Source organism: Allopusillimonas ginsengisoli, from assembly GCF_004153455.1.
GTDB classification, from domain to species: domain Bacteria; phylum Pseudomonadota; class Gammaproteobacteria; order Burkholderiales; family Burkholderiaceae_B; genus Allopusillimonas; species Allopusillimonas ginsengisoli.
In genome coordinates this window covers 1-57671 of the sequence record NZ_SDQE01000006.1, presented here as the reverse complement: position 1 = coordinate 57671, position 57671 = coordinate 1, and the positions used below count along the sequence as shown (strand labels likewise).

Here is a 57671-nt window from a genome sequence, read left to right as displayed (position 1 = left end):
AGCAGGCCCAGCGTACGCGTACGCTGACGCTGGTTCATGTCGCCATGCAGCGCCGCCGCGGCAAAGCCCTGATCGCTCAGGCGTATGGCAAGATCATCCGCGCCGCGCTTGGTCGATGTAAACACAATCGCCTGATCAAGGTTTGTGTCGCGCAGCAGGTGATCCAGCAGGCGCATCTTGTGGCTGTTGTCGTCGGCGTACAGCAGGCTCTGGGTGATATTGGTGTGTTTTTGCTTCTGGCCTGAAATCTCGATCTGCAGCGGATCGCGCATCATCTTGCCAGCCAGGCGGGCAATGCTGCCATCCAGCGTCGCGGAAAACAGCAGCGTCTGGCGGTCGGCTGGCGTGCGGCCGACAATGTTTTCGATATCTTCGATAAAGCCCATGTCCAGCATGCGGTCGGCTTCGTCCAGCACCAGTGTGTGGACGGTGGACAGGTTGACGCGCTTGGCTTGCAGGTGATCGATCAGGCGGCCGGGTGTGGCAACCAGTACGTCTACGCGACGTGAAAGTGCCTTGAGCTGCGCGCCGTAAGGCATCCCGCCGACAACGACGGCAATGCGCAAGTCCTTGATATGGGCGCCATACTGTTTGGTGGCTTCGGCGACCTGCATGGCCAGCTCGCGGGTTGGCGTCAGCACCAGCACTTGCACGCCGGAGCCCTTGTTGGGCGGCATTTGCGAAATACGGTTCAGCGCGGGCAGCATGAAGGCTGCGGTTTTGCCGCTGCCAGTCTGCGACGAGACCATGAGATCGTGTCCGGCCAACGCCTTCGGAATGGCGGCTGCCTGGACGGCGGTCGGCTCGGTAAAACCGGTTTTTTGGATGGAGGACAGCAGGTTAGGCACTAGGCCCAGTGTTTCAAAAGACATGAGTATCCTTGGCCGCGCACAGCGGCATGCGTATAGCGGGGGCAGAAGGGGAGAGCCCGTTACGCTGGTTGATTGGAGCATCGTGCCGACCGAATCAACCCTTAGGAGCGCGTATTGTCTTGGTTACGCGGCGCAAGGCCAGGAGGTCAGGGAGCGATGGCGCACGGCATGGGTGCTGAGGGTTCAGTCAACTGCTATGACACAGCTATGCGCTGTATGAAAATGCCGACGCGTGAATATTGCAGTGGAGCGATTATAGCGGCATTCCCGTTCAGGGAAAACCCCAATGTTGTTACAAGGCTACATAACCGGCATGGCCGCGACGTGCCGGAACGATCGGCCCACTCGGCTGGCCGCTCTCAGCGGGCTGGAGTCAGCATGCTATCCAGGCTTTCTTTCAGGAGGGCACAGTAGGCCGGCAGCGCGTCAATGATCTCGCCTTGGCGGGCATCCCATGCGCGCCGCTGCGCATCGGAACGCGTCGCGGCACTCGCCCAGATTGATTCGGGAAAATGCGTGTCGTCGCGCCAGCGCGGGATGATATGCCAGTGCAGATGCGCAACCTGATTGCCCAACTGCGCCAGATTGATCTTGTCGGGGCGCATTGCGTCGCGCTGGGATTGCTCCACGCGCCACACGATCCCCATGACTTCGCTGCGGGCTGGGGCGGAAAGCTGGGTCATCTCGGCGACATGCTTGTTCCAGATGACACGCGTATAGCCAGGGAAGTCAGTGCCATCGATCAGGATGACTCGTAAACGGTCATTACGCCACAGAACGTGTTCGTTCTTGTCCTGGCATAAGGGACAGCTGGTGTCTGGCGTGGAAATGGCGGTTGTGTTCATAGCGGGCCTCCTGTTGCAAAATGACCTGAATGAATCGGCGCGGCCGAATCGGCCTTGCCGGAATACCAAAACCACTTGCCGCAGCCGATGTCGGTGCCTGACCATCGGCTGGGGCTGGCAAATCAGGCAAACATTGCCTGCAGCGCAACGCCTGGATCCGGCGCGCGCATGAACGCTTCGCCGATCAGAAACGCGTCGACGCCATGTTCGCGCATTCTTTGGACGTCTTCTGGAGCCAGTATGCCACTCTCGGTGATGACCCGCTTGCCCTCCGGTATGGCCGGCAGCAGGTCTATGGTGTTCTGCAGCGATGTATCGAATGTGCGCAGATTGCGATTGTTGATGCCGAGCAATGAGGAGTTCAGCTGCAGCGCGATGTCCAGTTCCGCGCGGTCGTGAACTTCGATTAGCACGTCCATGCCCAGTTCGCTTGCAACGCTTTCGAATTCCTTGAGCTGCGAAAGAGAAAGGGCTGCCACAATGAGCAAAATGCAGTCCGCTCCCAACGCACGCGCATGCGCAATCTGATAGGGATCGATCATGAAATCCTTGCGCAGGACGGGCAGCGCGCAGGCCGCGCGCGCCTGGCGCAGGTAGTCGTAGGATCCCTGAAAAAACTGTACGTCGGTCAGGACCGACAGACAGGCAGCGCCGTGCGCGGCATACGTGGAGGCAATCTCCACGGGATTGAAGTTTTCGCGAATCACGCCCTTGGAGGGAGAGGCCTTCTTGATTTCGGCAATGACGCCAGGTTTGCCCTGGGCAATTTTTTCTTCGATGGCGCGCGCGAACCCGCGCAGGTCTTTGCGGCTTTTGGCTTCGCGCAGGACGTCGGATTCGCTGCGCATTTGCCGGGCCGTAGAGACTTCGGCCTTTTTTGTTTCGAGAATTTTGGCAAGTATATCGTTCATTATTTCAGCGTCCCTGTATAGGCCCTGAACTCTTCCAGCTTTTCACGTGCAGCACCGCTGGCAAGCGCCTCGAAGGCAAGTTTCAGGCCTGCTTCGATGGAATCTGCTTTGTTGCCGGCATAAATGGCCAGGCCGGCATTAAAGGCAACGATATCACGAGCCGGGCCATCCACGTTCTGGAGGGCTTCGAGCACCATTGCGGCGGATTCCTGCCGGTTGTTGACCTTGATTGAGCGGTTGGACACCATGGTCATGCCGAAGTCCTCGGGATGAATCTCGTATTCGCGCACCTTGCCGTCGCGCAGCTCTCCCACCATGGTGGCGGCGCCCAGCGACGCTTCGTCCATGCCATCTTTGCCATGCACAATCAACACGTGATTGGAGCCCAGGCGTTCCAGCACCCGTACCTGTATGCCGACCAGGTCTGGATGGAAAACCCCCATGAGCTGGTTGCCCGCCTTGGCCGGATTGGTGAGCGGGCCCAGAATATTGAAAATGGTGCGTACGCCAAGTTCCTTGCGCACCGCCGCGACGTTCTTCATCGCGCCGTGGTGCGCTGGCGCAAACATAAAGCCTATGCCGCATTGCGCGATGCTTTCTGCGACCTGCTCGGGGTTAAGGGAAATATTCACGCCGAGCTCTTCGAGCACATCGGCGCTGCCGGATGACGACGACGCGCTGCGGTTCCCATGCTTGGCAATCCTGACACCCTGAGCGGCGGCAACAAACATGGCAGCCGTGGAAATATTGAAGGTGTTGGAGCCATCCCCGCCTGTGCCGCACATATCCAGCAGGTCTTCGGGGTTGCGCATTGGAACGGGCAGCGCAAATTCACGCATGACTTCAGCCGCAGCGGTGATTTCGCCAACGGTTTCCTTCTTGACGCGCAGTCCGAGGATCAGCGCGCTGGCAAGCTGCGGGGAAACCTCGCCACGCATCAGCATGCGCATCAGGTGCAGCATTTCGTCGTGGAAAATTTCGCGGTGCTCGATACAGCGCGCCAGTGCTTCGTTAGGGGTAATGGTCATGATGCTCCTTTTGTTTTTTTTCAGACATCCCGGAGTTTGGGCTGCGGGTGTCGGTTTTGTTCTCAGATATCCAGAAAATTCTTGAGCAATGCGTGCCCGTGTTCGCTCAATACCGACTCGGGGTGAAACTGTACGCCGTAAACGGGCAGCGTTTTGTGGCGTATGCCCATGATCTCGCCATCGTCGGTCTGTGCGGTGATTTCCAGGCAATCGGGTAGCGTGTCGCGCTCGATGGCCAGCGAGTGATAGCGCGTCACGATATACGGCGACGGCAGGCCTGTGAACACGTCGGTGCCTGTGTGCGTAATGCTGGAAACCTTTCCGTGCATGATTTGCTGGGCGCGCACCACATTGCCGTCGAACGCCGACGCGATGGCCTGGTGCCCCAGGCAGACGCCCAGAATGGGGCGCTTACCCGCAAAGTGGCGGATGAGCGCAATCGAAATGCCTGCTTCGTTCGGTGAACAAGGGCCCGGCGACACGCAGATGCGGTCGGGTTCCATCGCCTCGATGTCTTCGACAGTGGTCTGGTCGTTGCGCAATACGCGCACCTCTTCGCCGAGCTCGCCAAAATACTGCACAAGGTTGTAGGTGAACGAGTCGTAATTGTCGAGCATTAACAGCATGATTGCTCCTGCAGGGTGAGGCGCATGCTGGCGCGCAGGGGCGCGTCGGGCGCAATGGGCCTGCCGGGTGAACGGTGGCGATGATGGATGGATGTCGGCAGCATGGGCAATCTCCAGTTTTAAGGAGCCGCCGTGCCGGAGAGGGGGGATCGAACCATTGCCATCCAGAACGGCGGCAAGGTGCGAATTCAGTACGCAACAACGAGCCGCTTCCTAGTGGAAGCGCCACCACTGTGCAAAGCGGATAGTTGCGTAAATTTTCATGGAGGCAATTCTACCGTTATCTTTCGGGCTTGTCGACGGGGCGAGGGTATGCCCCAATGTGGCGTTTATGTCTACCGAATTGGTATGACCATTATTAAATATAGCGTATTTTCTGCCAGTTTGGAAAAGTGCTGATCATGGCGTGAATGTGCCGTAAACAGAAAGCAAAAAGCAGAATTAAGCCTTTTATTTCATCCTATTATCGGGATTGGGCTATTGTTGCACGGCTGGAAATAAATTGACCGGAAAAGAAAGCCACTTTTATAATACGCGCCTATTTTCTTGTATAACTAAAGTGGTAAGACCATTTTGAGGGATATCACGCCGGCTGGCAAGCCTGGTTTGGCGCAGTGTCCTGATCAAACTGGCCTGCCGCAGTCAAAGGAGTAAGAGGGATTTATGCACGAGGCGTGGCAACATCTGTACGATCCGGCAGGCAACATCTGGCTATCCAGCCTGATTGCACTCACGCCAATCATCTTTTTCTTTATTGCTTTGGCCTTTCTGCGCATGAAAGGCTATATGGCCGGCACCATTACCGTCTTGATTGCGCTGGCAGTGGCGCTTGTTTTTTATCGGATGCCGATTGTGCTGGCGCTTGCATCGGCATTCTACGGATTTGCCTACGGGCTTTGGCCAATTGCCTGGATCATCGTGGGCGCGGTCTATTTGTATAAGATTTCAGTGCGCACAGGCCAGTTCGACATTATCCGGGCCTCCATTCTGTCTGTCACCGAAGACCAGCGCCTGCAAATGCTGATAGTGGGTTTCGCGTTCGGCTCATTCCTGGAAGGGGCGGCCGGATTCGGTGCGCCGGTAGCCATCACGGCTGCACTGCTGGTTGGGCTTGGCTTCAGGCCGCTCTATGCGGCTGGCCTGTGCCTTATCGTGAACACGGCCCCAGTGGCCTTTGGCGCCATGGGTATACCGATTATCGTCGCGGGGCAGGTCACCGATATAGATCCTTTTGTGATCGGCCAAATGGCAGGCCGGCAGTTGCCTTTCCTGACCATCATTGTGCTGTTCTGGATCATGGCCATCATGGATGGCTGGCGGGGCGTAAAGGAAACCTGGCCCGCTGTCCTCGTCTCGGGCGGCACATTTGCCGTTGTACAGTACTTAACGTCCAACTTCATCGGTCCCGAACTCCCGGACATCACGGCGGCGCTGGCCTCGCTGGTAGCCTTGACGCTGCTGCTCAAGGTCTGGAAACCTGCCAGCATTTTTCGCTTCGCAGATATCGACGCGGCGAAAGCCGATACCGTGGCGGCCTGCGTGGGTACGGACGCTGCGACACGGAATCCGGTCGGCGCGGGGGCTGGCGCATCCATTGGCGCCGCATCTGTTCTGAAGGCGTGGTCGCCGTTTGTCATACTGACCATCATGGTGACGATCTGGAGTCTCGAGCCATTCAAAAGGTTGTTTGCGGTCGGCGGCGCGCTGCAGGGGTGGGTGCTGAGTCTGCCTGTGCCTTATCTGGACGGGCTGGTTCAGAAAGCACCGCCCATCGTTGCGCAGGCCACCTCGTACGGCGCCGTGTACAAGTTCGACTGGTTCTCCGCAACCGGCACAGCCATTATGCTTGCCGCCGTGCTAACCATTATTCTGGCAAGAATCAAGCCGCGTGACGCCTGGTCTACCCTGGGCGATACGCTCAAAGAGCTTGCGGTGCCCATTTATTCCATCGGCATGGTGCTGGCCTTTGCGTTCATCGCGAACTACTCTGGTCTGTCCGCCACCCTGGCGCTTGCCTTGTCGCGTACCGGCCATGCGTTTACCTTCTTTTCTCCCTTCCTGGGCTGGCTAGGCGTCTTTCTCACCGGGTCAGACACCTCGTCCAATGCCCTGTTCGCCGCCCTGCAGGCGACGACGGCACAGCAGATAGGCGTGCCCGACGTGCTTCTGGTCGCGGCCAACACGACGGGAGGGGTAACCGGTAAAATGATTTCGCCGCAGTCGATTGCAATTGCCTGCGCCGCCGTTGGCCTTGCCGGCAAAGAGTCCGATCTGTTTCGCTTTACCGTCAAGTACAGTCTTATATTCGCCGCGCTCGTGGGGGCGCTCACAACATTGCAGGCATATGTACTGCCGTGGATGATTCCTTGAACACGCCATGCGTATTTCAGACCAGATTGCGGAGCAGTTGCGGGCCTTCATCGTCGAGATGAAGCTCAAGCCCGGCGAGCGTCTGCCAGCCGAACGGCAATTGGCAGTGGATCTGGGGGCTTCACGTTCTTCCGTGCGCGAAGCCATTCAAAGCCTGGCCAGTCAGGGGCTGCTGCAAAGCCGTCATGGCGGCGGCACCTATGTTCAAGACGCCCAGGTAGCGCAGTGGCGCCACGAAAGCGTCGTGAATCCGCTCAGCAGCGTGGTGCAGCAAGATCCTGAGTACCGATACGACGTCCTGGAGGCGCGTCATGCGCTGGAGGGCAGTACCGCATGGCATGCCGCGCTGCGCGCCACTGCGCAGGACAAAGCTCATATCTGCGAGTGCTTTGAGGCCACCCTGCGGTTTCAGAGCATGGGCGATCCGGTCCTGGCTTCCCGGGCGGATGTCCAGTTTCATCTCGCCATTGCCGAGGCCTCGCACAACCTTGTGCTGCTGCAGATGATGCGTGGCCTGTTCGATCTGCTGCAGGCGACAGTCACGCAAAATCGCCAAAAGATGTACACAGCGCCCCAAACCTTTGAACAACTGACCGCGCAGCATCAGGAGCTGATGGCAGCCATCCTTGCCGGCGACGCGGAGCGCGCCCGCAATACGGTCTGTCGTCATCTTGAATTCGTGCATCATTCCGTGCGCACACTCGACGAAGATGAAGCTCGTCGCAAGCGCTCCACCCGCCTGCCTCCTACCACGTCAAAATCATGATTATTTCCGCGTCTACCGATTACCGTGCCGCTGCCAAGCGCAAGCTTCCGCCGTTTCTCTTTCACTATATTGATGGTGGCGCCTATGCCGAGCATACGCTCGGACGCAATGTCAGCGACCTCGCGGACATTGCCCTGCGTCAGCGTGTGCTCAAGAATATGTCCGACCTTAGCCTGGAAACGCGTCTGTTCGACGAAACCCTTTCCATGCCGGTGGCGCTGGCCCCTGTTGGCCTGCTGGGCATGTTCGCACGGCGCGGCGAAGTGCAGGCAGCGCGCGCGGCAGACAAAAAAGGGATACCTTTTACGATGTCTACGGTGTCGGTTTGCCCCATCGAAGAAGTGGCACCGGTCATCAAGCGCCCCATGTGGTTCCAACTGTATGTGCTCAAGGATCGCGGTTTCATGAAAAACGTGCTGGAGCGCGCACAGGCGGCGGGTGTGACGACGCTGGTGTTTACCGTAGACATGCCCGTTCCCGGCGCCCGTTATCGTGATGCGCATTCCGGCATGAGCGGCCCCAACGCGGCGCTGCGTCGGTACGGACAGGCCATCGCGCATCCTGCTTGGGCATGGGACGTCGGGCTGCTGGGCCGGCCGCATGATCTGGGCAATGTCTCCTCGTATCGCGGCAAACCAACCGGGCTCGAAGACTACATCGGCTGGCTGGGCACGAACTTCGATCCCTCTATATCCTGGAAGGATCTTGAGTGGATACGCGATTTCTGGAAGGGGCCCATGGTCATCAAGGGAATACTTGATCCAGAGGATGCGCGCGATGCTGTGCGCTTTGGCGCGGATGGCATTGTGGTGTCCAATCATGGTGGGCGCCAACTGGATGGTGTGCTGTCATCGGCGAGGGCGTTGCCGATGATTGCCGATGCGGTCAAGGGCGAGTTGGCGATCCTGGCCGATTCCGGCGTCCGCAATGGGCTGGATGTCGTGCGCATGATCGCCCTGGGCGCGGAAACGGTATTACTGGGCCGCGCTTTTATCTATGCGATGGCCACTGCCGGCGAAGCCGGCGTCGCCAATCTGCTCGATCTGATCGACAAGGAAATGCGGGTGGCCATGACGCTGACCGGCGCCAAGTCGATCAGCGATATCAGTCCGAAACTGCTTGCCACGGTATAGCAGGCCGAGACGGCGTCCAGGCCTGTGCGCCGTCATTCGCGGACGGCGCGACAGCGGCTTGTCCTGACTGCGGCCATTAGCGAGCCGCCGCCGATCACCGGCTCCAGAGCCTTGCCTAGATAGGCTCATCCAGCCCAAACTGCACTTGTTCCGCTGCGCGCAGCACAGCGCGCGCCTTGGCTTCGGTTTCCTGCCATTCTTTTTCGGGGTCCGAATCGGCGACAATACCTGCGGCCGCCTGCGCGTACAGCATGCCATCCTTGACGATGCCGGTGCGAATCGCGATGGCCAGGTCCATTTCGCCGCCGTAGCTCATATAGCCTGCGGCGCCGCCATAGATGCCGCGACGTACGGGCTCAAGCTCATCGATGATTTCCATGGCCCGGACCTTGGGAGCGCCTGTCAGGGTGCCTGCCGGGAAGGACGCGCGCAGCAGGTCCATATTGCTCATGTTTTCATCGAGCTCACCTGTGACATTGGACACGAGATGCATCACATGGGAATAGCGCTCAATGGTCATGGTGTCCGTGACTTCGACCGAGCCCGTCTTGGCTACCCGGCCAATATCGTTGCGTGCCAGATCGATCAGCATCACATGTTCGGCGCGCTCCTTGGGATCGGCGATGAGTTCCTCGGCCAGGCGGACATCTTCTTCGGGCGTGGCGCCGCGCTTGCGGGTGCCGGCCAGCGGCCGTATGGTGGCGACCGTTTTGCGTTGCCCGTCCTCAATCACAATGTCCTGGCGCACCAGAATTTCCGGTGAAGAGCCGACCACCTGGAAGTTGTCGAAGTTCCAGTAGTACATATAAGGAGACGGGTTGAGTGATCGCAATGCGCGGTACAGCGATAAAGGCGAGTCGCGGAAGGGCTTGGCGATGACCTGGCCGATCTGCACCTGCATGACGTCGCCCGCGGCAATGTATTCCTTGGCCTTGAGTACGGCATCGATATAGTCTTTTTTGTCGAAGTCGCGCCGGCTGGTAGTCTGCATGCTGGCATAGGCATAGGGGATGACTACTGGAGTGCGCAGTTTTTCGCGCAGTTCCTTGAGGCGCCGTCGCGCCAGTGCGTAGGCCTCGGACTGGCCCGGATCGGCGTAGACGATCAGGTAGGTGCGGCCAGCGAGATTGTCCACGATGACCAGTTCATCGATATGCAGCAGCATGATGTCTGGCGTGCCTTCTTCCTGGCCGTTCGGAAACGGGTTGGTCGCCGGGCCCAGACGAGGTTCGATGTGACGCACTGTATCGTAGCCAAAGTAACCTGCCAGGCCACCCGCAAAGCGTGGCATGCCGGGCAGCAGGGCAACCTTGAAGCGGTCTTGGTAGGCTTCGATAAAGGCGAGTGGGTCGCCTTCGTGGCGTTCGATGACTTCGCCCTTGCGCAGCACTTCGGTGAGGGTGCCTGTAGACCGAATGACCGTTTTTGCGGGAAGGCCAATAAATGAATAACGTCCAAAGCGTTCCCCGCCAACCACGGACTCCATCAGGCAGGTATTGCGGCCGCCTTCGGGGCCGCTGTGTGCCAGCTTGAGGTAAATGGCCAGGGGGGTATCCAGGTCGGCGTAAGTCTCGGCAATCAGTGGGATGCGGTTATACCCTTGTGCCGCCAGTGCATTGAACTCGATTTCTGTCATAGGGGTCTCTGTGTGGTTTTACTGACAGGCCGGGACAGTGGAGCAATGACAAAAAAGCCCGGCCAAACAATTTGGATTCCGGGCTAAGTGCTTTTGGTAATTGCTTGCGGCACGATAAGACAGTGTCTTGGTGCCGGGAGAGGATTACCGCTACCCAGAACACAAACGCCACCAGCGCCAGTAGGCGCGGGGCGTGGTGCCGTAATACAGGGTAGCGTTCATGTGTTCTGGATCTGCAGTGATTGGCCGGCAGCCCATTGGGCGGCCTCGGCGATAGATGCAACTATATCATCGACGTCGAGATTGCGCACGTCCATGCCTTCGTTGTAGCCATAGGGCACGGCCAGCACGGTGATGCCTGCGGCGCGCGCAGCCTGTGCGTCGTTGATGGAGTCGCCTACGGCCAGTGCCGTGCCGGGCGCTACGCCAAGCAGGCTGCAGGCATGCAGCAGCGGCATCGGATCAGGCTTTTTCCTGACGCAGGTGTCGCCGCAGACGATCGCATCGAAGAATGACGACAGCCCGCATTGCGCCAGCAAGGGCGGTGTGAATGCCGTGGGCTTGTTGGTGACGATGGACAGCTTCATGCCTGCGCTGCGGAAAGCCTGGAGGCCTTCCAAGACGCCAGGGTAAAGCGCGGCGCGACGGCCGTTGAAGTGGTGGTAGTGGCGATGGAAAAGCGCCAGGCCCTGCTCAATCTCTTGTGCGCCGGGGGTCGAGCCCTCAACATTGTTGGCCAATGCGCGCTCTACCAGTACGCTGGTGCCTTTGCCGACATAGGTGGCAATCACGTCCTGGGGCAGCGCGGGCAGCCCGAGGTCGGCGCGCATGGCATTGGCGGCATCTGCCAGATCGGGGATGGTATCGATCAGTGTTCCATCAAGATCAAGCAGTACGGCGTCGAAGGTCATGGTTATTTTCCTGAAAAACGAGTGCGTGGGCTGTGCTGGCAGAAGGCTGGGCCCCTTGAAATCGGTGTTGCACGGGTTCTGTCAGGCGGAAATCTGCTCTGCCTTGGCGATTTCGGCCCGCATGGCATCGATCACGGTTTTGTAATCCGGCTGGCTGAAGATGGCGGAACCGGCCACAAAGGTGTCGGCGCCCGCAGCGCGGATTTTGCCGATGTTGTCGACCTTGACGCCGCCGTCGATTTCGAGTGCGATTTGCTGGCCGCCCTGCGCAACCCACGCGTCCAGCTTGCGGCGGGCCTGGCGCAACTTATCCAGCGTGCCGGGGATGAATTGTTGGCCGCCAAAACCAGGGTTGACGGACATCAGCAGCACGACATCAAGTTTATCCATGACGTAATCCATCCAGTCGAGCGGAGTGGCCGGGTTGAACACCAGGCCGGCCTTACAGCCATGTTCACGAATCAGCGCCAGGCTGCGGTCAACATGCCGGGTGGCTTCGGGATGAAAGGTGATGATGTCTGCACCGGCCTTGGCAAATTGCGGGATAATGGCATCGACCGGTTCGACCATGAGATGCACGTCGATGGACGCCGTGGTATGCGGGCGCAGCGCTTCGCAGATCATGGGGCCCATGGTCAGGTTGGGAACATAATGGTTATCCATGACATCGACATGGATCCAGTCTGCGCCCGCCTCGACAACATTGACGACTTCTTCGCCCAGCTTGGCGAAGTCTGCCGCGAGCAGGCTGGGGGCGATGCGGGTAGGGCGTGAAAAGGGCATGGTCATCGTGTGTGTGCTATGAAATTGACAAGAAGCGGTGGCCTTGGGGCCGAGCGCCGTCATGGCGAATGTGTAATTATTGCAGTTTAGCGCTGCCTGGTGCATTACCTGGAACTTGAGCATGAAGCCTTACGATATTTCGGTTACCGTCACGCCTCAGTACCTGCAGGATCAATCCGAGCCAGATGAACAGCAGTTCGTCTTTGCCTATACGGTGCGTATCACGAACAAGGGTCAGAACGCGGCCCAGCTTATCAGCCGCCACTGGATCATTACAGATGGCCGGCAAAACACGCAAGAAGTGCGTGGCCTGGGTGTGGTGGGCCAGCAGCCTCTCTTGGCGCCAGGCGAAACATTTGAATACACCAGCGGCTGTCCTTTGCCCACCCCAGTAGGTACCATGCGGGGCACGTATCATTGTGTGGGTGACAACGGCGTGCCGTTCGAAGTTCCCATCGAAGAGTTCGTGCTCGCGATGCCGCGCACCTTGCATTGATGCCTCCTCCCACGAACCTCCCCACTCAGTGAATTTTCTGGCGATTTCATGAAGAGACTCCTGTTTTCCGCGAGCTTGCTTGCCCTGCTGGCCTCCTGCACGAGCCTACCCCTTGAAGAACCCTCGGGCGGCAAGCCGCCAGAAACCGGCGCGCCCGATATCGCCGCCAGGCCCTTGGTCGTTCCGTCGCTGCAATCCATGCGCGATACGCCGCCGCGCGCGCTGGCCGGCAAGTTTGCCCAGGCATCGTGGTCTTCGCTGCCAGGCTGGCAAGACGACAATCTGGAGCATGTCTGGAAGGGCTTTCTCAATAACTGCAAGGGTTTGATGCGCCCTGTTTCCGGCTCGCTGGCGATGCAGGCCCGGGCCACACCGCGTGCCTGGCAGCCTGTCTGCGCGGCCGCCGCACAGTCCGGCTTGTCAGCGGAAAGCGCGGCCGGCCCTCGCGTGCGGCAGTTTCTCGAAACCCAACTGCAGCCCTGGCGGTTGCTGGACGCTTCGGGCAAGCCTGCGCGCAACACGGTGACTGGCTACTACGAACCCCTTGTGCATGCATCGCGTTCGCGCCAGGGCGATTATCAATGGCCGCTCTATGCCACGCCCAAAGATCTCCTGACCATTGATTTGGGCGCCGTCTATCCCGAGCTGGCGGGCAAGCGGGTACGCGGCAAGCTTGAGGGCAATCGCGTGGTGCCTTATGACACCCGCGCAGAAATCGCTGGCTCGTCTGATCGCCAGCCACCGGTGATCGTCTGGGTCAACGATCCCGTCGAGGCGTTTTTCCTGCAGATTCAGGGATCTGGCCGCGCAACACTCACGGATGGCAGCACCATTCGGCTGGCTTATGCGGATCACAACGGGCGCCCCTATGCGTCGATCGCAAAATGGCTGGCCGACAAGGGCGAAATGCCGTTGTCCAAGGCATCCATGCAGAACATCAAGGCCTGGGCGCGCAGCCATCCTGCACGCGTGCAGGAAATGCTGAACGCCAATCCTGCCATGGTGTTCTTCAGGGAAGAGCCGGTCAATGATCCCGAGCTCGGTCCCAAGGGCGCCTATGGCATTCCGCTGATCGGTGAACGCTCGGTCGCAGTGGACACCACGTATGTGCCGTTGGGCGCGCCGCTGTTTCTTTCGACGACCTATCCAGGCTCCGGTCAACCGCTGCGTCGCCTGATGCTGGCGCAAGACACCGGCGCTGCCATCAAGGGGGCCGGGCGCACTGACTTTTATTGGGGGTTTGGCGACGAGGCCGGCGCTCAGGCGGGCCGCATGAAGCAACAAGGCGAAACCTGGGTGTTATGGCCCAGACAGGCCGGCGCGCCGTCAGCGCGCTGACCGAGATCATTGGCGATACAGACTATGGCGACAAATCGAAGCGCTGCAAAAGAATCGGTTCTGGTGTGTGGCACCGGGATCGCCGGGCTGGCGACGGCATTGGGGTTGGCTCGTGGCGGATACGCCGCCACACTGCTGGGTCCGCACAATGCACCCCCTGCTTACGGGCGGGACGACTACAGCCCCCGGGTGTATGCGATGTCCCCCGCCAGCCAGGCCTTTCTTGAACGGCTGGGTGTCTGGGCCATGATGGATGCGCGGCGTGTAACGCCAGTCAAGGCGATGGAAGTTCATGGCGACGCCGACGGCCTGGTCAATCTGGATGCCTGGCAGGATGCGCGATCAGCGCTGGCCTGGATCGTCGAATCCAGCGAAATGGAAAGAGTGCTCCAACAGGCTGTTCAGGTATATGGCATTCCTTGGGTCAAGGAAAAATTCCAGGGACTGCAATCGGGAGTGGTAACGACTGAAAGCGGCAAGCAGTTCCGGCCCAGCTTGCTGGTGGGCGCCGATGGCGCGCAATCGCCGGTTCGGCAAGCTGCCGGCATTGCCCATCAATCCCGGGCCTATGGCGATACCGGGATCGTGGTTCATCTAACGTGTGAACTGCCGCATCAGAATAGGGCCATACAGTGGTTTACTGGCGACAGCGTCCTGGCGCTGCTGCCGATGCCCGACACCGAAGCCGGCCATCAGGTGTCCATGGTGTGGTCCATGCCAGGTGAGCAGGCGCGGGCGTGGATGACGCTGCCACAGGACGCGCGTGCCAGCCTGCTAGAGGCCCGGCTTCTTGCGGCCAGTAGCGGCCGCCTGGGGCGGCTGCAGGTTCGAAGCACGCCTTACGCCTTTCCTTTGTTCATAGAGCATAGCGACATGATCGGCGCGGGTGTTGCGCTGGTCGGCGATGCGGGCCATCGCGTGCACCCTCTGGCGGGCCAGGGGCTGAACCTGGGGCTGGGCGATGTCGAGGCCTTGCTGCATGTGCTGGCACACAAAGAAGCGTTTCGTCACGCGGGCGATCCGCGAATACTGCGCCGGTATCGGCGCGCGCGCGCGGAGCCTGTTCTGGCCATGCGGCTGGCCACCGATGGCCTGCATAAATTATTCGCGTCTCCTGCCACGCCCGTGGCCTGGGCGCGTAACCTTGGTATGCGGTGCGCGGATCGCTTGCCTTTCGTCAAGCGTCTGCTTATCGATGCCGCGGCGGGTCGCACTCATGACGTATGATGGCTGTAACGTAATTTTGAGCAGGAGTTGATATGCGTTTGCGTTTAGCGGGCTGGTTGATCGCCGCCGCAACAGGGGTGTCCTTGCTGGGTTTGCCAGCCGTCGCCCAGGAAACCGCCACGGCGGGTACAGAACAAGATTCCGTGGCCACGGATGCGCAAGCTGCAGGCCAGGGCGTGACGCCAGGCGTTCAGGCAGCCGGCACGCCGGCTGTCGAGGATGGCCATGAGATGAACGCCATGCCTGGCGCCGCCCCGGCACCGGCATCAGCGCCAGCATCAGCACCAGCACCAGCACCAGCCCCTGTCGCGGCACCCGTGACGCTGGACGACGTTCGTGGCGCATTCGAAAAACGTTTTCCCGAAATCGATGTGGCCGGGGTGCGCGAAACGCCCTTTCCTGGTTTATATGAAATACAGCTTGGCACGGACGTAATCTACGCGAATGCGGCGGTCGACTATATCCTCCAGGGCTCGCTGATCGACGCCAAGCGGCGGGCTGATCTGACGGCAGCCCGCCTGGAGGAACTCTCCAAGGTTTCTTTCTCGTCCTTGCCGCTGGATCTGGCTGTCAAACAGGTCAAGGGAGACGGTTCGCGTGTCATGGCTATTTTCGAGGATCCGAACTGTGGCTATTGCAAGCAGTTGCACCACACGCTCAAGGATGTGGATAACGTCACCATTTATTCCTTTCTATTTCCGATTCTGAGCCCGGATTCCACCATCAAGGCGCGCAATGTCTGGTGTGCCAAAGATCAGGCGACGACCTGGGCGGCGTGGATGACAAACGGCAAGAAGCCAGCCGAGGCGCAATGCGAAACCCCGATCGACAAGGTACTTGCCCTGGGCCGCAAGCTCATGGTGCAGGGCACGCCCGCCATCTTTTTCTCCGACGGCAGCCGCATTAACGGCGCAGTGCCATTGGATGTGCTGAACAAGAAGCTGAACAGCCTCAAGGGATAAACAACCTGTTGGTCTGGCAACACACGCCGCCGCAGCTCGAAAGAGGCTGCGGCGTTTTTGTTATGCGTCTGCTTGGGTCGCATCGGCAACGGGTAACAGGCTTTTACCTGTTGGTTCAGGTTGCCAATTTCTGATTGACATGAATTTTCGATAATAATTAGAATAATAACCATTCTTATCTATAATAAGATTCTTTATCTGGAATATCTCATGGTTCTATCAGCGCGGCATGGCAACGCACAGCCCGGCCAGGGTTGTTTTCTATGACGGCAGCGTCATCGCTCAAGACATGGTACTGGCTCCATAAATGGTCCAGTCTTGTCTGTACCGTGTTTTTATTGGTCATCTGCATCACCGGCCTTCCGCTTGTTTTCCACGAGGAGATCGAAGGATGGCTGGACGACGCCAAACCCTATGCGGTGGTGCCCGAGGGCACGCCGCGCGCGAACATTGACACCATGCTCGAGAAGGCGGGTGCGTTGTATCCGAACGACGTGGTCGAATTCGTATTCATGGACGATGCCCAGCCGCAGGTGCTGGTGGGCATGTCTCCTTCGCACAAGGCTGATTTCGACACCAACCATTTTCTCAGGTTTGATGCCCACACTGGCGACCTGCTGAAAGACGGAGGCCCGCAGTCGGACGAAAAACTGTCTTTCATGGGCATTATGCTGGCCTTGCATGTCGACTGGTTCGCCGGCTTGCCCGGCGAATTGTTCATCGGCTTTATGGGCCTGCTGTTTGTGATCGCCATCGTGTCTGGCGTGGTGCTTTACGGCCCCTTCATGAAAAAATTGTCATTCGGCACCGTGCGCACGGAGCGCTCATCGCGGCTCAAGTGGCTGGACCTGCATAATCTGCTGGGTATTGTGACCCTTACCTGGGCATTTGTCGTCGGCGCCACGGGCGTGATCAACGAACTGGCCACGCCATTATTCAGCTTGTGGCAATCCACAGAAGTTGCGCAAATCATCGCCCCCTATAAGAATGACGCGCCCCCCGTCAAGCTGGCCTCGGCTCAGGCGGCTGTCGAGGCGGCAGGCAAGGCCGTGCCGGGGAACGAGGTGCTCAGTTTCAATTTTCCGGGCAATCGTTTTGCGACACCGCATCACTACATGATGTGGACCAAAGGCGCCACGCCGCTGACATCCCACCTGTTTACCCCGGTGCTGGTGGATGCGACCACCGGTGAAGTCACGACCGTTGCGCATCCTCCCTGGTATTTGAATGTTCTTGAGTTGTCCCGTCCGCTTCACTTTGGGGATTACGGGGGCATGCCACTGAAAGTGCTGTGGGCGCTGCTCGACATCCTGACCATCATTGTGGTGGGCAGCGGGCTGTATCTGTGGTTTGCGCGCCGCAAGGCCACCGATGCCCGGATAGCGCGGATGGCGCGCGAGCTATCCCCTGCGCTCAGCGGCTCGGGATCCTGACATGGGCCCATCCTCTTCGTTCATCAAGCTCTGGGGCATTCCCATCATTCTGGGTGTGCTGACCTGTTTCGGGCTGCTCGCGGCGCTGCTGGGTGTCGGGATCTGGCACGGCATGGCGTGGGCAGCACTCACGGTGCCGTTGCTGGTAGGCATTGGCTTCTGGGTGTTTCCGCGGCGCTGACCAAGGTTTGCCGTTTATTTGTGCCTGTGGCAGCAGAACTTTTTATTTGAACCAACTATATCGGTAGGGAGAGGCTTCATGCCGCGCATTGAATCAAGCGGGCCGGTGGCGATTACGATTGCCAGTATGTTTTTATCAGCAGGCATGTCTACGCCAGCCATGGGGCAGGCCACGGCGCAGGCACAGGTGCCGCCATCAGGGCAAGCGCAAGGCGATGCTCGCACGCTCGCGCCGATCACGGTTCAGGCCGCGCCAGGCGAAGAATCGCCGCTGGAGCCGGTCAATGGCTACATTGCCAAGCGGTCGATAACTGCCACCAAAACCGATACGCCGCTTAACGAAACGCCGCAGTCCATCACCATTGTCACCAGCGATCAGATTCGCGACCAAGGCGCCCAGGGCCTGCAGGATGCGCTGACCTATGCCGCTGGCGTGCGCTCCGATGCCTATGGCCTGGATTCCCGCACCGATTCCTTCTCGATCCGAGGCTCGGAACCCACGGTTTATCTGGATGGGCTACGCACAAACTACAACTGGTACACCAGCACGACGCGTACCGAACCCTACAATCTTGAGCGTATCGAAGTGCTGCGCGGGCCCGCCTCCATGCTGTATGGGCAGGGCAGCACCGCAGGCGTGGTCAACATGGTGAGCAAGCGTCCGCTGGATGAGGAGCAGCGCGAAATCGGGGTGTCGTATGGCACCAATGCGCGCCGCCAGATCCAGGCCGATCTTACCGGACCGCTCAATGAGGCGGGTACCTGGCTATATCGCGTTGTCGCAGTCGGCCGCGAAGCCAATACGCAGGTCGATCATGTGCCGGACGACAGATGGTTGCTGGCGCCATCATTGACCTGGAAGCCAAGCGCACAGACGTCGCTGACCTTCATGGCCTTGTTCCAGGAAGACAAGACCGGCTCCACATCGCAATTTTTCCCATGGGAAGGTGTGGTGATCGACAATCCCAATGGCAAGCTGCCGGTGGATCGTTTCATTGGCGACCCGGACTGGGATCGCTACAACTCACGCCGCCAGGCCATAGGCTGGAGTTTTGAGCACGCATTTAACGATGACTGGACCGTCCGTCAGAACGTGCGCTTCTCGCGCAACAAGGTGGACTACCGCAGCTTGTATGGGGATTCGTTTACCTTGCCAGGAGGCTGGGCCGGGGATCCAGTCAACAAACGTCTGTTTGGGCGTTTTGCTGACGCATCGGTGACGACGGTGAACATGGTATCCGCGGATCAGCACATTGACGGCAAATTCAATACGGGCGAGGTGAGCCACCACGTACTGCTGGGTCTGGATGCCAGTTACGCGCGGGAAGAAAAGCGATCAGGTTTCGATGTGCCCACGTATCTGGGTGGGACGGTACCTCTCATTGATGCCTACAATCCTGTCTACCCGGATTTCACGCCACCGACCCTGTCGGATGATCCCACCGCAAGACAGCGGGATCTCGGTGTTTACCTGCAGAACCAGATGCGCTACAAGAACTGGATCGTGGTGGCGGGGCTGCGGCGCGATCGCTCCGAAAGCATGATCGAAGGAGAGCAGGACTCGGTCAACAAGGCCACCACCAAGCGCCTGGGCGTGATGTATGCCGCCGACAATGGCTTTTCGCCCTATCTCAGTTACAGCGAATCGTTTACGCCGGTGTTTGGCCGAAATGCTGACGGCGAACGATTCGTACCCTTGAAAGGCAAGCAAATTGAGGCCGGACTCAAGTATGAGTCTCCGGAAGGCGGCACGGTGTTCAATGTGGCAGCGTACACCTTATCCGAAGAGAATCGGTTGGTGGATGACCCGAGCAGGCCCACTCAGCAAGCACAGGTCGGCAAGACACGCAACCGCGGTATAGAGCTTGAACTGAAAACGGAACTGGGGCGCCAGTTCGATCTGATCTCAAGCTACAACTATCTTGATCTGGATGAGCAGCTCGCGGGCCTTCCCAAGCATCAAGCCTCGGTCTGGGGCAAGTACCGCTTTTCCTCTGGCGCGATGGCGGGCTTGTCGGCGGGTGCCGGCGTACGCTGGCTTGGCGGCTTCCGCGATGGCGATGCGCCCCGTACGCCCAGCGTGACGCTGGTCGATGCAATGCTGGCCTATGAAACACCCTCGTGGCGGTATGCCTTGAACGTCAACAATCTGTTCGACAAGACGTATGTAAGTACGTGCCTGTCGCGTGGCGACTGCTGGTACGGTTCGCAACGCACGATTGTCGCGAGTGCCACATATCGCTTTTGAGCGTATCGCAGCGCGGATCGCGTGGGCGAGTTCTGGTAGGATGGGGCGCTGTTTCAGTTCCATCTTTACAGGAAGCCAAGCAACGTGAAAGCCATTTTTGCCTATGCCGACCGGATCGAATCTCCAACATGGATAGCGCCGCTGCAGGCGGCTTTGCCAGAGGTCGAATTCCATCACTGGCGCCCTGACGGACCGCCGGTCGGCGCGGAGCTGGCCATTGTCTGGAACCCGCCTCGCGATCTGCTGCGTCGTGAACCTGGGGTGCGCGCAGTGTTCAATCTGGGAGCAGGCGTGGACGCTTTGCTGGGGCTGGATGGGCTGCGCGACGATATCCAGCTCGTTCGACTCGAAGACGCGGGCATGGCGGTGCAGATGGCCGAATACGCCGCGTATGCACTGATTCGCGCATCCCGGCAGTTTGATGTCTACGAAGGCGTCCAGGCATCGGGAACATGGGCGCCGCAGCCCGCCATCCGACGCAAGGAATGGACCGTCGGCGTGCTGGGCATGGGGGTGATGGGCGCGCGCGTGGCGCAAACGCTGGCCGCTATGGACTATCCCGTAGCGGGCTGGTCGCGCAGCGGCAAGGCGTTGCCAGGCATTGAGTCCTTTGGCGGTCGCGAGCAGCTGCCGGCCTTTTTGGCGCGTACCCGGGTACTGGTGAACACCTTGCCACTGACAGACGACACGCGAAACTTTCTGTGTCGCGAGACGCTATCCCAACTTATGCAGGGCAGCTATCTCGTCAATATTGGCCGTGGTGATCACCTGGTCGAGGAAGACTTGCTGGCCTTGCTCGAAACCGGGCATCTGAAGGGGGCGACGCTTGATGTCTTCCGAACCGAGCCACTGCCGTCAGACCACCCCTTCTGGACGCATCCGGCCATTACGATCACGCCGCACGTGGCGGCGGCGAGCTTGAAAGAAGAGTCCGTTACCCAGATCGCGGACAAGGTCAGGGTGTTTATGCGCGGCGAGCGTCCCACTGGCCTGGTTGCCCGCAGCAAGGGGTATTGAGCAAGGAGGGCGCCTTCGCTTTAACGATGGTGGCGGTGGCCGCGATGATTCTGCCGCCCGTGGCTGCGATAATTCTTATGCTTTACATTGCGCCAGCGAGGTCCCCGGTTATCCCATTGCTTGCCGCGATAATGGCGGTTGCCACGCCAGTTGTCGCGGCGGTCTTCCGTCAATACATTGCCCAGCACCCCGCCAGCGGCGGCCCCGCCCAAAGTGAACAGCGGGTCGCCTTCGGAAAAAATGGCGCCGGCTGCCGCGCCCAATCCCGCGCCCAGCAGGGTGTTGGTCGTGCGATCAGACGCCATGGCGTTGCCGGCGGCTGCCAGTGCCAGGGCGCCTGCGAAGGCAAGACTGGCGATCTTGTTAGCGAGTTTCATGACAACTCCTGCAAAATGACAATACATGGGAGCCCGCCCCGAATCGATACCGGCGTGGCTCACGATGGCATCAGCGTATCGTCAGCCCGCTGCCTTTAGCAAGCGAACCGGCCGGCTTTGCAGTGGATTGAAATAAGTGCGGGCCCGCTGCCGCGTTTGGTTACAAGCTTGTATCCGCCACATCGCCGCAGCGCCCAATTTGTCACAGAAATTTGCGTCGCCCCGCAAGCGTGGAATCGAGCCCCGCAAGGGGCTGGGATATGTCGCCACACCTCCCGTATGGGAAACGTCACGCGAGGTCACGACTCACTGAGCCTCAGGCCTGCTCCGGCGCGTCAGTGGCAGGCGTGGCCAGGTAGGAACGCTCGCCGATCTGCTGGCGCCACATGGCGTAGTACAGCCCCTTTTGCAACAGCAGGTGATCATGTGTGCCTTGCTCCACGATGCGGCCACGTTCCAGCACGAAAATCGTGCGCGCGTGCATGATGGTGGAAAGCCGATGGGCGATCATGATGGAGATCTGGTCGTTGCGTTCCGAGATTTGCTTGACGGTGGCAGTGATCTGTTCTTCGGTCAGTGAGTCCAAGGCCGAGGTCGCTTCATCGAAAATCAGCAAGCGCGGCCTGCGGATCAATGCGCGTGTAATAGAAAGGCGTTGACGCTCCCCGCCCGAAAGCCGTGCACCCATTTCGCCGATCACGGTGTCCAGCCCCTGTGGCAGTGTGTCCAGCAGATAGGCGCAGGAGGCCTGCTTCATGGCCACGACGATCTCCGCATCGGTTACATCGGGCTTGACCAACTGCAGGTTTTCGCGGATCGTGCCCGCAAAGAGATAGGTTTCCTGTGTCACAAAGCCAATTTGACGGCGAGCCGGATTAAAGCGCAGGTCGCTCGTCTGCGTATCGTTGTAGTAGACCTCGCCTTCGGCTGGTCGGTAAAGGCCGACCAGCAGTTTGACCAGCGTCGATTTGCCAGAGCCGGATGGTCCCACGAAGGCGATGGTGTCGCCCAGACGGGCAGAAAAAGATACGTCTTGCAGCGCGTAGCCATCGCCGCCTTTGTGGCGAAAGCTCACATGATCGAAACGTATTTGCTCGATAGGGCCGATTTCGATGGCGGTTTTAGAGCGGCGCTCAATGGGTTTGCTGGTGAGCATGTCGAAATTCGACAATGAGGCCTGAGCCTCCCGGTAAGCGAGAATGATATTGCCCAGTTGCTGCAGGGGAGCAAAAATCGCAACCGCGATGAATTGCATGGCAATCAGTTCGCCGGTACTCAGCACATCCCTGAATATCAGCCACAGCAGGGCAAACAGCACGGCCAGCTTGAGCAGACTCAGTGTTGTGCCCTGAAGAAAAGAAAGCATGCGCACAACTTTGACCTTTTGCATTTCCAGGGCAAAGATCTTGTTGGTCTGGGTTTGCAATCTGCGAATTTCCGAATAGGTCAGGCCCAGGCTTTTGATGAGCTCGATATTGCGCAGCGATTCGGTAATAAAACCAGAATTGCGATTGGTTTCCCTGACAATGGAGCGTTGCTGGCTCTTGATTTTGCGGCTCAACAGGCCCGTCAGGCCGCCCAGCAGCAATACGCCCACAAAGAAAACCGGCACCAGCAGCCAGTGCTTGGTGACTGAGTACCAGCACAGGAACACAATACCCACGCCGGCGGCAAATACCGTATTGATGAATGTGTTGATAAAGCGTTCGCAGTCGGATCGTAGCTTCTGCAGTAAAGAAAGCACTTCGCCGCTGCGCAGAGCTTCGAACTCCTGAAACTCCAGCCGCAAGGCATGGCGCAATCCGTCGTTGAAAATCTGTGTGCCGAATTTTTGCACGACCAGGCGTGTCAGATACTCCTGCATGGCCTGGAACAGGCGCGAAAGTATGGCGACAATCACTGCCAGCGCCAAGAGCGTGAGCACGCCGGAAACCAGCTCATCGTCGGATTTACCTGCGCGATTGATGGCGTAATCGTCGATGATCTTGCCGAAAATAATGGGGTCGACCAGCCACAGGATCTGGCTTGCTGCGGCCAGCAGCAGCGCCACGCCAACAAGCCGTTGATGGGGGCGCAAGTACTTCCACAATATATGCATAGGTTTCCTCTGGCGTCGCGAACAATATCCCCTGAACGCAACACGTTGGGTTTCAGACGCTGGGCCCTTGATCCTGGAAGACGATCCGCGTCATGAATTCCTTGAGCACCATCTCAACGTTTTCATCGCCGCCAGCGTCGTCCTTGCCTGGTAAATGATAGATGCCTATTCCGTCGCACAGCGCCATGAACCCCAGTGCCAGTTGCTGTGGGGAGAGTGTCAGGGTCATGCCGGCCCTGAGGGCGAACGCCTCGGCGAAATCCGCGACGGCGCCCAGCGTGCTCTGCTGGAACGTTTTGAAATGCTGGCGAAATTCCTGATCCCGGCTTGCTTGCAGGCGGGCCTCCAGCCACAAGGTATAAAGCTGTGCGTCTTTGTAAATATGCGCGTAATACTCCAGCAGGCGGGCTTCCATGCCGGCGCGCAGGCTGAGGCCCTGTTGCGCGCCCGCGGGCAGGGCGCTGTCTTCGAGAATGGCGTGCAGGCCAAGCATGATGCGCTCGTGCTCGCGCTTCAGCAAAGCCAGGAAAATCGTACGCTTGCTGTCGAAATTGGAATAAAAAGCACCTCGGGAATAGCCCGCGGCCAGCGTGATGTGCTCGACGCTGGTGGCGCCAAACCCCTGTTGGACAAACAGCGCATGCGCGGCATCGAGCAGGCGCTGCCGGGTTTGTTCGCGACTTTGCTGACGGGTAAGACGGGCTCTTTGCATGGTGAGGCATCTTAGCACTATGACTTCAAATACATATCTGCATTTGAAGTCATTATTGTATTGCAATAAACTCTGACGTTCATTCCCTATCTGGGCTCAACAGCGTTTTCAAGTGTGTGCTGACTGGCGCCACCCCGATGCTCTGCCACTTTCCTAGTTTGCCTGCCATGAATGCCTATGCCGTATCGCCCGTTTACCGCGTTTTGCTGGCTATGTGTTGTGCCGTTTCTCTGATCGCTTGCAGCAAACAGGAATCCGAGCAGGCCGGGCCCAGGCCGGTGTCAACGGTCGTGGCTGCCTATGATGCGGGCGCACACACTTGGCAAGTACCCGCACAGATCGACGCCAGAGCGTCCACGCCCTTGTCATTTCGGGTAAACGGCAAGATTATCCGCCGCACTGTGGGGGTAGGTGATCGGGTGCTGGCGGGGCAGGTCCTGGCCGAACTCGATGTCCAGCCTCTCCAACTGAATCTGGATAGCACGCAGGCTCAACTGGATGCTGCGCGTCAAGGCTTGGCCTTTGCGACCAAGCAATGGCAAAGAGACCAGAAACAGGCGCGCGCCGACTTGATCTCGCAGGCACAGCTCGAGCAAAGCCGAAACGCTTACGCGCAAGCCCAGGCCCAGTTTACCCAGGCGCAAAAGGCCCAGGCGCTCGCGGCAGACCGCGTAGCCTATGCCAGGCTGACCTCTGCGCATGAAGGGATCATCACTGCAGAGCAGGCCGAGACGGGGCAAAACGTCTCGGCAGGCCAACCCGTGTACACCCTGGCCTGGGGCGACGAGATGGACGTCCTCTGCGATGTGCCGGAACGCCAGGTGGGCATGCTGGATGTGGGCCAGTCGGCCACAGTGGAACTTACCGCCTTTCCTCGCAAGCCTTACCGCGCAACGGTGCGCGAAATCGCGCCTGCGGCCGACCCCATGAGCCGCAGTTTCCGCGTAAAGCTCCGGCTGCTGGAGGCCACGCCGCACGTTCGTCTGGGCATGACAGCAACGGTACGATTCGACACTTCCGATACCCTGCAAGCGAGTGGCGATACGCGCAGGATCACGTTGCCGGCCACTGCCCTGTTTCATGACGATGGCAACCCCGCTGTCTGGATAGTGCAGGAGAACACCCTGGCCTTGCGCGCCGTGACCATAGCTGCCTATGGCGCCGACACGGTCACGTTATCGGGCGGCGTGGAACCGGGGGAACGGGTGCTGGCGCAGGGGGTGCATACTGTCAGTGCGGGCCAAGAGGTCCGTGTCGTTCAACCCAGTGACGCTGCCACGCCTGTCGAACGCGCAAGGCGAGCAGATCCGGTGGCAACGGGCGCCCAACAGCGCGCCGGGGCGCATCCATGAGCGCTCGCAGCCAGGAGGAGCGCGCCACGGGATTCAATCTGTCCAGATGGGCGATCGCGCATCGGGCGCTGATGGTGTATTTCATCCTCATGCTGACGATAGCCGGCGCGCTTGCCGGACTGCGTCTGGCGCAATCCGAGGATCCTCCCTTCACGTTTCGTGTCATGGTGATCCAGACCATGTGGCCTGGCGCCACGGCGCAGCAGGTGCAGGAAGAGGTCACCAACCGCATCGAGCGTACCTTGCAGGAGATGTCGCGGCGCGACTATACCCGCAGCTATTCCCGGCCCGGCGAGTCGACCATCTTTTATTTCATGGAAGAATCCGCGCCCGCGGACAAGGTGTCGGATGAGTGGTACCAGATACGCAAGAAAATCGGAGATGTGGCCGCCACGCTGCCAGCAGGTGTACACGGGCCTTTTTTCAATGATGAGTTTGGCGATGTCTACACCAATATCTTTGCGCTCAAGGGCGATGGCTTTTCGCCTGCGCAGTTGCGCGACCAGGCGGATACCTTGCGCAATGTGCTGCTGCGCGTGCCGGGCGTGGCCAAGGTGGATTACTTTGGCGATCAGGAAGAGCGCATTGAGATCCGAATTCCCAATGCTGTCCTGGCGCAGTCCGGTTTGTCTCCGGCACGGATAGGGCAAGCCATCGCCGCTCAGAACGCGGTCGCCGATCCAGGCGTCGTGACCACGGCGCATGACCGTGTTTTCGTGCGGCCCACCGGACAGTTCAACCATCTGGAGGCTGTTGCCGACACGCTTCTGCAGGTAGACGGCAAGGTGGTGCGGCTGGGTGATATCGCCCGGATCAGTCGCGGCTATGTCGATCCGCCGTCAACCCAGATGCGTTTTCAGGGCCAACCCGTGCTGGGCATAGGCGTGACGGCCAGCGAAGGCTATGACGTGGTGCGGCTGGGCCAGAACCTTGGCTCGGTCGTGACCGAGCTGAAAGCATCGCTGCCTGTCGGTCTTGCCCTTGAGGAAGTGTCCAGCATGCCCCTGGCGGTGTCCGCTTCAGTCGACGAGTTTCTGCGCTCCGTAGGCGAAGCCATTGCCATCGTGTTGCTTGTCAGCCTGGTGTCGTTGGGGTTGCGAACGGGCATGATTGTGGTGATATCCATCCCTGTTGTGCTGGCGCTGACAGCCTTGTTCATGTATTGGCTGGGCATAGGCTTGCACAAGGTCTCCCTGGGCACACTGATACTGTCGCTAGGCCTGTTGGTGGATGATGCCATTATTGCGGTCGAAATGATGGCGGTAAAGCTGGAGCAGGGCTGGGATCGCGTCCGCGCGGCTGCCTTTGCCTATACCAGTACGGCCTTTCCCATGATGACCGGAACGCTGGTGACGGTCGCGGGGTTTTTGCCCATTGCCCTGGCCGAATCCAGCACCGGTGAATACACGCGATCGATTTTCGAAGTCTCCGCCATTGCCTTGTTGGTGTCTTGGCTGGCGGCGGTGATCTTGATTCCATTGCTGGGCTATGCGCTGCTCAAGCCTCGGCCCTTGCCGACAGGCCACGCCGCCGCGCAAGCCAACCACGAGGTCGACGAGCACGATATCTACAACTCGCGTTTTTACACGCGTTTGCGCCGATGGCTGCGCTGGTGTGTGGGCAGGCGTGTGCTGGTACTGGCGCTCACTGGCGTACTGTTCGTGGTCGCGATGTCGGGGTTTGGCTTGATCCCCAAGCAGTTCTTCCCGGACTCTGCCCGACCCGAACTTCTGGTGGATCTGCGCCTGCGCGAAAGCGCGTCATTTTCCGCCACGCTGGAACAGGCGGAGCGCTTGGAAAAATTGCTGGATCAGCGGGCCGAAATCGACCATTTCTTCAGTTTTGTCGGTACTGGCGCGCCTCGTTTTTATCTGCCCCTGGATCAGCAATTGCCTTCCCCCAATTTTGCGCAGTTTGTGGTTACCGCAAAGTCGATTGAAGATCGAGAGGCGCTCAAGCTATGGCTCGATCCGGTACTGCAGGACCAGTTCCCGGCGCTGCGGGGGCGGGTGTCCAGGCTGGAGTCGGGCCCGCCGGTAGGATTTCCGGTGCAGTTTCGCGTGAGTGGCGATGACATCCCTACCGTACGTAAACTGGCGGAGCAAGTGGCAAATGTCATGCGCAATGATGGGCGCGCTATCGATGTGCAGTTCGATTGGGATGAACCCTCCGCGCGCGGTTCGCGCTTTGTCGTGGATCACCAGGCCGCGCAGCGGCTGGGCGTGAGCTCACGCGATATCGCAGACTTTCTGGCCATGACGCTGTCGGGCTACACCGTTTCGCAATACCGAGAAGCCGACAAACTCATACGCATTGATCTGCGGGCGCCAGATACCGAACGTGGGGATCCCGCCAGGCTGATGAACCTCGCGCTGCCCACGCCAAACGGCCCCGTTCCCCTGGGTGCGCTGGGCCACATGGAAGAGGGCATGGAATACGCCATTATCTGGGAGTACGACAGGCAGCCGACCATTACCGTGCGTGCCGACGTCAAGCCCGGTGTGCAGGGTATAGACCTTACCGAAGCGGTTGACAGCAAGCTGGCTGACCTGCGCGCCAATCTGCCCGTGGGCTATCACATTGATGTCGGAGGCTCTGTGGAAGGCAGCGGCAAGGCCCAGGCCTCCATTGTTGCCAAGATGCCGTTCCTGGTGGTTGCGGTTCTCACGCTGTTAATGATCCAGCTGCAGAGCTTTTCGCGCGTCATGCTTGTTGTGGTCACGGCGCCGTTAGGCCTGATCGGTGTGGTCGCAACGCTGTTGCTGTTTGGCAAGCCGTTTGGCTTCGTCGCGATGCTGGGCGTGATCGCCATGTTTGGCATCATCATGCGAAACTCGGTCATCCTGGTGGACCAGATCGAGCAGGACATCGCCGCGGGCCACAAGCGCTTCGACGCCGTGGTCGATGCCACAGTGCGGCGCTTTCGTCCCATTACGCTGACGGCTGCTGCTGCGGTGCTTGGGCTGATTCCTTTGCTGCGCAGTGATTTCTTCGGCCCCATGGCCACGGCGTTGATGGGTGGCATTACCAGCGCAACCATCCTGACAGTCTTTGTACTGCCGGCCTTGTACGCCCTGATGTTCCGCGTACGCACCGATGAAACCGCCGAAGCACAGAATCAGGCTGGGCAATCATCATGAAACAATTCATTCAACCTTCCCCGACCGCTCGGCCATATTGCCTGCCCACGGCGGCCATGCGCCTTTTGGCTACGGTCGCCTTATGCGGCACGCTGGTCGCTTGCGCCTTTGGCCCTGGCGGCCAGCCGCCGGAACTGGGATCGCCGGAGCATTATGGCGTGATGCCCACCCCCGCGCAGACGGTGCCTGCCAACGGAGAAACCCAGTATTTCGTCGATGCCACGCAGCCTGTCACGAAGTGGTGGAAGCGCTATGGATCGGCCCAGCTTGATGCCCTGGTCGACGAAGCTCTGGCAGGCAATCTGGATCTGGCAGCGGCCCGGCACAGGCTTGAGGCGGCACGGGAGCAATGGTCGGCGCAGGCTGGGGCCACTCGCCTGCCCTCCATAGATATCGGCGCCCAGGCGGCGCGGCAGCGGGATCTCGGCTTGCCCATAGAAGGCTTGCCGCCCACATCGCTGTACAACACCTTCGTAGGGCAGGCCCAGGTGCAGTACACCTTTGACCTGTTTGGCGCCAACCGCTACAAGAACCAGGCGCTGGCGGATCGTGTCGGGCAGCAGGCGGCAGAGTTGCAGGCCGCCCGCAATGCCGTGGCAGCCAATGTGGTATCCGGGGCCATCAGTCTGGCCGGCCGGCAAGCGCAGATTGGCATACTCGAAGACTTGATCGCGCTCTCGCGCAAAGACGAGGCTGACACCCTTCGCCAGCACGCGTTGGGTGCGGCGTCTCGTTCTTCTGTGCTCGATGCGCGCCGAGGGGCCGCCGCCCTTTCTGCGCAGTTGCCGGAATTGAACGCGCGGGCACTGGCCGCCCGCCATGCGCTGGCGGTGCTGCTGGGTCGTTCGCCGAATCAGGCGCCGCCTGCGCTGAAATTTGATTCGCTAGTGTTGCCCGCGCAGCTTCCGGTCTTGGTGCCGTCGGCCCTGCTGGCCTCGCGGCCTGATGTTCAGGCTGCCGACGCGGCGCTCAAGGCGGCTGCGGCCGATGTGGGGGCGGCCACTGCCAATATGTTCCCCCGTATTACGCTTTCTGCGTCCATGGGGCGCGGCGGCTTTGATTGGAGCACGGCAACGTCGGGGGCCGGCGCGATCTGGAGCCTGGCCTCAGGCATCACCGCACCGGTGTTCCACGGCGGTGCATTGCGCGCACAGCGGCGGGCGGCGGCGCAAACCTACGAGGCAGCCGTTGCTCAGTACAAAAATACGGTGTTGTCAGCGTTTCAGGAGGTCGCGGATTCCCTTGCGTCGCTGGAGCAGGGCAGCCTGTCGCTGGCCCAGGCAGACGCAGCGCAAGACGCCGCCCAGGAACAGTTCGAAAATACACGCCAGCAGGTCAGCCTGGGTGCGTTGCCGCCGGCGGCGGCGCGGGCCATGTCGCGGCAGGCGGCACAGGCGCAGCTGGATGCCTTGCGCTACAAGACGCTGCGCATGCTGGACACGGCCAGGCTCTTGCATGCCATGGGGGCGGCGCCCTGAGCCGGCCCTTTCACCGCGCCGGGTCTATTGGCCTGCACCCTGCCGTTGTTTGAATCGGTACCCGGTATATTGGGCCAACAACACCAGCGTGGTGGAAATCAAAATCATGATGATCCCCAGGGCCGACAGTTTCCCCCACAGGCCATCATCGGCAAAGCTCAGGATCTGTACCGCCAGCACTTCAGTGCCTGGCCGGGAGAGTACGATGGATACAGTCAGTTCGCGGATGAACATGGTGGCCATCAATATCCAGGCAGAGACCACGCCGGGAATGAGCAACGGCACAATGATGCGGCGCATGGTGGTGAGGGGGCTGGCGCCGCAGACCTGCGATGATTCCTCCAGATGTGCATGCACTTGTACAAAGGCGCTGGCCAATGGCCTGATGCCATAGGGAAGATAAGCGGCGATATAGGCTAGCAGCAATGCCGTCAACGTTGCGTAGAGCGGCGTCTGCACAAAAAACCACATGAAGCCGATCCCGATCACAATGCCCGGAAACGAAAAAGACAGAAAGCTCAGCGATTCCAGCAGCGCAGCCGCGCGCGTGCGTAGCTTGACGATGACATAGGCCACGAACAGCGACAGCAGTACCCCCAGCGTTGCCCCCACGATTGCCAGGAACAGACTGTTCTTCAAAGCAAGCAAAGAGAGCGGATCCTGCAGGACGTCGGTCCAGTGTTTCCAGCTCATCATGGAAAATGCGCGCGCGCTGGGCACCATGGAATAGGGGACGAAAGAGGTGTACAGCAGCACCGCCACCGGCAGCACAATCATCAGCAGGCACAGCAGCCCCACGATGATGAACAGTGGTGTACGCGCGCGCTTCAGCTCAATGACTGTGGGCTTGAAGCCACGACTCGATATGGTCACATATTTTCCGCTTTCGGCCGTCAAGGCCCGGTAAACGACAATCAGCGCGATGGAGGCAGACAGTACACTCATGCCCAGCGCTGCGGCTTGGCCGTAATCCGGCGCAAAGCCCGTGGAAATCATTTCGTAGAGATAAGTGGCCAGTACATCGACGCGGCCCGGCATGCCAAGTACGCGGGGCACCGCATAAGAGGCCAGGCTGCGCACCACGCCAAGGATGAAGGCGGCAAGAATGGCTGGCCTGAGCACCGGCAGCGTTACGCGAACCAGCGTGCGCCAGATGCCGGCGCCAAATACGCGTGAGGACTCCTCCAGCGACACGTCGAACGATGCCATGGCCGGTGCAATGATCAGATAGGCAATGGGCATGTTCAGCAAACCCTCCACCAATATCATGCCCCATAGCGAATAGATGTTGAACGGCGCGCTGTCCAGCGCGAATACATCTTTGAGCGCGAGATTGATCAGCCCGTTGGAAGGGTTGAGCAGCAGCGCCCAGCTTACCGAGAACAGCAGGTGGGGGATCATCATCGGCACAATGGAAAGTACCGTGAAGACGGGCTTGAAAGGGATGTTCGTACGTGTGTTCAGGTAGGCCAGGAACAAAGCCAGTACCGTCGAGAATACTGACGACCCCAGCACAAACACCACCGTATTGAAAGTGACCTCAAGCAGGAAGGGGTCGGTATACGCCTTGACGTATTTGCTCAGCGTAAAGCTGCCAAACGCCGTCAACCCTTGGGAAAAACTGCCGAGCAGCAACATCAGCACCGGACAGAGCGTCAGGAAACCGACAATGACAATGAGCGACCATGTCAGGGCAGGGCGCGATTGATTCATGGCCCGTCCTTCACGCGGACAGCAAGAGACAGTGGGCAGGATTCAGGCTGATGCTCACCTCTTCTCCTTGCGCCATGTCGACGTCTGGGTCTATACGCGCCAACAATCGTTCCTGGCCGATACGGATGTCGGCTTCGTAGACTTCGCCCACGAACTCCAGCGCTTCTATCTTGCCCTGAATGATATTCTGGCCCTCATCGCGATCCTTGCTGGTAACGCGGATGAACTCGGGACGGATGCACAAGGTTGCCTTGCTCCCCACCGCAAGATCACGCGCCTGGCAGTGGATCAGGCCCATGCCGGTCTGGACAATCGTCAGGCCATGCTCATTGCCCTGCACAATGGCTTCTATTTGGTTGGCACGGCCGATGAAGTCTGCGACAAAGCGATGATCGGCATTGAAATAGATCTTTTGGGGTGAACCCTTTTCGACGATGTGGCCCGCCCGCATGACAGCGATCGTGTCTGACAGCGCCAGCGCCTCAACGCGATCGTGAGTGACATAGACCGCCGTGATGTTCAGCTTGCTCATGAAACTGCGCAGTTCCTTGCGTGTCTCTTCCCGCAGCTTGGCGTCCAGATTGCTGAGCGGTTCGTCGAACAGAATAACCTTGGGTTCCGCGACCAGCGCACGCGCCAGTGCCACGCGCTGTTGCTGGCCGCCTGACAGTTTCGTCGCGGAACGCTTTTCGACGCCTTCGAGCTGGACAAACCGCAGCGTGCGCGCCACTTTCTCGCGTATCACCTCCCTGCGCTCGCCCTTGATCTGCAAGGGATAGGCAATGTTGTCGAATACGCTCATGTGCGGCCAGATCGCATACGTCTGGAACACCATGCCCAAGCCGCGCTTTTCGGGCGGTATGGCAATCCCCTTTGCGCGCGACCACATCACTTCGCCGCCAATGCTGATCTCGCCGTCATCGGGTGTTTCCAGCCCGACGATGCAGCGCAGCAGCGTCGTTTTGCCACAGCCGCTAGGGCCCAGCAGTGTGAAGATCTCGTTTGCAGGAATGGTCAGGTCAACATGATCGAGCGCCTTGACTGTTTTTCCTTCAGAGACGTAGTGCTTGCACAGACCCTCGATCCGTATTTCCATCGTCAGTTCTTTCTTCGGCGGGTTCAGCGAGTATTGAAGATCTTGCCGAATTCACGGCCCCATTTCTGCAGGTCTTCGTCAGACAGGTCGCGCACGGGCAGAACTTCTACCTTGTCTATGCCCTCAATGGCGGGGAAGACGCCAGGCGCCAGCACATATTCGCCGACATCCTTGGCCAGCAGACCCATGGCTTCCTTGCTGAGCCAGTAATCCATGAACGCGCGTGCCGCCTCAGGATGAGGCGCCTTGGATGTCAACGCGATCGCGCGTGAGGTGCCCAGCAGAGGCTGACCTGAGCGAGGGCCCCAGTCCAGCGGCGCGGGCGCTTTGGTCACAATGTATTTGGGCATGGATATGCCAATGAGTTTTTCGCCGCTTTCGACTGGCGCGGGCGTGGGGCCAAATGACGCCACAAACATAGGCTGATTGGCCGCCAGCCCCTTGAGAAAAGCCATCCATTCGTCTTCGCTCTTGAACACTTTTTCTTTCAGGCCGACCAGCCAGGCAATCGTGGAGGGATGGTTGGCCGGGTTGGCCATCACAATCTGATTCTTCCATTTGGGATCGGCCAGATCCTCGTAGCGGGCGGGCGCATCCGCTTTCTTCAAGTGATCGGTGTTGAACAAATAGGATACGTATTCGATGCCAAAAAGCGTAATGCTGTCATCCTTGACGGCCCAGTCCGGATAGCCTTCGGTCGCCGGCGAGCGGTAGGACGCCAGCACGCCTTGTTCCTTGAGAACCTCCAGCATGGGCTGAGGCGACTGCAGTACGTCGGCCAGCAGTTTGCCCGCGTTAAATTCGGTCAGGATGGTCGGGATGAATTTGGAACTGGATGCGCGCGTATATTCGCCCTTGATGCCGGTGGCCTTTTCGAAGGCATCCATAATCGGCTGCACAGCAGTGATATTGGCGTAAAACACCGCCTTGCCTTGTGCCCTGGCTTTTTCCATCAAGGCGGCATCGGCCGCTCGGGCCAGCGGTGCAAAGCCTGGCAGGCCGGTCAGGCCGGCGGCGCCGGCCAGTTTCAGAAAATGTCTGCGGTCGATGATTTTCATGGGTCTCGCTCCGGGTTATTTGGCCTGTTTGTTACAGGCCTTCTTTGAGCAGATGGTAGACCGTGGCGAGATACTTATCAATAAGCGTTGACCAGCGTTCAGAAACGATAGCCGCTTGTATCCCCGATTTTTTCAGTCGCTTATTTGCTCATTCATTAATAAGTATTGATAATTCAAGTGATAATTATTATCATTCAGGATCAATAATCAAACTAAATCCCTGAGAGTGCCCAGATGCTCCAGGCGCCGCACCGTTTTTATTCTATCTATGGGGAAGTTTTCATGAACATCTTGACCTGCGCTGGCACGGCCAAGGCAGATGGTCGTCCATCGCTCGGCCGTCGGAAGGGGTGGGTACTGCTGGGGTTGTGTACCTTATGGCCCGCTGTAGCGGGCGCCCAGCAGGCTTCGGCGGTATCCGCCACCGCGGTGCAGTTGGCCCCTGTCAAGGTGCAGGGCCATGCCGAAGCGGATGGAACCACCGAGGGTACCAATTCGTATACCAGCGACTCGAGCAATACCTCCACCCGCCTGAGGCTGGCGCCGCGGGAAACGCCGCAATCGGTCAGCATCATGACGCGCCAGCGCATGGACGACCAGGGCCTTACACAATTGACTGACGTTATTGTCCAGACACCCGGCCTCATTCTGGACGGGGGCGGCAATATGGGGTCGGATTCCAGTCCGATTTACGCGCGGGGTTTCCAGGTTGATAACTATCAGATTGATGGGGTGGGCCTAAACTACACCGGCTATACCGATCTTGCCCAAACCAGCGACATGGCCATGTTCGACCGGGTTGAGGTCGTGCGTGGTGCTACGGGTCTGATGAACGGTGTAGGATCTCCCGGCGCGACGATCAATATGATAAGAAAAAAACCTACACGCGATTTCCAGGCGGGCGTCAAGGTGGAAACCGGGTCGTGGGATTATTATCGCGGCGAAGCCGATATTTCCACGCCGTTCAATGAATCGGGCTCCGTGCGGGGCAGGCTGGTTGCCGCCTGGCAGGAAAACCGCTCGTTCATTGATCGACTCAAGGAACGCAAAAAGCTGTTCTACGGCATTGTCGAGGCGGACCTCACATCGCAAACCTTGGCTACGCTCGGATTTTCAGTCCAGGATCAGCGTGCAACCGGGCATGCGCGCTCCGGGCGCCCACTCTTTTATGCAGATGGCGGGCGTGTCGATTGGGATCGCTCGGACTCCGCCGCCGCAGACTGGGCGTATTCCGATCGATACTACTACTCGATCTTCGCCTCCCTGGAACATCGTTTCGATAACGACTGGCGGGTCAAAGGCACCTTGAACCGTGGCGTGACCGAGTACGACGAGGTACTTGGCTATGCAGCGGGTGGATATCCCGATCGTGTGACGGGGGCTGGCGTTAACCTGTGGGCAGGCCGTTGGGCAGGCAAGCCCAGGCAGGACAGTCTGGACCTCTATGCCACCGGACCCTTCACGCTGTTCGGAAGAACGCACGATCTGGTGGTCGGGGCGACTGCTACACGCACCAGCGAAGATACGACCAATTACAACCTGTGGTGGTTCGACGACTGGAGCAGCGCCATTCCGGACATCTACAACTGGGATGGCCGTTATCCCGCGGCGCCCAACAATCCCGCAACAGGCGAGCGTCGCCTGCGGGAAAAGCTCACCAGCGCCTACGCGACCACGCGCTTGCGAGCCACGGATTCACTGTCGTTCATACTGGGTGGCCGCATGACCAGTTGGCGCAGCGACAAAGACACGCTCACCTACAGCAGCGGCACCGTCAGCTCGGTAAACCGTGCCGAAAACGACAAGTTCACGCCCTATGCCGGGATTGTGTATGACATCAATCACAGCTGGTCTGCCTATGCCAGCTACACCAGCATCTTCAAGCCACAGACCAACAAGGACATCAATGGGGATTACATCGAGCCCTTGCTGGGCAATAGCTACGAAGTCGGCCTCAAGGGCGCGTTTCTTGAGGAGCGGCTCAATGTCAGCGCTGCGCTGTTCAGCGTCAAGCAGGATAACCTGGCCGTAGCCATCCCCGGTGAGTTTGCCCCCGATGGCTCCGCGGCCTATCGTGCCGAATCAGGCACGCGCTCACGCGGTTTTGAAATCGAACTGGCCGGTGAGCTTGCGCCCAACTGGCAGGCCGCCGCCAGCTACGGACGCACGCTCACCAAAGACAGAAACGATGACCCGCTTAACACCGATATTCCGCAAAGCACCTTCAAGTTGTTCACCACCTATCGATTCCCGGAGATAGGCAGAGGCCTAACCGTAGGGGGCGGCCTGCGCTGGCAGAGCCGCATCTACGCGGACGACCTGGGGCCAGCCAAACAGCGCCTTACTCAGAAGAGCTACGCGCTGGTGGACTTGATGGCTCGATACGAGATCAACAAGCAGGTGTCGGCCTACGTCAATATGTATAACGTGTTCGACAAAACATACTATGCCACGGCCAGCCCGTCGTCTTATTACGGCGCGCCCCGTTATTTGAAAGCGGGGATGGATATCCGCTTCTGATCTCTGCCTGACTGTCCGGCCGACAGGCTTTGTTCGTCGGCCAAGTCTCGTTACTATAGACGTTCCTCCAACACAGAATACAGAGGCCTGTCATGGCAAAGAAACTCTTGATGCTGGTCGGCGACTACGCCGAAGATTACGAGACGATGGTTCCCTTCCAGGTATTGTTGACGGTGGGCCATACCGTGCACGCCGTTTGTCCAGACAAAAAGGCGGGCGATAGCATTGCAACCGCCATCCACGATTTTGAAGGCGCACAGACCTACAGCGAAAAGCCCGGTCATCGCTTTGCGTTGAACCATGATTTTGACAAAGTGGATCCTGCAGAATACGACGGGTTGGTCATTCCGGGCGGCCGCGCGCCAGAGTATCTGCGCATGAACGACAAGGTGCTGGACATCGTCCGTTATTTCGACGACAACAGGAAGCCGATCGCCGCCGTGTGTCATGGCGCACAGATCCTCGCTGCGGCGGGTATTCTCAAGGGCAAGACCTGCTCAGCGTATCCTGCGTGCGCTGCCGAGGTCAGGCTGGCTGGCGGCACATATGCCGACATTGCCATCGATCAGGCGCACACCGATGGCCACTTGGTGACCGCGCCTGCATGGCCGGCACATCCAGCATGGATGGCCCAGTTCCTGAAGGTGCTGGGAACCAAGATAGAACCTTGAACTTGCCTGCGCCATGTCGAGTCATGCGCATGCGTGATTAACGGTGCGCCAAGCCGCCGGCGCATGGTTCATGCACGCGGGCCCGAATCAGGTCCGCGTGCGCGCTGAGCAGGGAATCAAACCCCTTTTACTGGGGTTGCTGTGTCGGCCGCAAGAAGCTGACTGGCACAAAGTTCCGCAGCGCCCGCTACGGGCTTTTGCGTATCCGCAAAGGTCACCCATCCACCTTCCTCAATAAAGGTGTCACGCTTCCAGGAGTCGGTTTCCTTTAGCGCCGCCAGCTTGGCACTGGCATCGGGTGCAGCGTTGAACCGGTTTGTGCAGATGTTGGCCGCCAATTGTGCGACCGCTTGTTTGGTAGAGGCCTGGGCCTGTTCAGTGGCCGTGCCGCCGGTCACCCAGCCGCCAGCCGTGAAGCCAATGATCATGGTAAGTGCCGCGGTTCCTGCGCAAGACCAGAACCACAGCGTTTTACTGGGCTTGAAGTTTTCCCAGTTGTTCATCATTCGTTCTGACATTGTCTACTCCTTGTAGCGGCTTGGAAGTATTCGTGGGCCGTATGTAAAGCGCTGCGAAAAGCCGCAGGCAGCCGGCTCAGGTTTCCGATGGTTTGGAGAAGCCAGTGAGGCCGCGGTTGCAGGTAGTTATAAAAATGAGTATTCCGCAGAGCCTATGACTATTTTATACAGAGTTTGACTGTTTCAATCAAACACTTTTACATCTGAGCATCTAGGGGATTACGCTGTGTATGCGCGCCATTGCGTTCGTTCAGTGTGCTAGCATCGCGTCTATGTTAGTCGGCCGCGCGCACGCTTCAATGTCCCTGACCGTCCACCGCTTCGTGCTGTGGCTGACGGCGTTGGCGTTTGTGTGTCGCGCTTTGATGCCTATTGGCTATATGCCGGACACCAGCGCGTTGCGTAATGGTCAGTTGCTGCTTACCTTGTGCACGGCCGGTGGCGGCGTATCCTTCCTGCAGATCGATGCACCCGGCGATAAGAAAGCAGATCAGGATATTTCGCGCGGCGATACGTGTCCTTATGGGTTGATGGCCAGCCAGGCCATGCTTATGCCGGACATGCCGCAGCTTGTTGCCGCCGTCTACGCCCGATTCACGCCAGTGGGCGCTGTTTTTGTAACTCGCCCACCGCTGCCCCCACTTGGGCCTCCGCTAGGGTCACGCGCTCCGCCTTACAACCTCGCCTGATTTGTCGCTATATGCCGACGCGGGTTTGCGTCGGCCTTGGATAACAGATACTCGAGGTTTTCTCATGCATTGCCTTCCTGTGCGCGCGGCGTTCATCGCCGCGTCCTTGGGCTGCCTGCTGCAGCCTGTCTTATATGTGCGCGCGGCCCACGCGGCCGAGCCCATCACCCAATTGCCCGCGATTTCGATACGTGCCGCCGGCAGCCTGACACTCGATACGGCTGTCTCAACCGGATCGGGGCTGGATCTCACCCCGCTGGAAACACCTGCAAGTGTGACCGTCATTACGCGTGAACAACTGGAGCAGCGTGGCGACAGCCGCCTGTCTGATGCGGTCAGCCGTTCGCCGGGATTGAGCCACATTGGCCATCCGGGCAATGGCGGTGAGGCCTTGTCCGCCCGTGGTTTTACGGGTTCCAACTCCGTCATGCAGCTCTACGATGGTATGCGCCAGTACGGCGGTGTGGGCATTACCTTTCCGTTTGATACCTGGTCTGTAGAACGTGTAGAAGTACTGCGCGGGCCAGCGGCCGTGATCTATGGCGAAGGCGCAATAGGCGGTGTAGTCAACATCGTGCCCAAGAAGCCGCAGCGCGGCCCCGTCGACAATGAAATCCAGGCTCGGCTGGGCACAGATAACACGCAAGGTTTGGCCTGGGGTAGCGGAGGCGCGATCGATGATCGATTTTCCTATCGGTTCGATATCAGCGGCAACCGGTCGGACGGCTGGGTGGATATGGGCGACAGCCGCAATCTGACTTTTTCCGGTGCGCTGACGATGGATGTGTCGCCGGATTTCAATCTCACGCTGAGCCACGCCCAAGGCTGGCAAAAGCCGATGCGCTATTTTGGCGTGCCCTTGGTCGATGGCGAGCAGGATGATTCGCTGCGCGACAAGAACTTCAATGTCGACGATGCCGTCATTGCTTTTCGTGATCGGTGGACCGAGCTGTCGGCGCTGTGGACGCCGAACAATGCCGTGACGGTGCGAAGCCGCCTTTATCAGATAGACAGCGAACGGCATTGGCGCAACGCGGAATACTATGATTATCTGCCTGCGAGCGGCTTGATAAAGCGTAGCAGCTATACCGACATTCGGCATCAGCAATCGCAGACAGGCAATACCACCGACGTGCGCATCGATACCCACTTGTTTGGCCTGAAAAATCAGGTGTCTCTGGGGTTTGATGTCAACCGCAGTCATTTCAAACACAGCAACAACTCGCCTTATGGCGGCGTATCGTATCTTGATCCTAATGGGGCCGATCGGGGTGAGTTTATCGATGTCGTTCCCGCCACGCCACGTTATCGAAACAAGGCAAGCCAGTACTCCCTGTTTGCTGAAGATCGCGTCGAACTGACGGATGCCTGGTCGGTGTTGGCCGGCCTGCGCTACGACCACATCAATCTTTCCCGACGTGATCTGGCCGGCGCTGGCACCTCTTTCGATCAATCCTTTTCCAACGTCGGGTGGCGCGTGGGCAGCGTCTACGACATCCTGCCCGGGCTGGCCGTGTACGTTCAGTATTCCGAAGCTGCAGATTCGGTCGGCTCACTACTGATGATGTCGCCCTCCACCAAGGATTTCGACCTGTCTGTGGGCAAGCAATGGGAAGTCGGAATCAAGCAGCGCTTCTGGGACGACCAGGGAGAGTGGACCCTGGCCGCGTATCGCATCGTCAAGAACGGCCTGCTGACACGAGATATTGCGGATCCAAGCAAAAGTGTACAGATCGGCCAGCAATCGTCGCGGGGGCTGGAAGCCACCGTGGGGCTGGATCTGGGCGCATGGCGTCTGGATGCAAATGCCGCCATTCTGCGCGCGCGCTACGATGATTTTGTGGATGCCTCGAACGGGACAGCAGTTTCGCGTAGCGGCAACGTGCCAACCGATGTACCGCAACGCTTGGCCAACGTCTGGCTCAGCTGGCGTTTTCAGCCACACTGGACGGCTAGCGCAGGCTTGCGTTATGTAGGCAAGCGCTATGCAGATCGCGCCAATACGCTGGAACTGCCCGCCTATACCACCGCCGATCTGGCAGTGCAGTGGGCGCCCCGGCCCGATCTGACGCTTGCCTTGCGCAGTTTCAATATCTTCGACCGGCATTATGCCGAGACGGCCTACTACAACCAGACTCAGTGGCTACAGGGGCCGGGACGCCGGTTCGAGCTTACCGCCAACTATCGCTTTTAATCGGTGGCTGAGATGGCAAGTATCTGGACACGTTTTAAACGTCTCGCCTATCTGGTTCATCGATGGACAGGCATTGCGGCATGTGTATTGATGGCCGTGTGGTTCGTCAGTGGTGTCGTCATGCTGTTTGTCGGCTATCCCAAACTGCTGCCGGCTGAGCGTTTGGGCGCCTTGCCGCCACTGACGGCTGTGTCATGCTGCGTGCCGGTCGACCAAGCGCTGCAGTGGGCGGATAAGCCGGACGCGATACGATCAATCAGGCTGGCGGCAGAGGATGGCCGGCCCTATTATCGCTTGCAGCAGGCCGATGGCCGCTATCTAGTCGTTGATGCGCGCACTGGCGACGCGCGCCCGCCGATTACGCAACACGATGCGGTGAGTGCCGCGTTATGGTTTGCGGGGCATGCAGCTCAGGCACCTGCGTTGCAGACGGCCGCGGCGCGCACGCAAGCAAAGTCTTTGGGTGCTGTCTGGCTTGATGTCGTGCAGGAAGACCGCTGGACCCACTCAGGGGCGCTTAATGCACACCGGCCCTTGCATCGAATCGATGTCAATGATCCTGCGCATACGCGCGTCTATGTTTCCTCGTCAACGGGCGAGGTGGTCATGGCGGCCTCGCGCAGCGAGCGTATGTGGAACTATGTCGGGGCCTGGCTGCATTGGCTTTACATGTTCCGCAATCAGCCTTCTGATCCGGTGTGGACGTGGCTGGTCATTGCGCTGTCAGGCGTGGGGGTCGTTACCGCCGTCAGCGGCACGCTGGTTGGCCTGTGGCGATGGCGCTTCAGTCGCCCGTACAAATCGGGGTCGCGTTCACCGTATCGCGACGGATGGATGCGTTGGCATCATCTTGCCGGTCTGATTTTTGCCGGCATTACATGTACCTGGATCTTCAGCGGCTTGATGTCCATGAATCCACTCGGCGTGTTCAACCCGCATACTGCAAGGCCAAATCTTCAGGCATGGCAGGGTGGAACGCCTGGACTGACCCGCTTGCCCCTGCAGGCGCCGCAAGCCCTGGCCATGCTGGCGCAGCGTGGCTTTGACGCGAGACAGTTGGAGTGGCGTGTGCTCAATGGACAGCCTTATCTGCTTGCGCGTGATGGAAACAACCGCACACGCCTCATCTTGCGCGAACATAGCCATTATGTGGTGCGCGATCAATGGCCGCAGACATCATTGAGCGTGGCAGCGCCGAAACTTATGAATGCGTCTATCGTATCCATGCAATCGATCACGCGCTATGACACGTATTACTTTCATCGTGCGCCGGCTTCCATGTATGGCGCCTCCGAAAGGCGGCTGCCCATACTGCGTATTAAGTTTGATGATCCTGACGCCACTTGGGTCTACATCGATCCCTACACAGGCGAGATGGAGCAGTCGCTGAGCCGCGCGCAGAGGACGGGACGGTGGCTGTTCAATTTCTTGCATAGCTGGGATCTGGCGCCATTTCTCAAAGCATGGGTGCTGCGCGATGTGGTGTTGATTCTGCTGAGTGTGGGTGGCTTGGTGCTGAGCGCGACCGGCATATGGATTGGCTATCTGCGACTGCGCCGCAAGCTGGCATGAGAGGTGTGGGAGCGCTCCTGCGCAAGCGCTCGGTGTTGATCCAACCTTGCGATGATATCGCCCGCCAGCGATGCGGCGGCGGGCGTGATGCAGGGAGCAAACGCTCGGCTGCCTTGGGGTGCAAGGCGGCCCCTTGAGGGCCTGCCCCTGTTTCGAGGCGCGTGCTGCTTACAGATGTGCAGTTGTCTCGCTTTCTACTGTCATGTCGAGTACATAGGCATAGCGTGATGCATCTGCGGGTACCTGCTTGCGCGTAAAGCGTTTGACGCGCAGGACATTCCTCACGCCTTGCTCGTGCTGAAAGCCTTCGATCTCTTCATACATGGTTTCCCAAGGGCCATAGCCTTGCTTCAACCCTGCGTCGTCAAACTTGACGAGCCGTGTCTTGAGGCATTGCTTGTCCTTGATCAGCGGATGACTGCAGGGCACTGTTTGCGCCGAAACTTCAAGAAAGATGATTTCGCCTGTTGAGCCAAAACGTGTTTCAGGTGTTGCCTTGCCTGACAGCATCCATTTTCCGCCGTCTTCGAATTTCAGTGTAAGCGTTGGCGACTGCTGCGGATCATCAAGATTCGCGCCGCTGATGTTCCAGGTGGAAACGTCGGGTAGACGCTGCGCGATCTTTTGCTCGTATGCCATCAGCGATTGATCACTGCACATGCGCATGGTGCTGACCACCTGGCTGATGTCCATGTACTTACCCTTGATGGCATAGCCTGCGCCCAGCATATTGCACAAGCCTGTAACTGACAGACGCTGATCCTGGAAGGCCAGCTTCACGGGCCCCTGATTCTGGTCGGATTGACGAACCCATTGAGGCTGCGCAGCGCCTGCGGTGTCGACTGCCTCTTGAAGCTGCCAGTGATAAGCCATGAGTGTGCCGGCATCATGTACAGGCGTGGCATCGGTGGAAGAGGGGCCTCCATCACGGTGGGCGCAAGCGCCAAGGCCAGTGGCGAGCAGCGCAGCACACAGCCATGTCAGGGAACGTTTCATGCGTGAGTCCTTATGAGAAGAGAAGCCCCCATTGTCACTTGAATGCGTGGATCAGGGCAATTCAGGCAATGCGCTTTCTATGAGTTTATCGTCGATGCTTGCACTTCTTTACACATTCTGGACGCAGTCTTTACCGGCCGTAGCGCGGCCACGCTCCAGGATCCGCCGCACGCCCTCGTCAACATTGAGATTTTATGTTTTCTTGATATCTCGTTGATGAATTCTTGCTGTGAGTCTTTGTACGCTTGCCTTACGCCTGCGCCATTAACCGCCCCAGCAGGGCACCTAATTCCAGGTCGTCGATTTTGCCGAAATGTTGCAGGCGTATACGCCCCTGCCTGTCAAGCAGCAGTATGCTCGGCGTTCCTTGCAGATTCAGCCGGGACATGGTCCTGGGCAGCGGGCCGGTATCCGCCGGCTTGTCAACGCCAACGGGAAATGCCAGCCGGAACTCGTGAATGAACGCGTCGAGCGCCTGGGGCCGCATAGCCTCGTGATGCTCAAATACTGTATGCAGTCCAACCACTGCCACCTCGGCCAGCGGAAAAGCCTTGCGCACCCGCTGCGCTTGCGGGATGGCATGTAGAACACAGGCTGGGCACAGCATCTGAAAAGTATGGAGCATGACAACCTTGCCACGCAGATCTTCAACCTGCAAGGCATGCGGGGTGTTGAACCACTGTGCAATCTCCCAGGCAGGCATGGGCGGGAAGTCTTCACCCGCGCTTTGTGTGATCGTCATCCTCATCTCCTTTTGAAGCAATAACGTATGTGACGGTACCCTGCCGCACACATCTGCGAGTATTGTCTGCCTTATTCTTCTGGCCTACCTCGGTTGTGGTGCCGGACGGGCCTGGGAAGCGTCAATCTGCATCATACTTCGTCGTGCCATCAAAATAAGCTTGACAACGAGTTTCGGAATCCACTGCGCCATCAGGCTGATAGCGGCTTCCTTGGACGCGACTGCGTCCGGGATACCTGTGATCCGGGCTCCAGTATCGAATAGCACGGGGTATCGAAGTAGTTGCCGCTTTTGCACCGCTGAAAGCGTCAGCTCCTCTCTCGATATGCATTGCGTTGTCGTCGCGGGCACACTCCCTTCCTCATTGCATATACGCATCAGGCATCGAAAGTTCATTTGTCCTCGTTTCGGCATCGATTTCAAAGTTTCCGTTCCGGGCTGCGGTTTCCGGCAGGCAAGGTGTACTGAAACGTGGCGGAATCGCCATTGCCGTGGCGCACTCCTCAAGCGAGATGTCTAGTCCCCTCTCTGGGTCTCAATTCTTATGCATCTCTTGGAACGGCGATGGATCTGATTCACATGTGCCTGCTGTGCTTGAGTGAGGGCACAAGCAATTTTTCAACCTATATTAGGAGTAGGCAAACGGCCACGATTAACTGAGAAAAGATATGAGGCGGTAAAAAGCCAGCGCGCAACCGCACGGTCTGGCGCCTGTATGGTTCCACCGAAGCGATTCGGAATTTCGCTCTCGAAGCTCTGGCGGCGGGCGCCAGCACTGTGCATCTGCACGCGCGGGATGATAATGGCTGCAATGAAGTTTCCTTGGGCGAATTCCGCGCCGTTGTCGAGCTCTGAAAGAGAGACATCCCAACCCTCGCCGTTGACGGTTGTCTACCAGCACCACAATGGGCCGCTAATAACACGTACGATGACGTGGCAAGCTCCGGGTCGTTCGGCTTAGGGTAAATACTCACGCGGGAAGTCTTGATTTAATTAGTCGTTTACAACATACTTACTGGAAAGTATGTATATATTCTGCAGATAAAGAAACTACTCCTGCGTGTAAGCATGCAAAATGAAATCGGAAGTTATCCATGGCATCAGAACAAAGACGACGCACCAAGCAGGAGCAACGTGACGCGAGCATCGAAAAAATCTTGGCCGCCGCAGAAGAGCTCTTCATTAAGAAAGGCTTCCATGCCACGACAACGGAAGAACTAGGTACTCAAGCTGGACTTACAAAAGGTTCGGTGTACTTTTATTTCGGAGATAAAAATACGCTTTTGTTGAGTCTGCTGGACAAAGTACAGATGCAAGTATTGACGCCGCTGAGCGAAAAGCTCAGTGCAAAAAACGTCCCACCCATGGAACGGATACGGGAATTCTTGGTGCATCAGGCCAAGTTGGCCAAAATCGCGCCCGCCATGCTGTTGTTGCCCATCATGGTGTCGATCGAGTTTGCGGGCACGGGTGAAGCCGCTGAAAAACGAGTGAAATGGGGGTATCGTCGAACCGCGCAGTTACTGGAAAAAGTCATCGCAGAGGGGCAAGCTGACGGTGTATTTCGAGCCGATTTGAGCGCCGGACAACAGGCTTCAATGATTCTGGCGCTCAACGACGGCACGATGCTTGAGTGGTGGCGAAGTAATCGCAAGATAACGGGGCGTGGACTCTTCGATGCTTTATATGCCGTGCTTTTTGCCGGTATCGCTTTACCAGGCATTGCTAGGCCAAACTAAATTCTCGCTGAGCTTTGATGACGCGGCCTATATAAACCGTAGACACACACTAAAAGGGAGTGGCAAATCAAATGTACCAACATCTAATGGATCTGACCGGCAAAGTTGCGGTAGTTACGGGAGCCAATAGTGGAATTGGTTTCGGTATCGCAAAAGGGCTGGCGTCAGTTGGGTGCAACGTGGCAATCTGGGCAAGAAGTTCTGATAAAAACCGCGCAGCGGTTCAGGCGCTACAAGGCTTGGCCGGCGATGCGGAGGCTTTTACCTGTGATGTAACAGATCGCACTAGTGTAGAGCAAGCCGCAACTGCGACATTGCAACGATATGGTTTTATCGATGGCATGTTCGCCAATGCAGGGATGGGTGGCGGGGCCCGCGTACCGTTTCTGGAACGCCAGTCGTCCGATTGGGAGCAAATGATCGAGTTGAACCTCTACGGTGCACTTCATGTATGTCAAGTGTCATTGGCATGCATGAAGTTGCAGAGCGAGAACGGCAGGCGAACAGGCCGCATCGTTCTCACGTCGAGTATCGCCAGCCATTTCGGAACAGCAGCGAATGAACATTACGCCATGACTAAAGCGGGGCTCACTTCGCTAGCCCGCTCGATAGCGGTAGAGTTCGCCCGTTATGGAGTTACCGCCAACGCGCTACTCCCGGGCTACACAGCCACCGACATGACCACCGGCTTGTTTGATAACGAAAAATTCGTCAAGGCGGTAATGCCGCGGATTCCAGCACGCCGGTTCGGCGAAGTAGAAGACTTCTCGGGCGCGGCAATCTATTTGATGAGTGACCTTTCCAGCTATCACACAGGCGACGCCTTGACGATTGATGGCGGATATTCCGTTTATTAAGAATGTGGATGTTTTCAGTAAAACAATACTGACTGGACAGTTAGTTTTAAAGCGGATGTATTACTACGGTTGCAATGCATCAATCATAAGAGGCGAACAAAGTGAAGATAAAGCAACAAGCGATCGCAACACGCCACCCTGAAGAAGATATCAAAGAACGGTCACTACAATTGCGCGTCAAAGCCGGCCATAAGCTTGAGTCCGAAGAGGAGATGACCCCGCGGTATAGAGAAGTGCTTATCCAGACGATGCTGATAGCTGCAGATCTGGAGCTGATGACCCTTCCTTCCTACTACGGCGCATTATGCATGGCTCCTACTCTAGACGACAAGATTGCAGTGGCGGCTTCAATTCAAGACGAAATGGGACATGCGCAGGTGATGTACCGTATGTTAGAGGATTTCGGATTTGATGCTCAGGAACTGATCATGGAACGATCCCCCGACGCCGTCAAATCTTTCGAGCTGATCGAACAGGACGTAGGCGACTACATTACTTGCGTCGTCATGATGGCTCTGGGCGATCGCGCCGGCTACACCACCACTCGCGATCTCGAGGCCAACTGTTCTTTTGGCCCCTATGCCAGGTCTCTACGAAAAGTGAATTTCGAAGAGCGCTTTCATGTAGCGCACGGAGAGCGCTGGGTCAAATACTTCTGGCAACACTCCTCGCATGCTCGCCAACGTGTTCAGGCAGCAGTAGATCTGTTATTTCCTATGGCTGCCAGTTGGTTTGGAACACCAGATGCAATGAAAAAGCGTACCGACCAGCTCACCTACAACATTCGAGGTTTGAGCAACGATGAGTTGCGCCAACAGTGGCTCAATGAGGTGGTGCCGTTCTGTGAATCAGTGGGTATTGAGATACCTGCACATTTCGACCGTGAGCTAGGGCGTTACGTCCTCAGCTACGAAGAGCCAATAGCTTGGAATGAGGAAAATAAAAAATGGGACTTTGATACTCAAATTACTTGGCCGGAGAAATTCGCGCACTGGAAAAAAGGCGGGCCAATCAAACGTTCTGGCCTAGAAAGAATTCAGAGCGAACGCTGGGGTAAAGAACTATGGTGACCCAAGAAGAACTTTTTAGCCTGATCGGCTCAGTGCGAGATCCTCATCTGCCGTTCGGCCTTGCTGAGCTCGGAATGCTCGAGCGCGCCGCGATTACGGATAGTCATGCGATAGAGATAGTTGTCAATATCCCTTGTCACCACTGCCCCGGACTTCAAGTTCTTCAAGATGATATTGAGGCAACGCTGCGGGCGGCCGGATTCAGTCAGGATATATCAGTTTCTTTTGAAGGCAGTGGGCCATGGCTTCCCACAGACATGTCCGACCGGGCCAGGGCCGCCTTACGAAAAGCTGGGATACAAATCAATTCTGACATATCAGACTCAGAAGGAGCAGCAACATGAGCTTTCCTTACAAAGAAGAATTCTATGAGGTTTTTGCACGTAAGGACTCCAACGATACGTTGCAGCACGTCGGCAGTGTAAAAGCGCCTAGCTCCGATATCGCCATCACCCGTGCCTGGTATGTCTATGACCAGCATCCCTGGTCAGAAATGTGCCTTGTACCGTTGGCAGCAGTCATTCCGGTAACGGAGCGTACAAAACGCGTCAAAATCAAGCCGATCTGAGCTCTTGTTTTCTTAACAATCGATTTTCTGAGGCGATGCCAAATGAATAACACCTCTCACGACACAAACGTCTTATTGCGTCTGGCCGATACCAAACTGGTGCTAGGTAATGTCTGCATAGCGACAGTATTCAATGGCCGTTCACTAGGCGATTTCGCAACCTTGCTAGCCATAGCAGGTACTTCGTTAGGTGCGACACGCGCGCTTTACCGCCTTTTGGAAGCTGCTGGCGAGGAGTTTAACTGGCTGGAACGTGGCCGTAGCGCAGCGCAAATTGCCTCTGCTGACATTCTGGATGCCGCACCAGAATCCTGGGCGGATTTGATGGCGACGATATTTTTGACCGAAGCCGCAACAACTGCTGCTGCCGACCAATTGCAGCGCAGTGCCAATCGACTGTTGGCAAACCAAACCCGAATGATCTCTCGAGATGGCGCTTTCCATATGGCTTATTGCTTAGGCTGGTTGAAAACCTTAGCGGAATATGATTTAGATTCTGTGACATCTGCGGTGTCCACGCGTTTGCCTCTGGCAACACTTTGGGTTGAGCAGTGTACCGTGGAAGCAAAGAAAGAATTCCTATCCTCTATTGAGCCGATACTAATTTTTGACAACCAGCATCTTGCAAAAGAAAACGTTCCCGCTGACTGGGATGAAAAACTTGGTCGCGCTGGACCATTGCCAGCATCGTTGTGGGAAATCGTACGGTTCAAAGACGTTGAGCTCGCCCGATGAAGCAAGCTGCCAGATTTCCCAATGCGACAGACTATGGCATTGATACGAGCGGCGTCAAATGCCCATTTTGTCACGATGCCGATAAGGTCGATTTTGAAAATATGACCGGCGGCGCCGCAAACGAACTACTTATGCGCTGTACAGCCTGCCGCTCGTTCTTTTACGTCTTGAAAGACACTGCCTTTCTACATTAGTCAGCAACTAAAGAAACGCTTGACGCGTATCCGAGATTCGCACAGCGTAGCCACTTTATAAACCTTAAAGAAAAGGATGGAGACAATGAAAAAGCCACTGCAAATACTGCTCGCACTCGCGGCTGGCCTGCTTATCGTTGCGGGTAGCGCCATGGCCTATCCCGACAAGCCAGTACGCATCATAGTACCTTGGCCTGCCGGCGGAGGTGCCGACTATGTTGCGCGGGCCTTAGGGAAAGAGTTGTCCGCGCTTTGGAAGCAATCAGTAATTGTAGAGAACGTTGGCGGTGCCGGTTCGATTATTGGTGCTGAAAAAGCAGCACGGTCAGCGCCAGATGGTTACACGGTAATGCTAACCATAAACGGCACGATTACCAGTAATCGCTTCCTCTACAAAACGTTACCATACGATCCGGACAAAAGCTTCATTCCTGTATCGATGCTGGTGCAAAGCGGCCAGTTGATTCTTGTGAACTCCGCAGTCAAGGCAAAATCGATGGAGGAATTGGTTGATCAGATCCGCAGCCATCCGAACTCTATGTCCTATGCATCGTACGGCAAAGGGACGCAACCAAACCTGTTGTTCGAACTGCTGAAAAAACGGGAGAATATCGACATTCTGCATGTCCCCTACAAGGGCTTGGCGCCAGCACTGACCGCTGTGATGGCCAACGAAGTACAAATGACAGTGGTAAGCCCTAGCAGCGCCACGGGTGCACTGAATTCAGGTCGCGCCAAGCCGGTTGCGATCGGATCGGAATCACGGTCCAGCATTATGCCTGACGTACCTACCGTAAAAGAAGCAGGGTTTCCTTACATGGCGGCGACAATCTGGTTCGGGTTATTCGCACCGGCAGGTACGCCGGCAAGCATTGTAGACCGGCTTCAAAACGATATCTCGACCGTCATAAGGAAACCCGATTTCTCAAAATCTCTGGAAGAGCGCGGTTTCGATGTCGTAGCTAGCAATTCCACAGAATTCTCCGAAATCATTCAGGAAGAAACCGCGCGCACCGCCGAGATGGCAGACGCAGCTAACGTCAGGCCCGAATAATTTTCCCATCCTCTTTTTCATACGCAGGAGTAGATTCCAGCATGCAGACCCCATCAGTGTTGGACGCTTTTTTCCGCCCGCGCAATATTGCTGTAATTGGCGCTTCGGGAGACCTCGGCAAAATGGCGTCCCGTCCCCTTGCCTATCTTAAGAAACATGGATTCCAGGGAGGAATTTACCCGGTGAACCCAAAGTATCAGGAACTGGGTGACTACCCATGCGCTGCCGATATCGAATCGCTTCCAAAGGAAATCGACCTTGCCATGATCTCCTTGCCAGCAGCCGCCATACCGGATACGGTGCGCCGTTGTGCTGCCAAAGGCATCAAGGTGGCGACCATACTATCCGGCGGATTCGGGGAGCTTGGAACGGAGGCTGGACGGCAGATCGAAGACGAGCTACGCGCTGTCATACAGGAGACTGGCATACGGGTATGCGGCCCCAACTGTCAAGGGGGTATCAATCTATTTGACCGTGTAGCTGCGACATACTCGGGCGCTTTATCCAGTAGCGCCTTGCAAGCAGGCCCCATCGCTCTTATTACACAAAGCGGTGTTTTTGGGGGACTCGTCTTCGCAGCAGCACAAGAAGAGAGTATAGGAGTCGGTTTTTGGGCTAGCACTGGCAACGAAATCGATCTGACATTTAGCGACTTCCTTGACTATATCGTCGAAGAAGATCGCATACGGGTCGTTGGCGGCTATCTCGAAAGCGTGAAGGATGAAGGGGCACTATTTATCGATGCGTTGCGGCGAGCGCGAAGTGCAGGCAAGCCGGTAGTACTTCTAAAAACCGGTCGTACCGATGCGGGCCGTGCTGCCGCTGCGTCCCATACGGCTGCCTTGGCAGGTTCCGATGAAGGTTACAGTGCGGCATTTGTGAAGGGTGGAGCAGTGCGGGTTGATTCCGCCGATGCCTTCCGCGACCTGACAGCGGCTTTCTCGACCGGCCGTATTCCCCGCGGGCGCCGTGTTGCCATACTTTCGATCTCTGGTGGTGCTGCAACCCTTATGGCTGACGACTGTAGCCAGCAAGGTTTAGAGATTGCTGCCTTTTCAGATGCGTTGCGTACACGGCTAGCGAAGGTTGTTCCTGTCTTCGGCAGTGTAGTCAATCCTGTGGATCTCACGGGTCAACTGGTGGCAGACGCTACACTGCTCGAAAAAACAGCTGGCGAAATCATCCATAGTGGTGAGGCTGACATCGTGTCAATTTTTATTGGTATGTGCGACGGCAACAAGGATGCTTTGGTTGATGTAATTGGGCGCCTAGCGTTGCAAACAGACTTGCCCATTGTCGTAACCTGGGTCGCAGCAGAAGATAAATCCATTTATCCCACCATCAGAAAGCTGGGCGTCCCGGTTTTTAAAGACCCGACGGCTTGCATCAGTACCGTGGCACGGATGGTCGAGTGGGCGCTCCAGTCCGATTGCTCTAGGACCTCTCAAGAGCCGGGGCAGCAAGTCTCGTGGCAAAGGTTAGAGCAAGTATTAAACAGCTATCCTGCCGGCGTCCTTTCGGAGGTTACTGTGAAGAGCCTACTCAAAGAAGCCGGCTTGCCGATACCTGCGGGCCGACTCGTGCAACAAGTCGCCGATGCGCAACAAGCCGTATCCTCTGTCGGGGGCGAAGCCGTTATGAAGCTTCAAGCGAGCTCGATTCCGCATAAGTCAGATATTGGAGGGGTGCGCATCGGCGTGACGCCAGAAACAGCGGAGAAGGAATTCCTATCACTGAAAGCACTCTTTCCGCCTGATGCAGAAGGCGTACTTGTAGAAGAACGGATACGTAATGCCAGAGAGTGCTTCGTCGGCATTCAGCGACACCCTGTTTTCGGCCCTATGGTGGCCGTTGGATTAGGCGGAATATTCATCGAGATCTTCCGTGACGTAGCCATCAGACTCGCCCCTGTCAATCTTGACGAGGCGCATTCGATGATCGCGGCGTTGAAGGGATTTCCGATCCTTCAAGGTGCCCGCGGTAGAGCCGGTAGCGATATCAAAGCACTGGCGAAGCTAGTCCAACAGGTTTCCGAAATCGCGGCAGCGGGTCAGGAAACCATACAAGAAATGGATCTTAACCCGATATTTGTACGCCCGGAGGGATTGGGCGTAGTCATTGGCGACGCCCTGTTGGTGCGTGCCTAACGCCCCTCCGCACCAACTTTACTGAGAAATTTTTACTTCTATGGACAATGTTGAGATGACCGACGACCTGATTACCCTCATCAAGAATCGAGTGGGCTACATCACTTTTAACCGCAGCAAAGTGCTGAACTCCTTCACCCCAGAATTCCTAGGCACCCTTATCGCAGCGATTCACGCATTTGAAAAAAATGACGAAGTACGTGTAATTGTGCTGACCGGCACAGGAAAGGCTTTCTCGTCGGGTGGCGACAAAGCCTTTCTCAATGCGCTGACCAAAATGACGCCCTTGGAAATTCGCACAACCGTCTATACCTATTTTGGCGGGGCAGCTAAAGCGATCAAACTTTGTACTAAGCCCATTGTTGCATCCGTCAATGGTCCCGCCGTGGGGGCAGGCTGTGAGATTGCCGTCGCATGCGATTTCCGCATCGTGGCGCGCGAAGCATTTTTCTGCGAATCCTGGATCGATCTGGGGATTATTCCCCCGCTAGGCGGCATGTTCCTACTGCCTCGCTTGATTGGCTTGGGCCGAGCCAGCGATATGGTGATGCGCGGCGTTCGAGTGTACGGTGAAGAAGCAGCCGCCATCGGGTTGGCCAACCAGGTTGTGGACCTCGAATCACTGGAACAGGCGACATGCGAATTTGCTGAGGATCTGGCGCGCAAGGCGCCGATGGCACTCAGCGTTGCCAAGGAGGGGCTGAGGCGCGGGCTGGAGTCAACAATAGACAGTGAATGGGGCTTTAACGTCTATGCCCAAAGCGTGCTGTTGAATGGCCCGGACTTCGAAGAGGCGGTTCAAGCAATGGAGCAGAAACGCGCTCCAAATTTCTGATTCGTGGTCCATTCTCCCATTTCCCCTCTTATGCAGGAACTATCCAGATGAAGCTATATGGAAAAGAATCTGATGTCGCGGTCATAACCATTGACGCTCCTCCTGTCAATAGTCTTGGGCATCAAGTTCGGTCGTCTATCGTTTCCGCCTTGAACGAGGCCATTGCCGCGCCAGCGGTTCGGGCCATTGTTTTGATAGGCAACGGAAAGATGTTCTCCGCCGGAGCCGACATCCGAGAATTTGATGGGCCGGAGGTTTGGCGCTATCCGGATCTAAGTGCAGTCATTGAGGTAGTCGAAAACTGTCTTAAACCCGTCATTGCAGCTATCCACGGCATGGCTATGGGAGGAGGACTGGAACTTGCACTTGGTGCGCACGCCCGCATTGCTACCCGTGACGCCCTACTGGCTCTACCAGAATCCAAGCTGGGCTTGCTGCCAGGCGCCGGCGGTACGCAACGGTTGCCCAGACTCGTCGGGCTTGAGCGGGCGCTGGAGATGATCGTTTGGGGAGAGTCGGTTACTGGGTCCGTGCTGTCGCATACGCGCTTGCTCGACGCCGTGGTCGATGAGGACACCGACCTGTTAAATACTGCAGTGAGCTTTGCCGGGCGTATGGCCAAGCACAATCGGCCGCAACGTGTGAGAGATATTCAGGTCGAGCACAGAGATGCACAACAGTTGCTTACCGCATTTCGGACCAAGGTGAAACTGCGGGCTCCTGGCCATCCAGCCAAGCAGCGCTGCATAGACGCTCTCGAGTCTTCAGTATCAATGCCGTTCGGCCTGGCTCTCGAGCAGGAGCATACGTACTTCAATGAACTGTCTGCGACCTCTGAATCACGCGCGTTGCGGCATCTTTTCTTTGCTCAGCGTACGGCGACGATTATCTCCGACGTTCCGCGAAATACACCAATCCATCGTATTAACAGTGCGGCAGTAATCGGAGCGGGCACAATGGGTACAGGAATAGCTCAATGTTTTGCACAATCAGGCATCCCGGTCCAGCTTCTGGAGGTTGATCAGGCCGCTCTGGACCGTGGCATGGCAGTGATTAAAGAGGGATTCCGCCGTGCCTGCGAGAAGGGGCGTATTAGCGCAGCCCAAATGGCGGAGTATATCTACATGGTGACTCCAACCTTAAGCTATGAGGCCATCCATGGGGTAGATATCGCCATTGAAGCAGTATATGAGAAGTTCGAGATCAAGCAGAAGATCTTCACTATGCTTGATGCGAATCTGAAGCCAGGAGCCATCCTCGCGTCAAATACCTCGATGTTGGATATTAATCGCATTGCTGCAACGACGTCTCGCCCAGCAAACGTAGTCGGCACGCATTTCTTCAGTCCTGCACATGTCATGCGTTTGCTTGAAATCGTACGTGGCGATCACACTAGCCCGGAGGTTCTTGCCTCCGTAATGCAACTGGCAAAAAACCTTGGTAAAACAGCTGTCATAGCGCGGGTATGTGATGGTTTCATCGGCAACCGGATGATAGAGCAATATTTACGCCAGGCTGGCTTTTTGCTGGAAGAAGGCGCGTCGCCCGCGCAGGTGGATAAAGCTATCGAAGGGTTTGGTTTTGCCATGGGCCCTTTCCGGATGAGCGACATGGCTGGCAATGATGTAGGCTACGACATACGCAAGCGCCGCCAGGTGGAAATGCCTCATTTGCACTACAGCAAGCTGCCCGACCTGCTGATCGAAACAATGCAACGCCGAGGTCAAAAAGACGGACGCGGTTGGTATGACTATAAGGACGGCCAATACCATGCGATCTCCAGCGACGAAGTTGACGCGATGATCGTAGGCTATCGTAAGGATTCTGGCATCACGGCGCGGGCTATCTCCGACGATGAAGTCATCCACCGCTTGGTCTACGCTCTGGTCAATGAAGGATATCGGATTCTTGACGAGGGCATTGCACAGCGCGCGTCTGATATAGACATCGCTTACGTCACGGGCTACGGCTTCCCGGACTACCGTGGAGGCCCCATGTTCTACGCACAAGAAATGGGTTTAAGCGAAGTTGCGGAAAAAATGCGCGAGTTTTCCCGTAACCCCATGGCGGACCCAGCATTCTGGACACCGGCATCGGGCCTTGAGCTTCACATTCTTGAATCTCAGCGTAACGCTTGCGTAACAGATGCATGAGGATGCTATGAGAGACGTATTTGTTGTAGCCGCAACGCGGACTGCAATTGGAGCCTACGGCGGCGCATTAAAAAACGCTCCACCAACTCAGTTGGGTGCAATCGTTATAAGGGAGGCGTTGAAGAGGGCGGAGTTGACTGGATCAGAAGTCGGGCATGTAGCGATGGGCAACGTCATCAGCACAGAGCCCCGTGATGTCTTTCTATCAAGAGTTTCCTCTATAGAAGCGGGGATCAGTCATGAGACACCGGCGTTCAACGTCAATCGTCTCTGCGGATCCGGGTTACAGGCGATAGTCTCGGCAGCGCAGTCCATCATGCTCGGAGATGCTCGTATCGCCGTTGCTGGGGGTGCCGAAAGCATGAGCCGAGCTCCGTATCTGGCCTCGTCTCAACGCTGGGGAGCACGCATGGGGGACAGCGCCATGATCGACATGCTGCTAGGGGCTTTGACCGACCCCTTTAATCAGATTCACATGGGTGTCACCGCCGAGAACGTTGCCGCCCGTTTCGGCATCTCACGACAGGATCAGGACGCACTTGCCGCCGAATCCCACCGGCGTGCTGCAGCTGCCATTGACACTGGGCGTTTTCATGAGCAGATCGTCCCCGTCGTTCTTGAAACACGCAAGGACATTGTCAAGTTTGATACGGACGAGCACGTAAGGCGCGATATAACCCTTGAGAGTCTGTCAGGCCTGCGGCCGGTGTTCAGAAAAGATAATGGTACGGTCACCGCTGGTAATGCCTCTGGGCTGAATGACGGCGCGGCTGCGGTTGTTCTGATGGACGGCGCTACGGTCAAGCAGCGACATGTAAAGCCCATGGCCCGATTGGTTACATACGCGCATGCAGGCGTCGACCCCGCCTTCATGGGTATAGGGCCAGTGCCGGCTACACAGATGGCGCTTAAGCGAGCAGGTCTATCTGTCTCGCAGATGGACGTCATAGAAGCCAATGAAGCTTTTGCGGCGCAGGCCTGTGCGGTATCACGCGAACTTCAGTTTGAACCGGAAATAGTAAATCCCAATGGCAGTGGTATTGGTTTAGGGCATCCAGTCGGTGCAACAGGGGTAATCATCGCAGTCAAGGCGCTCTATGAACTTCAACGGATCAAAGGTCGATATGCATTGGTCACGATGTGCATCGGAGGGGGACAAGGTATAGCAGCGGTGTTTGAGCGGGCGTGATTCAGAACAACGCTGGTTTCGGAATTATGCCATTGGTCAAATCCCACGTCCTTCAATCCACTGTCAACACGTCTCTTGACGACCATCTGGGTGAGACGCCCCACAGTGAAGCATTGCTGGCCAGCACCTTCTTGAAGGCCTGCCGCGATACAGTCCGCCTGCTTAACAGGCTACAGCACCGATCGCGAATTCATTGTGCATCCCGAAGCAGCCGTTATCATTCGAGATTGGATGACAATCGTGACATTTTTGAACGCCAGTTTCGCTGCCGTGTATACCGCGTGATGCTTAAGTTTTTCGTGAACAAACTCGGCGTAGGCGAGGATCAGCTGCTCTGTGACTGCGAGCCGTTAGGCTCTACTTGAAACTGGAGCGCCGGATCAATGCCACGCTCTGGCAGCTTGGATATCCGACTAAGAATTCACTGAAATCCTGGTGTACAGAATTTGAACGGAATCAGGATCTTCGCCAAGGCTACCAACGGACAAAGCGACAGTACACTGATGAGAAAAAGCGTGGTGCCGTGGATCACTATGTTGAACAGGGCCAGTTACTTGCTAGCCGTCAGCAAAGGCTATCTAGCTTTCGGCTTTATTGTTTTGGTTTTTTGGCCAGCTAATTCCTTACTTCGTGCCGTCTAGCCGGCGCTGATCGCAAGGGCTTTCTCGCGATCAGCGCCGGCTGCTAGCGTCTTGAATCGCATTTCCACGTCGAATGCCGCAATTGCCTGGGCACTCATTTCTTCGACCAGCTTGTTGACGCTAAGGCCTCGCGATTGCGCTAAGGTCTTCAGGCGCTGGGCGGTATCGTCCGGCAAACGTATGGTCTGTGTGCTCATCACAGATTCTCCAAACACTGTGCGGGTGTTAGTACCCGCAGCTCCTTCCAGGTCAGTTCTCCGCGTGCCACATCGCGGACATTGTGCGTAATAATGGCCTGCGCTCCACCGGCAATGGCCAGTTCAATAAGATGATTATCGCCTTCGTCGGGTAGATTAGGCCGCCAGCCGTAATAGACTGATACCCAACGCCCAGCTTGGGCGAGCGCCGCCAGAATTTCTTGACGCTCCTGTGGGGTAGTTCATTCGTGGGGTAGAGCCTAACGGGGAAGAACCGGAAGAGCCCAACAAAAAGCCCCTGAATTAATAATGAATCAAGGGTTGCATTTGGTCTGGGGCGGAATCGAATAGACACGATGTAAACCAATATTTACGCACTTTTCCCGACTTATGAGAGCTGCGGGGTACAAGCTGGGGTACAGATGCAAAAAAACGATAAAACCAGCCTGTGGTTCAAGCCCGCTGTTGCGCGCAAAGTAATAATGAGCCACTTCGCGCAAAGTAAAACCGAACCACTTTTCCGTAAAGTTAGCCTTTTGTGCGCGAAGGCTGACGATGCTTCAGAAGGATCAGTGGATGTCCAT

49 protein-coding genes and 2 pseudogenes (1 of these 51 running past the window's edge) are annotated in these 57671 nt (G+C 57.6%); 32 read left to right on the top strand and 19 right to left on the bottom strand.

The genetic code is table 11. The features are described 5' to 3' along the window. The 5 genes from ERE07_RS12390 to ERE07_RS12370 all read right to left on the bottom strand — a co-directional run. On the bottom strand, positions 1-872 hold the 5' portion of the coding sequence (locus ERE07_RS12390) for a DEAD/DEAH box helicase (protein WP_130009176.1). It extends 787 nt beyond the left edge of the window; the window shows 872 of its 1659 coding nt (coding positions 1-872); the start codon lies at positions 870-872; the stop codon falls past the left edge of the window. Between the two features lie 359 nt (positions 873-1231). Next, a complete protein-coding gene (locus ERE07_RS12385; protein ID WP_130009174.1) occupies positions 1232-1717 on the bottom strand; it encodes an HIT family protein in 486 nt (161 codons plus the stop codon). 122 nt (positions 1718-1839) lie between these two features. Further along, the gene (trpC, locus tag ERE07_RS12380; RefSeq protein WP_130009172.1) at positions 1840-2628 is read right to left on the bottom strand and encodes an indole-3-glycerol phosphate synthase TrpC; all 789 of its coding nucleotides are present in this window, start codon (positions 2626-2628) and stop codon (positions 1840-1842) included. Then, entirely contained in the window at positions 2628-3656 is a 1029-nt protein-coding gene (gene trpD, locus ERE07_RS12375; RefSeq protein ID WP_130009171.1) for an anthranilate phosphoribosyltransferase, read from the bottom strand. The genes trpC and trpD overlap by 1 nt, the downstream gene beginning before the upstream one ends. A gap of 62 nt (positions 3657-3718) precedes the next feature. After that, entirely contained in the window at positions 3719-4282 is a 564-nt protein-coding gene (locus tag ERE07_RS12370) for an anthranilate synthase component II (RefSeq protein WP_130009169.1), read from the bottom strand. 663 nt (positions 4283-4945) lie between these two features. On the opposite strand from ERE07_RS12370, the gene lldP reads away from it, so the two are divergent. Genes lldP through lldD form a run of 3 tightly spaced genes read left to right on the top strand, consistent with a single transcriptional unit; the run spans position 4946 to position 8551 of the window. Continuing rightward, the gene (lldP, locus tag ERE07_RS12365) at positions 4946-6652 is read left to right on the top strand and encodes an L-lactate permease (RefSeq protein WP_130009168.1); all 1707 of its coding nucleotides are present in this window, start codon (positions 4946-4948) and stop codon (positions 6650-6652) included. Positions 6653-6659: 7 nt separating this feature from the next. Next, positions 6660-7418 (top strand): transcriptional regulator LldR, encoded by a 759-nt coding sequence (gene lldR, locus ERE07_RS12360; RefSeq protein WP_130009167.1) that lies wholly within the window; start codon positions 6660-6662, stop codon positions 7416-7418. Next, a complete protein-coding gene (gene lldD, locus ERE07_RS12355) occupies positions 7415-8551 on the top strand; it encodes an FMN-dependent L-lactate dehydrogenase LldD (protein WP_130009165.1) in 1137 nt (378 codons plus the stop codon). The genes lldR and lldD overlap by 4 nt, the downstream gene beginning before the upstream one ends. 115 nt (positions 8552-8666) lie before the next feature. Here lldD and trpE read toward each other — a convergent pair whose 3' ends face one another. The 3 genes from trpE to rpe all read right to left on the bottom strand — a co-directional run bounded on the left by trpE (position 8667) and on the right by rpe (position 11881). Further along, positions 8667-10187 (bottom strand): anthranilate synthase component I, encoded by a 1521-nt coding sequence (gene trpE, locus ERE07_RS12350; protein ID WP_130009163.1) that lies wholly within the window; start codon positions 10185-10187, stop codon positions 8667-8669. A gap of 218 nt (positions 10188-10405) precedes the next feature. Continuing rightward, positions 10406-11098 carry a phosphoglycolate phosphatase gene (locus tag ERE07_RS12345; protein WP_130009161.1) on the bottom strand — a complete coding sequence of 231 codons (693 nt, stop codon included), beginning with the start codon at positions 11096-11098 and terminating at the stop codon, positions 10406-10408. An 81-nt stretch (positions 11099-11179) separates the two neighbouring features. Then, entirely contained in the window at positions 11180-11881 is a 702-nt protein-coding gene (gene rpe, locus ERE07_RS12340; protein WP_167670887.1) for a ribulose-phosphate 3-epimerase, read from the bottom strand. 121 nt (positions 11882-12002) lie between these two features. On the opposite strand from rpe, the gene apaG reads away from it, so the two are divergent. The 8 genes from apaG (at position 12003) to ERE07_RS12300 (ending at position 20782) form a co-directional block, all read left to right on the top strand. Next, entirely contained in the window at positions 12003-12377 is a 375-nt protein-coding gene (apaG, locus tag ERE07_RS12335; protein ID WP_130009159.1) for a Co2+/Mg2+ efflux protein ApaG, read from the top strand. A gap of 48 nt (positions 12378-12425) precedes the next feature. Next, a complete protein-coding gene (gene mltA / locus ERE07_RS12330; protein ID WP_130009158.1) occupies positions 12426-13715 on the top strand; it encodes a murein transglycosylase A in 1290 nt (429 codons plus the stop codon). A 24-nt stretch (positions 13716-13739) separates the two neighbouring features. Beyond that, positions 13740-14942, top strand: coding sequence for an FAD-dependent monooxygenase (locus tag ERE07_RS12325; protein WP_130009156.1), 1203 nt, complete (start codon positions 13740-13742; stop codon positions 14940-14942). Positions 14943-14974: 32 nt separating this feature from the next. Beyond that, on the top strand, positions 14975-15904 hold the full coding sequence (locus ERE07_RS12320) for a DsbC family protein (protein ID WP_245153689.1): 930 nt from the start codon (positions 14975-14977) through the stop codon (positions 15902-15904). A gap of 263 nt (positions 15905-16167) precedes the next feature. After that, entirely contained in the window at positions 16168-17337 is a 1170-nt protein-coding gene (locus ERE07_RS12315; protein ID WP_130009155.1) for a PepSY-associated TM helix domain-containing protein, read from the top strand. A gap of 1 nt (position 17338) precedes the next feature. Then, positions 17339-17518: a hypothetical protein gene (locus ERE07_RS12310; RefSeq protein ID WP_130009153.1), complete on the top strand. Its 180-nt coding sequence runs from the start codon at positions 17339-17341 to the stop codon at positions 17516-17518. 78 nt (positions 17519-17596) lie between these two features. Next, complete coding sequence (locus ERE07_RS12305) at positions 17597-19765, top strand: TonB-dependent siderophore receptor (protein ID WP_167670872.1); 2169 nt, start codon at positions 17597-17599, stop codon at positions 19763-19765. A gap of 84 nt (positions 19766-19849) precedes the next feature. Next, on the top strand, positions 19850-20782 hold the full coding sequence (locus ERE07_RS12300) for a 2-hydroxyacid dehydrogenase (protein WP_130009151.1): 933 nt from the start codon (positions 19850-19852) through the stop codon (positions 20780-20782). A gap of 20 nt (positions 20783-20802) precedes the next feature. Here ERE07_RS12300 and ERE07_RS12295 read toward each other — a convergent pair whose 3' ends face one another. The 3 genes from ERE07_RS12295 to ERE07_RS12285 form a co-directional block, all read right to left on the bottom strand. Continuing rightward, entirely contained in the window at positions 20803-21159 is a 357-nt protein-coding gene (locus ERE07_RS12295; RefSeq protein WP_130009150.1) for a glycine zipper 2TM domain-containing protein, read from the bottom strand. A gap of 316 nt (positions 21160-21475) precedes the next feature. Next, positions 21476-23257 (bottom strand): ABC transporter ATP-binding protein, encoded by a 1782-nt coding sequence (locus ERE07_RS12290; protein ID WP_130009148.1) that lies wholly within the window; start codon positions 23255-23257, stop codon positions 21476-21478. Between the two features lie 52 nt (positions 23258-23309). Continuing rightward, positions 23310-23969 (bottom strand): TetR/AcrR family transcriptional regulator, encoded by a 660-nt coding sequence (locus tag ERE07_RS12285; protein WP_130009147.1) that lies wholly within the window; start codon positions 23967-23969, stop codon positions 23310-23312. A gap of 167 nt (positions 23970-24136) precedes the next feature. Here ERE07_RS12285 and ERE07_RS12280 point away from each other — a divergent pair, with 167 nt between their 5' ends. Genes ERE07_RS12280 through ERE07_RS12270 form a run of 3 tightly spaced genes read left to right on the top strand, consistent with a single transcriptional unit; the run spans position 24137 to position 29939 of the window. Then, entirely contained in the window at positions 24137-25321 is a 1185-nt protein-coding gene (locus ERE07_RS12280) for an efflux RND transporter periplasmic adaptor subunit (RefSeq protein ID WP_130009145.1), read from the top strand. Then, the gene (locus ERE07_RS12275; RefSeq protein WP_130009144.1) at positions 25318-28461 is read left to right on the top strand and encodes an efflux RND transporter permease subunit; all 3144 of its coding nucleotides are present in this window, start codon (positions 25318-25320) and stop codon (positions 28459-28461) included. The genes ERE07_RS12280 and ERE07_RS12275 overlap by 4 nt, the downstream gene beginning before the upstream one ends. After that, positions 28458-29939, top strand: a complete 1482-nt coding sequence (locus ERE07_RS12270) for an efflux transporter outer membrane subunit (RefSeq protein WP_245153688.1) — start codon at positions 28458-28460, stop codon at positions 29937-29939. Before ERE07_RS12275 ends, ERE07_RS12270 begins: the two co-directional genes overlap by 4 nt. Before the next feature lie 24 nt (positions 29940-29963). Here the strand turns inward: ERE07_RS12270 and ERE07_RS12265 are convergent, their stop codons facing one another. Genes ERE07_RS12265 through ERE07_RS12255 form a run of 3 tightly spaced genes read right to left on the bottom strand, consistent with a single transcriptional unit; the run spans position 29964 to position 33806 of the window. Then, positions 29964-31652: an ABC transporter permease gene (locus ERE07_RS12265; protein WP_130009142.1), complete on the bottom strand. Its 1689-nt coding sequence runs from the start codon at positions 31650-31652 to the stop codon at positions 29964-29966. A gap of 10 nt (positions 31653-31662) precedes the next feature. Beyond that, complete coding sequence (locus tag ERE07_RS12260) at positions 31663-32748, bottom strand: ABC transporter ATP-binding protein (RefSeq protein WP_130009141.1); 1086 nt, start codon at positions 32746-32748, stop codon at positions 31663-31665. A gap of 23 nt (positions 32749-32771) precedes the next feature. Beyond that, on the bottom strand, positions 32772-33806 hold the full coding sequence (locus tag ERE07_RS12255) for an ABC transporter substrate-binding protein (RefSeq protein WP_130009140.1): 1035 nt from the start codon (positions 33804-33806) through the stop codon (positions 32772-32774). Positions 33807-34088: 282 nt separating this feature from the next. Between ERE07_RS12255 and ERE07_RS12250 the strand changes: the two genes are divergently transcribed. Both ERE07_RS12250 and ERE07_RS12245 read left to right on the top strand, forming a co-directional pair. Next, a complete protein-coding gene (locus ERE07_RS12250; protein ID WP_245153687.1) occupies positions 34089-36326 on the top strand; it encodes a TonB-dependent siderophore receptor in 2238 nt (745 codons plus the stop codon). Between the two features lie 92 nt (positions 36327-36418). Continuing rightward, positions 36419-36997, top strand: coding sequence for a DJ-1/PfpI family protein (locus ERE07_RS12245; RefSeq protein WP_130009136.1), 579 nt, complete (start codon positions 36419-36421; stop codon positions 36995-36997). Positions 36998-37113: 116 nt separating this feature from the next. On the opposite strand, the gene ERE07_RS12240 is transcribed toward ERE07_RS12245, so the two are convergent. After that, positions 37114-37515 (bottom strand): ATP synthase subunit B family protein, encoded by a 402-nt coding sequence (locus ERE07_RS12240; protein WP_130009134.1) that lies wholly within the window; start codon positions 37513-37515, stop codon positions 37114-37116. 299 nt (positions 37516-37814) lie between these two features. Here ERE07_RS12240 and ERE07_RS12235 point away from each other — a divergent pair, with 299 nt between their 5' ends. The 3 genes from ERE07_RS12235 (at position 37815) to ERE07_RS12225 (ending at position 41970) form a co-directional block, all read left to right on the top strand. After that, positions 37815-38204, top strand: coding sequence for a DUF2946 family protein (locus tag ERE07_RS12235; protein WP_167670870.1), 390 nt, complete (start codon positions 37815-37817; stop codon positions 38202-38204). A 64-nt stretch (positions 38205-38268) separates the two neighbouring features. Then, the gene (locus tag ERE07_RS12230) at positions 38269-40398 is read left to right on the top strand and encodes a TonB-dependent receptor (protein WP_130009132.1); all 2130 of its coding nucleotides are present in this window, start codon (positions 38269-38271) and stop codon (positions 40396-40398) included. 12 nt (positions 40399-40410) lie between these two features. Further along, positions 40411-41970: a PepSY domain-containing protein gene (locus ERE07_RS12225; protein WP_130009130.1), complete on the top strand. Its 1560-nt coding sequence runs from the start codon at positions 40411-40413 to the stop codon at positions 41968-41970. A gap of 168 nt (positions 41971-42138) precedes the next feature. Here the strand turns inward: ERE07_RS12225 and ERE07_RS12220 are convergent, their stop codons facing one another. Beyond that, positions 42139-42966: an META and DUF4377 domain-containing protein gene (locus ERE07_RS12220; protein WP_130009129.1), complete on the bottom strand. Its 828-nt coding sequence runs from the start codon at positions 42964-42966 to the stop codon at positions 42139-42141. Between the two features lie 250 nt (positions 42967-43216). Further along, the gene (locus ERE07_RS12215) at positions 43217-43708 is read right to left on the bottom strand and encodes a thioredoxin domain-containing protein (protein WP_209021140.1); all 492 of its coding nucleotides are present in this window, start codon (positions 43706-43708) and stop codon (positions 43217-43219) included. A gap of 711 nt (positions 43709-44419) precedes the next feature. On the opposite strand from ERE07_RS12215, the gene ERE07_RS22375 reads away from it, so the two are divergent. The 13 genes and pseudogenes from ERE07_RS22375 to ERE07_RS12150 form a co-directional block, all read left to right on the top strand. After that, positions 44420-44563 carry a 3-keto-5-aminohexanoate cleavage protein gene (locus ERE07_RS22375; protein WP_130009425.1) on the top strand — a complete coding sequence of 48 codons (144 nt, stop codon included), beginning with the start codon at positions 44420-44422 and terminating at the stop codon, positions 44561-44563. A gap of 239 nt (positions 44564-44802) precedes the next feature. After that, positions 44803-45447, top strand: coding sequence for a TetR/AcrR family transcriptional regulator (locus tag ERE07_RS12205; protein ID WP_130009127.1), 645 nt, complete (start codon positions 44803-44805; stop codon positions 45445-45447). Between the two features lie 71 nt (positions 45448-45518). Next, complete coding sequence (locus ERE07_RS12200) at positions 45519-46304, top strand: SDR family NAD(P)-dependent oxidoreductase (RefSeq protein WP_130009125.1); 786 nt, start codon at positions 45519-45521, stop codon at positions 46302-46304. Between the two features lie 101 nt (positions 46305-46405). Further along, positions 46406-47374 (top strand): 1,2-phenylacetyl-CoA epoxidase subunit PaaC, encoded by a 969-nt coding sequence (locus tag ERE07_RS12195; RefSeq protein WP_245153686.1) that lies wholly within the window; start codon positions 46406-46408, stop codon positions 47372-47374. Beyond that, entirely contained in the window at positions 47368-47718 is a 351-nt protein-coding gene (locus ERE07_RS12190) for an iron-sulfur cluster assembly protein (protein ID WP_130009124.1), read from the top strand. Before ERE07_RS12195 ends, ERE07_RS12190 begins: the two co-directional genes overlap by 7 nt. After that, complete coding sequence (locus ERE07_RS12185; protein ID WP_130009123.1) at positions 47715-47942, top strand: phenylacetic acid degradation b; 228 nt, start codon at positions 47715-47717, stop codon at positions 47940-47942. Before ERE07_RS12190 ends, ERE07_RS12185 begins: the two co-directional genes overlap by 4 nt. A gap of 42 nt (positions 47943-47984) precedes the next feature. Continuing rightward, positions 47985-48677: a Phenylacetic acid catabolic protein gene (locus ERE07_RS12180; protein WP_130009122.1), complete on the top strand. Its 693-nt coding sequence runs from the start codon at positions 47985-47987 to the stop codon at positions 48675-48677. Positions 48678-48956: 279 nt separating this feature from the next. Beyond that, positions 48957-49925: a Bug family tripartite tricarboxylate transporter substrate binding protein gene (locus ERE07_RS12175; protein ID WP_245153685.1), complete on the top strand. Its 969-nt coding sequence runs from the start codon at positions 48957-48959 to the stop codon at positions 49923-49925. A 41-nt stretch (positions 49926-49966) separates the two neighbouring features. After that, positions 49967-52072 carry an acetate--CoA ligase family protein gene (locus tag ERE07_RS12170; protein WP_130009119.1) on the top strand — a complete coding sequence of 702 codons (2106 nt, stop codon included), beginning with the start codon at positions 49967-49969 and terminating at the stop codon, positions 52070-52072. A gap of 55 nt (positions 52073-52127) precedes the next feature. Further along, positions 52128-52907: an enoyl-CoA hydratase/isomerase family protein gene (locus tag ERE07_RS12165; protein ID WP_167670868.1), complete on the top strand. Its 780-nt coding sequence runs from the start codon at positions 52128-52130 to the stop codon at positions 52905-52907. Between the two features lie 47 nt (positions 52908-52954). After that, a complete protein-coding gene (locus ERE07_RS12160) occupies positions 52955-55060 on the top strand; it encodes a 3-hydroxyacyl-CoA dehydrogenase NAD-binding domain-containing protein (RefSeq protein WP_130009116.1) in 2106 nt (701 codons plus the stop codon). A gap of 7 nt (positions 55061-55067) precedes the next feature. Further along, complete coding sequence (locus ERE07_RS12155) at positions 55068-56249, top strand: acetyl-CoA C-acyltransferase family protein (RefSeq protein ID WP_130009114.1); 1182 nt, start codon at positions 55068-55070, stop codon at positions 56247-56249. Between the two features lie 340 nt (positions 56250-56589). Then, positions 56590-56808: pseudogene (locus tag ERE07_RS12150) on the top strand (IS3 family transposase); the annotation flags it as partial. A 78-nt stretch (positions 56809-56886) separates the two neighbouring features. Here the strand turns inward: ERE07_RS12150 and ERE07_RS12145 are convergent. Together ERE07_RS12145 and ERE07_RS22370 are read right to left on the bottom strand one after the other, a co-directional pair. Then, a complete protein-coding gene (locus ERE07_RS12145) occupies positions 56887-57087 on the bottom strand; it encodes a ribbon-helix-helix domain-containing protein (protein WP_130009113.1) in 201 nt (66 codons plus the stop codon). Then, positions 57087-57308 (bottom strand): annotated as a pseudogene (locus tag ERE07_RS22370) (PIN domain-containing protein); the annotation flags it as partial. The gene ERE07_RS12145 and the pseudogene ERE07_RS22370, both read right to left, overlap by 1 nt. Positions 57309-57671: the final 363 nt, after the last annotated feature.

Bases quoted from the DNA above. Each gene is read 5' to 3' on its own strand.
- ERE07_RS12385 (WP_130009174.1), bottom strand. From the start codon at position 1,717: ATGAACACAACCGCCATTTCCACGCCAGACACCAGCTGTCCCTTATGC.
- trpC (WP_130009172.1), bottom strand. From the start codon at position 2,628: ATGAACGATATACTTGCCAAAATTCTCGAAACAAAAAAGGCCGAAGTC.
- trpD (WP_130009171.1), bottom strand. From the start codon at position 3,656: ATGACCATTACCCCTAACGAAGCACTGGCGCGCTGTATCGAGCACCGC.
- ERE07_RS12370 (WP_130009169.1), bottom strand. From the start codon at position 4,282: ATGCTGTTAATGCTCGACAATTACGACTCGTTCACCTACAACCTTGTG.
- lldP (WP_130009168.1), top strand. From the start codon at position 4,946: ATGCACGAGGCGTGGCAACATCTGTACGATCCGGCAGGCAACATCTGG.
- lldR (WP_130009167.1), top strand. From the start codon at position 6,660: ATGCGTATTTCAGACCAGATTGCGGAGCAGTTGCGGGCCTTCATCGTC.
- lldD (WP_130009165.1), top strand. From the start codon at position 7,415: ATGATTATTTCCGCGTCTACCGATTACCGTGCCGCTGCCAAGCGCAAG.
- trpE (WP_130009163.1), bottom strand. From the start codon at position 10,187: ATGACAGAAATCGAGTTCAATGCACTGGCGGCACAAGGGTATAACCGC.
- ERE07_RS12345 (WP_130009161.1), bottom strand. From the start codon at position 11,098: ATGACCTTCGACGCCGTACTGCTTGATCTTGATGGAACACTGATCGAT.
- rpe (WP_167670887.1), bottom strand. From the start codon at position 11,881: ATGCCCTTTTCACGCCCTACCCGCATCGCCCCCAGCCTGCTCGCGGCA.
- apaG (WP_130009159.1), top strand. From the start codon at position 12,003: ATGAAGCCTTACGATATTTCGGTTACCGTCACGCCTCAGTACCTGCAG.
- mltA (WP_130009158.1), top strand. From the start codon at position 12,426: ATGAAGAGACTCCTGTTTTCCGCGAGCTTGCTTGCCCTGCTGGCCTCC.
- ERE07_RS12325 (WP_130009156.1), top strand. From the start codon at position 13,740: ATGGCGACAAATCGAAGCGCTGCAAAAGAATCGGTTCTGGTGTGTGGC.
- ERE07_RS12320 (WP_245153689.1), top strand. From the start codon at position 14,975: ATGCGTTTGCGTTTAGCGGGCTGGTTGATCGCCGCCGCAACAGGGGTG.
- ERE07_RS12315 (WP_130009155.1), top strand. From the start codon at position 16,168: ATGACGGCAGCGTCATCGCTCAAGACATGGTACTGGCTCCATAAATGG.
- ERE07_RS12310 (WP_130009153.1), top strand. From the start codon at position 17,339: ATGGGCCCATCCTCTTCGTTCATCAAGCTCTGGGGCATTCCCATCATT.
- ERE07_RS12305 (WP_167670872.1), top strand. From the start codon at position 17,597: ATGCCGCGCATTGAATCAAGCGGGCCGGTGGCGATTACGATTGCCAGT.
- ERE07_RS12295 (WP_130009150.1), bottom strand. From the start codon at position 21,159: ATGAAACTCGCTAACAAGATCGCCAGTCTTGCCTTCGCAGGCGCCCTG.
- ERE07_RS12290 (WP_130009148.1), bottom strand. From the start codon at position 23,257: ATGCATATATTGTGGAAGTACTTGCGCCCCCATCAACGGCTTGTTGGC.
- ERE07_RS12285 (WP_130009147.1), bottom strand. From the start codon at position 23,969: ATGCAAAGAGCCCGTCTTACCCGTCAGCAAAGTCGCGAACAAACCCGG.
- ERE07_RS12280 (WP_130009145.1), top strand. From the start codon at position 24,137: ATGAATGCCTATGCCGTATCGCCCGTTTACCGCGTTTTGCTGGCTATG.
- ERE07_RS12275 (WP_130009144.1), top strand. From the start codon at position 25,318: ATGAGCGCTCGCAGCCAGGAGGAGCGCGCCACGGGATTCAATCTGTCC.
- ERE07_RS12270 (WP_245153688.1), top strand. From the start codon at position 28,458: ATGAAACAATTCATTCAACCTTCCCCGACCGCTCGGCCATATTGCCTG.
- ERE07_RS12265 (WP_130009142.1), bottom strand. From the start codon at position 31,652: ATGAATCAATCGCGCCCTGCCCTGACATGGTCGCTCATTGTCATTGTC.
- ERE07_RS12260 (WP_130009141.1), bottom strand. From the start codon at position 32,748: ATGGAAATACGGATCGAGGGTCTGTGCAAGCACTACGTCTCTGAAGGA.
- ERE07_RS12255 (WP_130009140.1), bottom strand. From the start codon at position 33,806: ATGAAAATCATCGACCGCAGACATTTTCTGAAACTGGCCGGCGCCGCC.
- ERE07_RS12250 (WP_245153687.1), top strand. From the start codon at position 34,089: ATGAACATCTTGACCTGCGCTGGCACGGCCAAGGCAGATGGTCGTCCA.
- ERE07_RS12245 (WP_130009136.1), top strand. From the start codon at position 36,419: ATGGCAAAGAAACTCTTGATGCTGGTCGGCGACTACGCCGAAGATTAC.
- ERE07_RS12240 (WP_130009134.1), bottom strand. From the start codon at position 37,515: ATGTCAGAACGAATGATGAACAACTGGGAAAACTTCAAGCCCAGTAAA.
- ERE07_RS12235 (WP_167670870.1), top strand. From the start codon at position 37,815: ATGTCCCTGACCGTCCACCGCTTCGTGCTGTGGCTGACGGCGTTGGCG.
- ERE07_RS12230 (WP_130009132.1), top strand. From the start codon at position 38,269: ATGCATTGCCTTCCTGTGCGCGCGGCGTTCATCGCCGCGTCCTTGGGC.
- ERE07_RS12225 (WP_130009130.1), top strand. From the start codon at position 40,411: ATGGCAAGTATCTGGACACGTTTTAAACGTCTCGCCTATCTGGTTCAT.
- ERE07_RS12220 (WP_130009129.1), bottom strand. From the start codon at position 42,966: ATGAAACGTTCCCTGACATGGCTGTGTGCTGCGCTGCTCGCCACTGGC.
- ERE07_RS12215 (WP_209021140.1), bottom strand. From the start codon at position 43,708: ATGACGATCACACAAAGCGCGGGTGAAGACTTCCCGCCCATGCCTGCC.
- ERE07_RS12205 (WP_130009127.1), top strand. From the start codon at position 44,803: ATGGCATCAGAACAAAGACGACGCACCAAGCAGGAGCAACGTGACGCG.
- ERE07_RS12200 (WP_130009125.1), top strand. From the start codon at position 45,519: ATGTACCAACATCTAATGGATCTGACCGGCAAAGTTGCGGTAGTTACG.
- ERE07_RS12190 (WP_130009124.1), top strand. From the start codon at position 47,368: ATGGTGACCCAAGAAGAACTTTTTAGCCTGATCGGCTCAGTGCGAGAT.
- ERE07_RS12185 (WP_130009123.1), top strand. From the start codon at position 47,715: ATGAGCTTTCCTTACAAAGAAGAATTCTATGAGGTTTTTGCACGTAAG.
- ERE07_RS12180 (WP_130009122.1), top strand. From the start codon at position 47,985: ATGAATAACACCTCTCACGACACAAACGTCTTATTGCGTCTGGCCGAT.
- ERE07_RS12175 (WP_245153685.1), top strand. From the start codon at position 48,957: ATGAAAAAGCCACTGCAAATACTGCTCGCACTCGCGGCTGGCCTGCTT.
- ERE07_RS12170 (WP_130009119.1), top strand. From the start codon at position 49,967: ATGCAGACCCCATCAGTGTTGGACGCTTTTTTCCGCCCGCGCAATATT.
- ERE07_RS12165 (WP_167670868.1), top strand. From the start codon at position 52,128: ATGACCGACGACCTGATTACCCTCATCAAGAATCGAGTGGGCTACATC.
- ERE07_RS12160 (WP_130009116.1), top strand. From the start codon at position 52,955: ATGAAGCTATATGGAAAAGAATCTGATGTCGCGGTCATAACCATTGAC.
- ERE07_RS12155 (WP_130009114.1), top strand. From the start codon at position 55,068: ATGAGAGACGTATTTGTTGTAGCCGCAACGCGGACTGCAATTGGAGCC.
- ERE07_RS12145 (WP_130009113.1), bottom strand. From the start codon at position 57,087: ATGAGCACACAGACCATACGTTTGCCGGACGATACCGCCCAGCGCCTG.